Genomic DNA, 55,434 nt, shown 5'->3' on the forward strand with positions numbered 1-55,434 from the left:
ACATGTTTGAGCGCAGCGAGTTTGTGTCCCATCCGACTGGCGCGCGGCTCATTTGGGGACCCGCCGAAGGCGGGCAACGGCTGTGCGATCGCCTTCTTTTGGTTACTTTTCTTGGCGAAGCAAGAAAAGTGACTAGCTGCCGGGCTACCCCCGGCAAGCACCCACGGAGTAGTGACAGTATTGAGTAACGATGAGCGCCAGTTGTAGATGCACCACCGCACTCACTCCGTAGTCCGTTAAACGGGGTCAGAGTAATTTTCGCAAAAACCCGCGAAAAAAAACTCTGACCCCGTTTAACTCCGATACCGAAAATTACGACATGAAAAATATTGGATTCCTGGATGCCTGCCGCAACGCCATCGGCACCGCCCACGTCCTCACCGACGACACCGACAAAGCCGCCTACCTGACCGACCAGCGCCAACGCTACACCGGCCAAGCGTTAGCTGTTGTCAAACCTGCCGACACTGAAGAAGTCGCCGCCATCGTCAAACTCTGCAACGCATTCCGCATCCCCATCGTCCCCCAAGGCGGCAACACCGGCCTGGTGCTCGGCAGCGTGCCCGACCAAAGCGGCCAGGCCATCGTACTGTCGCTTAAACGCCTGAACCGGATTCGCGCCGTCGACGCACTCAACCACACCGTCACCGTCGAAGCCGGCTGCATCCTGCAACACGTCCAGGAAGCCGCCGCTGCCGAACAACGCCTGCTGCCGTTATCGCTGGCCGCCGAAGGCAGTTGCACCATCGGCGGCAACCTGTCGACCAATGCCGGCGGCACTGCAGTGCTACGCTATGGCAATACCCGCGAACTCTGCCTGGGGCTGGAAGTAGTCACCGCGCAAGGCGAAATCCTGCATGGCCTGCGCGGACTGCGCAAGGACAACACCGGCTACGATCTGCGCGACCTGTACATCGGCGCCGAAGGAACGCTCGGCATCATCACCGCCGCCGTCCTGAAAATATTCCCGCAACCGCAAGTCCAGTTGACTGCATTGGCCGCAATAGAAACCCCGGCCGACGCGCTGCGCCTGCTCAACCTGGCGCAGCAACGCTGCGGCGCTACGCTGACCGGCTTCGAACTGATGTCCGACCTGTGCCTGCAACTGGTCGCCAAGCACTTCCCGCAACTGCCCTTCCCTTTCACAGAACGCCACCCGCAATACGTTTTAATCGAACTGTCTGATAGCGAACCCGCACCCCATGCCAGTACGCTGATGGAAGCCGTGATCGGCGAGGCACTGGAGCAGGACATCTGCCAGGATGCCGTACTTGCCTCCTCCACGGCGCAATCGCGCGCGCTGTGGCAGCTGCGCGAAAGCATCTCCTCGGCGCAAGCCAAGGAAGGCAAGAATATCAAGCACGACGTCTCGCTGCCGATTTCCCGTATTGCCGAATTCATCGCTGTCACCGACGCCTTGCTGCAACAGCATTTCCCGGATTGCCGCAACGTCACCTTCGGCCACCTGGGCGATGGCAACCTGCATTACAACGTGTCGCCTCCGCTCGGCGTCGGCGAAGAGCAATTCATCGCCCGCCAGGCAGAGATCAACCGCGTGGTGCACGACAGCGTCGACAGCATGGGCGGCTCGATCTCGGCCGAACATGGGCTAGGCGCCCTCAAGCGCGAAGAAATCCTGCGTTACAAATCACCGGTTGAGATGGCGCTGATGAGAACCATCAAGCAGGCGCTAGATCCCTTGAATCTGATGAATCCTGGCAAGGTCATCTAGGGCTTTGCAAGTTGTCAATGTTGCCGTCTTACAATCTGTTACACCAACCTTGTATGCGCACCTCGCAGACAAGGCGTTAATCTCGGGTGTAAGCAAAAAATTGCATAAGGCGGAACATGATGTCGACCATGAAAAACCGTTGTTTTCTTTCGATCGCGCTGCTTCTGTCATGCGGCGCGGCGCTTGATGCCAACGCACAGAGCGCGCCAGCGCCACTGAATGATTCGGAAAAAGCGCTGCATGTGCTGAACCGGCTGGCCTATGGACCGCGTCCGGGTGATGTCGAGGCAGTCCGGCAGCTCGGCGTCAAACGCTATATTGAGCAGCAATTGAATCCGGACAAGCTGCCGTTCCCCAACGATCTCAGCGACAAATTATCAGCCCTGCCGACCTACCAGCTCAGCGCCACCCAGCTATACCAGCAATACGGCCCGCCCTCCTTCCCACCGAACGGCGCCACTCCCGAAGAAAAGAATGCAGCGCGCCAACGCGCCAACAAGGACATCACGCCGCAAGTGCATTTTTCCCGCCTGTGGCAGGCGACCGAAAGCCCGCGCCAGCTGCAGGAAGTCATGACCGAATTCTGGTTCAATCACTTCAATGTATTCGAAGGCAAGGAATGGGTGCGTTACTGGGACGGCGAATATGAAAAGGATGTGCTGCGCTCCAACGCGCTTGGCAATTTCCGCCAACTGCTGGGCGCCGTCGCCCATCATCCTGCCATGCTGTACTACCTCGACAACTGGCTCAGCAGTGGCGTCAACACGCCGGAAGCCAAAGGCCGCTTCAAGGGACTCAACGAAAACTATGGCCGCGAGTTGCTGGAGCTGCACACGATGGGCGTCGACAGCGGCTACACCCAGGCCGATGTGATCTCCCTGGCGCGTATCCTGAGCGGCTGGACCATCAATGAAAAAGGCATGAAGGATGGCCAACCGGCCTACATCTTCAACCCGCGCCGTCATGATTTCGGCGACAAGGTATTCCTCGGTCAAACCATCAAGGGCAGCGGCGAGCAGGAAGGCGAACAAGCGCTCGACATCCTGGCGCGACACCCTGCCACCGCGCATTTCATCGCCACCAAGCTGGTGCAGTATTTCGTTTCCGACAAACCGCAACCGGCGCTGACCGAGAAACTCGCACGCCGTTTCCTGAGCAGCAACGGCGACATCAAGGCGGTGCTGCATACCCTGTTCGAGAGCCCGGAATTCTGGTCGCGTAGCAATTACCAGACGCAATTCAAGACACCGTATCAATACGTGGTGTCGTCGCTGCGCGCGACAGCGACGCCGGTGCTCAACGTCAAGCCGATCGACGGCGTACTGAACCAACTGGGGCAACCGCTGTATGGCTGGCTGACGCCGGAAGGTTATAAATTTTCCGAAGAAGCGTGGCTCAATCCGGATGCGCTGCTGCGCCGGATCAATTTCGTCAATGGCCTGAGCAATGGCAAATCGCCGATCGCCCGTGCCGAAACACCGCCGCCAGCGCCCGGAATGGCGCCAGCCGCTCCGCTGCCCAACACCGCAGCAGCAGTCGATCCGCAGCAACTGATACAAACCCTGGCCCCGGCACTGGAACCACACAGCCTGAGCGCCATTGCCGCCGCACCGCCGAACCTGCAAGTCGGGCTCATACTTGGTGGTCCGGATTTCATGAAGAGATAGTGATGGTCATATCGTTAGGAGTGATGCAATGAAACGTCGCGATTTCATCCGCCACCTGGGCCTCGGCGCCAGCGGCGCGATCCTGATTCCGGTCGGCCTGTCCGGCTGCGTGGTGGCGCCAACCGTCAAACCGCAGGCGAAAGCCAAAGCGCCGACGGCGCCCACCATGGTGGGCGCCGACAGCCCGCTGTCGTATGGCAGTCCATTGCAGCGCCCGCATGCAAGCGGCGACGGCACCCCGCGCATGATCGTGGTGTTCCTGCGTGGCGCGGTCGACGGCTTGAACGTCGTCGTACCGCATGGCGATCATAATTACTACAAGGCGCGCCCGACCATTGCCGTGGCCAAGCCAGGCATGCAGAACGGCGCCATCGACCTGACCGGTTATTTCGGCCTGCATCCGGCGCTGCAACCCTTGCAACCGTTTTGGGATGACGGCCGGCTGGCGTTCGTGCATGCGTCCGGCTCACCCGACATGTCGCGCTCGCATTTCGAGGCGCAAGACTATATGGAAACCGGCACGCCGGGAGAGCACAACACCCGCGACGGCTGGATGAACCGCATGCTGGGCGTGATGCCGGTATCGCAATCGCCGATGGAAGCACTGACGCTGGGCGAAGCGGTGCCACGCATCTTGACCGGCAGGGCCGTAGTCGCCAACATGCCGACCGGACGCGACGCAACCAGGCCGACACTGATCGACAAACCGGAAATCAGCCAGGCTTACGCCGCGCTCTATGCGCAGGATGCTGCGCTAGGAAAAAGCTATAGCGACGGCATTGCAGCACGCAAGGAATTGCTGGCCGACGCCAACAGTTCGGAACAAAAAATGGCCAACAACGGCGCGCCGCTGCCAAATGGCTTATCCATCGATACCGCACGCCTGGGTCGGCTGATGCGCAGCAATCCGGATATCCGGCTCGGCTTCATCGCCGTCGGCGGCTGGGATACCCATGCCAACCAAGGCAATGGTACCGGCCAACTGGCAGGCCGCTTGCGGCCCCTGGCCGATGGCCTGGCTACGCTGGCGCGCGAACTGGGGCCGGCTTTCAACGATACCGTGATCGTTGTGATGTCGGAGTTCGGCCGCACCTTCCGTGAAAACGGCAATGGCGGCACCGATCACGGCCACGGCAACGCCATGTGGCTGCTCGGCGGGAATGTCCGTGGCCGCAGCATCTACGGCCAGTGGCCCGGTATCGACGATAAATCGCTGAATGAAAATCGCGACCTGGCGGTCACCACCGATTTCCGTTCGGTGCTGGCGACACTGGCGGAGAAGCACATGCGGATCGGCGATCCGGCGATGCAAAAACTGTTTCCGCAGTATGGCGCCGGCAACCAGCATGGCTTGAATTTCCTGGTGTAGGAAATTGATGTGTTGGGCTGTTTTTCCTAACGCACCAGCGCCTTGATCTCGGCCAGCTGGCGCCGCGAAATCGGCAGCCGGTGGTCGGTATCGCGCAAGATCACCTGCCATATTTCCTGCGGCTTGTCGCTGTCGCCTTCGCTGTCCTGAATCTGCGCGACGCGCTCGACGCCGGTGATCGCATTGCGTGCTACCAGCGCATTGCGGTGTACGCGGACGAAATGCTTTGCCAGTTCTTCCTCGATCGAAACCAGCGAATCCTCAATCAAATACTCTTTGTGCTTGGTGCGCAGCGTGACGTACTTCAACTCTGCCTTCAGATACAACACTTCCCCCATCGGCACCAGTGACATGCGGCCGCGTTCCTGTACCGCGAAATGCTGGCGCGGTAAGGCGCCGGGGGAATTCGCCGTGCTTGGCTCGATTACCGGAGCAGATTGACGCAGGCGACTGGCGCGTGTGATGGCTTGCGCCAGCCGGCTGGCGCGTACCGGTTTGACCAGGTAATCGAAAGCCTGGACGTCGAATGCACTCAACGCATAGTCGTCATAGGCCGTCACAAAAATGATCAATGGCGGCTCACCGGCATCCGCGGCACGCTGATTGACCAGCTGGTCGGCCAGCTGCAAACCGCTCATGCCGGGCATCTGCACATCCAGCAGCACCAGGTCGGGCGCAGTAGCGGCAATTCCTTCCAGCGCGTCCTGTGCATGCGCAGCCTCACCGACCAGATAATGCGGGCAATCGGCCACGATATCGGATAGCAGCGTAATCAGCCTGGCGCGCGCCGGCGCTTCATCGTCGACGATAAATATGCGGGGAATCATGGGCATGGAAATGTCATTGCTTTGTTTGATTTCTTATTTAACTCTGCTGTTTGGCCAGTGTGGTCTTCACGTAGGGAAAACTGGCGCGCACTTCAAACTGGCCGTGCGTGTTGGTGGTAGTCAGCTGCCCCTCCACATCGTAAAGCAAGGAAAGCCGCTCGCGGATATTCTCCAGCGCCATCTGGTTGCCCTCAGGGAGCGCAGCCACGCCTTTCCCGGCATACGGATTGTAAGGATTGGTGATGGTGATTTCAATCCGCTCCAGCGAATGCGCCAGCTGGATCCGGATCAGCGCCGGTTCAGTGCTCGGCTCGACGCCATAGTGGACTGCGTTTTCCAGTAAGGGCTGCAGCAGCAAGGTCGGAATCTGCGCCCGGTAGATGACCTCATCGCTGATGCCTTCGCGCTCCCACTGCACTCTCAGCCTGTCGCCCAGGCGTATTTTTTCTATCGACAAATATTGCCGACACAGGCGGATTTCCTTTTCCAGCGTAGTCATGGCACGGCCGTCGCGCATCAGGACCCGGATCAGATCCGCCAGATCTTCCAGCGCCGCCTCGGCCCGCCGCGGTTCGGTGCGGATCAGCGACAGCACCGCATTCAGGCTATTGAACAAAAAATGCGGCCGGATGCGAGCTTGCAGCGCTTGCAGCCGCGCCTCCACCAGCACAGGCGAAAAGGCCTTGGCGCGCAGTTCGAAATAATGTTGCAGCACAATCCCGAACAATGCGGCCAGCATCGCCGCCAGCGGCGTGCCGCCTGGAGCGCTGAGGTGGATAAAGCCGTTGAGAAACCAATCGAAGCCGAACAGCAGCCGGATCACCGCCACCGTCACCAACGCCGGCACCAATGCGCACAGCGAACGTTGCACGACCGGCGACATGCGATGGCCGATGCGATGCAGCCCGCACAGGATCGACAAAGACAGGAAACAGGCCGGTTCGATCAACATCGACGATTCGACAAAACTGCCAGCCGCCGCCATCAGGCTGTCGGTGCGCAATAAAATCGCCACCATCACTGCCAGATTCACCGCAATCAGGGTCCGGAACACCACGCCGAGATTGCAGCAATCCGGAATCACCAGCGTAATCGGCTGCTGCGCTGCTGCGCTATCGATGGTCTGGTCGGCTGGCGTGGGTACGGGCATTAGTTGACAGGACGGCAATTAGTAGTTGGATTAACGCTTTTATCCGGCTCGAAGACGCCGTGGCGCATCGAGATGCAAGCATAAAGTGGGTTTTCGGGGGCGGTGATTTATAATCGCATAATTCATTGCACTCCCCAACACTCAATTATGACAGCACAACTCTCCAAAAAAGGCGAAGCTTGGTCGGCTCGTTTTTCCGAACCGGTCTCCGATCTGGTCAAACGCTATACGGCATCGGTGTTTTTCGATAAACGTCTGGCAGCAGTGGATATCCAAGGCTCGCTGGCGCACGCCGAGATGCTGGCATATCAAAAAATCATCAGCGGCGACGACTATGCGGCCATCCAGAAGGGCATGACCCAGATCCAGGGCGAAATCGACGGCGGCAAGTTCGAATGGCTGCTGGACCTGGAAGACGTCCATCTGAACATCGAAAAACGCCTGACCGAACTGGTCGGCGATGCCGGCAAGCGCCTGCACACCGGGCGTTCGCGCAACGACCAGGTCGCCACCGACATCCGCCTCTACCTGCGCGGCGCCATCGACGATATCAGCGGCCTGCTGCGCGATCTGCGCCTGGCGCTGCTGGACCTGGCTGAGCAACACGCCGATACCATCCTGCCCGGCTTCACCCACATGCAGGTAGCGCAGCCGATTACTTTCGGTCATCACGTGCTGGCCTATGTCGAAATGTTCGGCCGCGATGCCGAGCGCATGCTGGATTGCCGCAAGCGCGTCAACCGCCTGCCGCTGGGCGCCGCCGCACTGGCCGGCACCACCTTCCCGATTGACCGCGAACGCGTGGCCAAGACACTCGGCTTCGACGACGTCTGCCGCAATTCGCTGGATGCAGTTTCGGATCGCGACTTCGCCATTGAATTCTGCGCCGCCGCAGCGCTGGTGATGACGCACATCTCGCGCATGTCGGAAGAACTGGTGATCTGGATGAGCCCGCGCATTGGCTTCATCGATATCGCCGACCGCTTCTGCACCGGTTCCTCGATCATGCCGCAAAAGAAAAATCCCGACGTGCCGGAACTGGCGCGCGGCAAGACCGGCCGCGTCAACGGCCACCTGATCGCCCTGCTGACCCTGATGAAAGGCCAGCCATTGGCCTACAACAAGGACAACCAGGAAGACAAGGAACCGTTGTTCGACACCGTCGACACGCTGACCGACACCCTGCGCATCTTCGCCGACATGGCGCGCGGCATTACCGTCAAGCCGGAAGCAATGCGCGCCGCCGCCCTGCAAGGCTATGCCACCGCCACCGACCTGGCCGATTACCTGGTCAAGAAAGGCCTGCCTTTCCGCGATGCCCACGAAGCCGTGGCACATGCGGTGCGCAGCTGCGTCGATCAAGGTTGCGACCTGAGCGACTTGTCGCTAGATCAGTTGCGCGCGTTCTCGCCGCTGATCGACGACGACATCTTCGCCGTGCTGACACTGGAAGGTTCGGTGGCGGCACGCGATCATATCGGCGGCACCGCCCCACGCCAGGTGCGCCTGGCGATCCAGCATCTGCGCCAGCAATTGGCCTGATGGCAGACCTGATGTGAACCCGGCATGGTGGACGACGCAATCCGTCCCACCATGCCGATTTGGCATAACCGTTACCAGCAAGATTCCGAAACGCCGGGTATAATTCTCCAAAACCGCGCAATCTCTCTCCAAAACCGACCAAAAGTCGTATTCCCTCCGAGTAAAACATCCGCTTTACCTGGCCCGTGAGTAGTTAGTGCGCCAGGAATTTTCAGACCGAAAATCCCTTATACTTTGTTCACCTTTGGTGCGCCCACCCAGCGTGCACCAAAATAAAAACGCTTGCCGATTTCTTACTTCATAATGCCTTTGGCTGCGGTTGCGCCTTGCCTGCTTGCGCGCAGCCTCGTGTTGTAAGGAACGCTAAAAAAAACGGTCTCTTGGAGGATATATAAATGCAACTCAAAACTATCTTAAAAACACTTCCATTGCTGATGCTGGCCGCCGGCCTGGGCAGCGCAGCGCATGCCGCCGATGTCAAACTCGGCCTGGCAGCAGCACTCACCGGCCCCGCCGCCAAATACGGCGTCGCCATCAAGAACGGCTTTTCGCTGGCTGCCGATGAAGTCAATGCCGCCGGCGGCGTCAACGGCAACAAGTTGCAACTGATCATCGAAGACGAACAAGGCAAGAAAGAAGAAGCCATCAACGTCTTCAAGAAACTGATTTTCAAGGACAAGGCGCTGCTGGTATTCGGCCCGACTTTGTCCAACTCGGCATTCGCCGCCGACCCGATCGCCAACGCCGCCAAGGTGGTCGCCTTCGGCACCAGCAACACCGCCGACGGCATCACGGCAATGGGCCCGTTCACCTTCCGCAACTCGGTCATGGAAGCCGACGTGCTGCCAGTCACCACGCGCGCTGCGGTCAAGCATTTCGGCATCAAGAAAGTCGCCATCATCTACGGTAACGACGACGCCTTCACCAAGAGCGGTTACGACGTTTTCAAGGCGACCCTGGCCAACCAGAAGATCCCTGTCACCACCACTGAAGCGTATGCCAAGGGCGACGTCGACTTCAAGGCGCAGCTGACCAAGATCAAGGCATCGAATCCGGACGCCATCGTCTGCTCCTGCCTGACCGAAGAAGCCGCCAACATCATCCTGCAAACCCGTGCGCTGGGCATGAAGCAGCCGTTCATCGGCGGCAACGGCCTCAACTCGCCGAAGCTGTTCGACATCGCCAAAGGCGCCGGCGACGACACCATCATGGGCAGCCCTTGGTCGTCGGAAAACTTGACGCCGGCCAACAAGGCGTTCATCGCCGCGTACAAGGCCAAATTCGGCAGCGATCCAGACCAGTTCGCCGCACAAGCCTACGATGCCCTGCATGTCGTGGCAGCCGCATTGAAGAACGTCAAACTGACCGGCGCAATCGACAAGGACCGGATCGCATTGCAACAGGCTTTGCCGTCGGTGACGATTGAAGGTGCAACCGGCAAGTTCGCATTCCGCAAGGCGCCAGCAGTGGCCGGCAAGGAAGTCGGCTACGATGCGCAGCAGGAAGCGATCGTGAATATTGCCAAGGGTGGCAAGTTCGTATTGCTGAAGTAACGTAGTCATCGAGTCAATAGGGGACAGAGTTTGTAAGTCGCCGCAGCGCGACGAGCTACTCTGTCCCCTATTGACGGTGTCCGGAGAAAGAATGCAGTTATCGCACAAGAAAACTGCGCGAATTGCAAAGAGATGTACTCCGTAGCCCGTCAATTGGGGTCAGAGTAATTTACGACGATAAAACTGTCGTAAAAAAACTCTGACCCCAATTGACTGCAATTACACTGATTTTTAGAAAATCCTCATGTTTGAACAACAACTCATCAACGCCCTTTCCCTGGGCAGCGTGTATGCGCTGTTTGCATTGGGCTTCACGCTGGTTTTCGGCGTGCTGGGCGTGATCAATCTTTCGCACGGCGCCATCTTCATGCTCGGCAGTTACGCGGCGTTATTGCTGGTCGAACATCTGGCGCTGCCGCTGTGGCTGGCGATGCTGGCGGCGATGCTGGTTTCCGGCTTGCTCGGTCTGGCAGTCGACTATCTGGTATTGAAGCCGCTGCGCGCGCGCAACGCACCGCATCTGGCGCCGATGATTGCGACGATCGGTGTCGCCACCATCCTCACCAGCCTGGCGCAAGGCTTGTTCGGCGCTGAAAACAAGCGCTTCCCGGTTGGCACCATTCCGGAAGAAAGCTACAACTGGGGCAACCTGCATGTCACTGCGGTGCAGATCGGCATCGTCGTGATTTCCTTCGTCCTGATGCTGGTGCTGTTGGCGGTAATGCGACGCACCCAGTTGGGCCGCGCGCTGCGTGCGATTGCGGAATCGCCGAAAGCCGCTTACCTGCTCGGCATCAATGTCGAAGGTTTGTTTTACCTGACCTCTTTCGCTGCCGCCGCACTGGGCGGTGCTGCGGGTGTGCTGGTCGGTCTGTCATTCAACGCGATTACGCCATTCATGGGGCAGCCGATGCTGCACAAGGGCATCGCCGTGATCATCCTGGGCGGCATGGGCGATATCCGCGGCGCGATGATTGCCGGCTTGTTCCTCGGCTTCGCAGAAGTGCTGACCGTGGCCTATATTTCGAGCGACTTCCGCGATGCCGTCGGTTTCGGTTTGCTGTTCCTGATCTTGCTGGTCAAGCCTTCCGGGATGTTTGGCAAAGTGCTGGAAAGGAAGGCTTGAGATGACCGAACTGCTTACAACGCTCGGCGCAACCGGCTTCCTCGATTGGTGGGACGGTTTCTGGTCAACTTACAACACCGTGATTTTCGGCCTCGGCGTCAACGCCATGCTGGCGCTGTCGATCTACGTGACACTCTCGTGCGGCTTGCTGTCGCTGGCGAATGCCGCCTTCATGGGCATCGGCGCCTATGCCGCATCGCTGATCAGCATGCAGACCGGCTTGCCGTTCCCGGTAGCGCTGGCCATTGGCGGCATCTTGCCGGCGTTGGTGGCGCTGGTGATCGGCATCCCTACCCTGCGCCTGTCCGGCGTCTACCTGGCGATGGCCACGCTCGGCTTCGGCGAAGTGGTGCGGGTGATCGTGCTGAACATGGATATCACCGGCGGCCCGCTCGGCTTGAACGGCATTCCGCTGAAAACCGAATGGTGGCACATCGTGCTGTTGCTGGCCGCCACCCTATACATCCTGGCGCGCATCCGCCGCTCGAAAATCGGCCGCGCCTTCGAAGCTATCAAGGAAGATGAGGTCGCTGCACGTTTGATGGGCGTCAATGTCGCCGGCTACAAGCTGCTGGCGTTTGTCATCGGCGCCGCCATTGCGGGCGTCGCCGGCGGCCTCAATGCGCACTACACGTTCACCATCGGCCCTGGCAATTACGCTTTCGAAAACGCGGTCGAGATATTGACCATGGCGGTGTTCGGCGGCACCAGCACGTTGATCGGCCCGACCCTCGGCGGCATGATCCTGACCCTGTTGCCGGAAGCATTGCGCGATTTCGCCAGCTATCGCTCGGTCGTCAACGGCCTGATCCTGGTGCTGGTGATCCTGTATCTGCCCAAGGGTATCTGGGACCCACGCCGGATCCGCGCCTTTTTCCGACGCAAGTCTGTCGCCGGAGGAATCAACTAATGCTGCAACTCAAGAACATAAGCAAGAATTTCGGTGGCCTGCAGGTTTTGCAGGACGTGAATTTCAACGTGCCGCAAGGCGGCATTTTCGGCTTGATCGGTCCTAACGGCGCTGGCAAAACCACTGTCTTCAACCTGATCACAGGCTTGCTGCGTGCTTCGGGCGGGGCGATCGAATTCGACGGCCAGGATATCGGCAAGGTCGCGCCACACAAGATCACCGAGCGCGGCATCGCCCGCACTTTCCAGAACATCCGCGTGTTCAAGGAAATGACGCTGCTGGAAAACGTCGTGGTCGGCATGCACGATCACATGGATTACGGTTTCGGTAGCCTGCTGTTCAATCTCGGCGGTTACCGCAAGGTGGAAGCGCAGGCACGCGAACGGGCGCTGGAGCTGTTGTCCTGGGTGCGCCTGGATCACAAGGCGCACACGCTGGCCGATAGTCTCTCCTACGGTGAACAACGCAAGCTGGAATTCGCCCGGGCGCTGGCGACCAAGCCCAAGCTGTTGCTGCTCGACGAACCCGTGGCCGGCATGAATCCGGCTGAAAAAACCGAACTGATGGCGGAAATCCTGAACATCAAGCAGCGCGGCTTCAGCATCTTCATGATCGAGCATGACATGCGCTTCGTGATGGGCTTGTGCGACCGCATCGCGGTGCTCAACTTCGGCCGCATCATCGCCGAAGGCAGCCCGGATCAGATCAAGAACAACCAGGAAGTGATCGAAGCTTACCTGGGCAAGGAAGAGGCGGAATGATGGCCGAGACGAACAAGCATGCAGCACCGATTTTGCAGGTGCAGGACCTGGCGGTTTCCTACGGCCATATCGAAGCAGTCAAAGGCATCGATCTGGTCCTCAACGAAGGCGAGATCACGGCGCTGGTCGGCGCCAACGGCGCTGGCAAGAGCACCGCACTGCTGGCAATTTCCGGCCTGCTCAAGCCGCAACGCGGACAAGTGCTGTTCAATGGACAGGACCTGACCAAGCTGTCGCCGCACAAGATCGTCCAGGGCGGCGTGGTGCAGGTGGCGGAAGGCCGCGCCACACTCACCACCTTGAGCATCGCTGAAAACCTGGCGCTGGGCGCCTATACCCGCAAGGACAAGGAAAACATCGGCAAGGACCTGGACTGGGTGTACTCGCTATTCCCGGTGCTGGAACGGCGCAAGGATGGGCTGGCTGGCAACCTGTCGGGCGGCGAACAGCAGATGCTGGCCATCGGCCGCGCGTTGATGGCGAAGCCGCGTGTATTGCTGCTGGATGAGCCGTCGATGGGGCTGGCGCCGTTGCTGGTGCAAGAGATTTTCCGCATCGTCCAGGAAATCAACCGCACCGGACTGACGATCCTGCTGGTCGAGCAAAACGTCCGCCAGGCATTGCGCATCGCGCAGCACGGCTATGTGCTGGAAAACGGCAAGATCGTGCTGGCCGACAGCGGCCGCAACCTGCTCAATAATCCGAAGGTGCTGGAAGCTTACCTGGGCGGCTGAAACACCAGGCGGCACCGCGTGCCGCCCATTTCATCGGTGGAATCAATCTCCTATCGGCGCCGGCCGGCAGATCGCGCCACTTCCGCTCCCCGCCCCGCCATTGCCGAACAAGGCCACCCGCCCGCATTGGGAACCAAACATCCCGGTCTGGTTGTGACCGACGCCGATCACTTCGTACTCGGAGCGCGCCAGCGGCAATGCGCTGCCTGCCAGATGCCGTTCGTAGCGCTGGTATGCCAGGCCTCGCTCAAGCCGGCTCGGTCCTTGCGCTTCGGCGCCGCAGCGCTTGTCTAGCTTGGGGTGGTTGGGATCATTGTCATCGCCGCCGAGCAGATAGGTGATCTGCCTCCGCGCATAACGGTCGAACAATTCCATACCGCTGCGCCCCCGCCCATACGGCACCATCTCCTGCATGCCGTAACGATACTGGTTGTAATCGGTGCATTGCGTCGTATCGTAAGGCGCGAACGCCGCGCCATTTGGCCGGTCAGGCGTGAAATACAGATAAGACGAAGGATTGGCGATCACGTAACGCACATCGATGCCACGACCGCGTATCGCTTCATCGACATTATTCAATGCGGCATAACGCTGCATCATCTGCGCGCCTGCAGAATGGCCCGCCAGCGTGATGCGGGTCAATTTCGGTAGACGCCGCTTATCCGCCAATTGCTGCAGCAGATCGTCGAGCACCTGCAGCGAGCTGATGTGGTACGGCGGATTCACCGACTCGTCACCGCCGGCCCAGTTGTGGTCGCCGCCGGCATGCCACAACGGCATGCGGTCAAAGCCTTTGGCGAGATCGGCTTTGGCCGGGAAATTCGGCGCCAGCAGCAGCACCTTGTCCGGGTCGGCGCCGCTGTCTTTCAGGAAGGACGCGCCCGCCGCATAGTAGGCGTCGCCGTTACGCAGGATGCCGTGCTGGATCAGGACGATCTGTTCAATCTTGCTCAAGTCGCCATCGAGCGGATGATTGGCATACACAGGAAAATCATAGGCTACGCCATCATGCGCCAGATGCACGCGCTGCCATGGCGGCGCCGGTTGCACGCCGGCGGCAGCAGCGGCCAGCATCACGCTCCCATATAGAATTGCCATCACTGCCATTCTTTTCACGCCTTGTTTCATTTCGTGCTCCCGAGTCTCTTTGTTCAAATTATTTGTCTGGTTAGCGCTAACTAAAAGAATAGCGTAAGTCTCGATCTTAGGTGCGATCTTCCGCCACTCGCCCCTCCGCCTTCTTATGACGGTAATTTTGATTGACTTTCAAATCTACCATATTAGATAATTATTCCAACATAATGGATTTGAAGGAAACAGTCGATATGGACATCAATGCCCGCATAGCCGCCCGCGTCAGTTTCCTGCGCAAGGAGCGCGACTTATCCCTCGATGCGCTGGCGTATAAGTCCGATGTTAGCCGCTCTATGATTTCGCTGATCGAACGCGGCCAGAGCAGCGCCACCGCGGTGGTCCTGGAGAAATTGGCAGCCGGCCTTGGCGTGACGCTGGCCAGCCTGTTCGAGGAATCTGCAGCCAGCGGCGGCCCGCTGGTTCGCCGCAGTGAGCAACTGGAGTGGCGCGATCCACAATCCGGATATGTACGCCGCAATGTGTCGCCGCCGAATGCACAGTCGCCGATGCAAATCGTCGACGTCTCATTTCCAGCGGGGGCAGCAGTGGCATATGAAACCACCGAACGGGATCGTAGCGTGCACCAGCAGATTTGGATATTGGAAGGAAAGATCGATATCACGGTTGGCGCCGACACCTATTCGCTCGAACCGGGAGACTGCCTGGCCTTCCGCCTCGACCGCCCCACCGCATTCCATAACCCGCATCGCAAACCCGCACGATACATGGTGGCAATCACCACCGACACATTGCGTTCGTAAATCACGTTCACAAATCGCGCCCATAAGGAGCCATCATGTCAGACCAGATACAGATTCGCCAATTGCATTCAATCGATGATCCGGCGATCATTGCCGCACTCGCTGAAGTCCTTGTCGATTGCGTCGATGGTGGCGCCTCAGTCAGCTTCATGTCGCCATTCTCTGCGGAACGGGCGCAAGCGTTCTGGCGCAACCTGAGCGCCGACATCGCCGCCGGTGAACGCATACTGCTGGTGGCGCAAGATGCTGACTCTACGATTCTCGGCACTGTTCAGGTAGTACTCAGTCAACCGGAAAACCAGCCACATCGGGCCGATGTCGCCAAGCTGCTGGTGCATCGCAAAGCACGTCGCTCCGGCACTGGGGAAGCATTGATGGCAGCGGCTGAGCGGGCAGCAGCGCAGGCAGGTAAAACCTTGCTGGTTCTCGATACCGCTACAGGCGGCGATGCCGAACGTTTATACCGGCGTCGCGACTGGCAAGTCAGCGGCACCATCCCCGACTATGCCATGTGGCCGGACGGCAGGAAGTGCGCGACGACGATCTTCTACAAATATATCTGAGGCAGAAAATAAGACAGCGCCCTTGCCGGGCTGGCAAGGGCGCTGCTGTTGTACCTGACAGGTTGTGCAGCCTTGGCCGCACAATGCCGTTAGAACATTAGAACTTGTGACGCAGACCAACGCGCAATACGTTCTGGCTGCTGTCGTCCGCCGGCGAGTTGGAGTAAGCACCGTTGATCACGCCTGGATTGATGACATCGCTGGCGCGCTGGTTGCTGTACAACGCATATACGTCGGTACGCTTCGACAGGAAGTAGTCGACGCCCAGGTTGAGCTGGGTGGTCGAGCCCTTGGTCGAACCAGTTGTCTTGCGGCTGATATCGGCGCGATCATAAATCACGCTGCCCAGCAGATGCAGGTTGGCGGCAACCGCGTAATCGACGCCCACGTCAAAAATGTTTGCCTTGGTTGCTGTAGTGATGTTGACCAGGCCAGTCGACGCAACTGCTGTCGCCAGTGGACGCTTGGCTTGCGACCATGCACCGTAGATCTTGGCAGGGCCGGCTTGATAGCTGGCGCCCAAGGTGAAGGTTTTCAGGTCGGTATCGCCAGCCTTGGTAGGCAGCGCGTCAGCAGCCAGTTTGGTCTGGAAGTACGCCAGGCCGATACCAAATGGGCCGTTGGCGTAGTTGCCGCCCAGGCCGAAGGATTGACCTGCCGAAGTTTGGCCGGCCACTTCGCCGAAGCCGTAGAACAGGCTACCGGTAAAGCCGCTCAGGTTGCTGCTGTCGTAACGGACCGAGTTGTTGGCGCGGGTGCCCGAGATGCGATCGAGGTTGTTGAAGTGACCGCCCTTGACGCCGTTGCCGCCGAATGTCTGCACCGATGTGTACTTGTTACCGATGTCTTCCAGGAAGTCGGTTTGACGACCCAGTGTTACTGTACCGAACGAGCCCGACAGGCCGACTACCGATTTGCGGTCAAACAATGTGCTGGCGGTTGCCAGGGAGCCGTCGTCCGCATTGAAGCCGTTTTCCAATTGGAAAATCGCTTTCAAGCCGTTGCCCAAATCTTCCGTACCCTTGAAACCGATGCGGGAAGTCGACAAATCGCCAGAATCAACACTGAAGCGGCTATTGTTTTTTGGGCCGACTTTGCTGGTGTAGGTCAGGCTGGTATCGATCACGCCATAAATGGTGACGTTGGTTTGCGCTTGGGCGCTGGCGCCGATCAGGCCGAGTGCTGCCAGTGCGAATGCAGTTTTCTTCATTTCTTCCCTCTATTTATATAAAAATTGTCCGATCTGGATATCCAGCTTGGCGTGCAACGCTCGAACTGCCCCCCTGGGTCATTTCATGAGCGGCTCAATTATTACTAACCATTACCAATAGTTACTAATTGTTACAAACTGGACGGAGTGGATATTACCAATTAACAAAAAAATTGCATTAGTTTTTCAATTTTTTCTTAAATTTTTTTACGGATTAGCTGACGAAGAATATTTATGTTGTTTTTTGACAGCTGTTTATGACATTTATGACGTAGGTTATGCGTTTTGTGTCGTCAACACACGATCAGCTTGCGGCATTTGAGCCTGTTGATACAACACCCCATATCGATGCCTTAAAGGCAATATATTAGTAAATAAACATGTCTATACGCAAAATAAAACTGCGCTTTGAACTGCAAAAAAAATGTGGATTATGCCGATTAATAATAATTAGCACTATATCTGTAAAGATATAGCGTTAATGGCCGTTACTCAATTCCGGTAACTGAGCACAAAGGTACAACACCAGGGAAGTTGCAAATTGAATATCGACACGATCTTTCTTGATCCAGCGTAGCCGGCAGGAATCAAGATGCATGCACTGCTCACGGAGCACTCAATGAAACCCTTGCGCTCGTGACATTGAGTTTATGTAGGCTAAAATGCTGCGTCGATTCATCCGCCTTGTTCAGATGAAATCAAGAAGTGCGCAGTGAGCATATCCGTTGCCCTGCGCATCGCACACCATTTTGACCACACATTTTTAAGGATTGGCATGTTCACTTCAGCGCCTGCCGACATCGACGTCGACTACTCTCTCCTGGCACGCCAGATCACAAGCATTCTTGAAGGCGAACGCAACCAGACCGCCAACGCCGCACAATTTTCGGCATTCATTTACCAATCCCTTGCAGACCTGAACTGGGCCGGATTTTATTGGACTGTGCCGGCCAAAAAGGGCGATGCAGAGGAACTGCTGGTTGGCCCATTCCAAGGCAAGGTCGCTTGCGCGCGTATCTCTTTTGGCAAAGGTGTCTGCGGCACGGCGGCGGCAGAGCGTCGCACTATCGTCGTACCGGATGTGCACGCTTTCGCAGGACATATCGCCTGCGATTCGGCATCGAACGCCGAAATCGTCATCCCGGTCATCAAGGATGGCCGCGTATTGGGTGTATTCGACATCGACAGTCCGAGCCTCAACCGCTTCCGTCCCGAAGACCAATTAGGACTGGAATCGTTGGTTGCCATCTTTGTCGCCGCAACCGATTTCACTTAATTCGGTTGCGGCAAAGACGGAACATCACACCGTCTTGATGAACAAGGAAACCAGCTTGCGCGTCCAGCCGCTGTAAGGCGGATAGAACATGCTAGCGAGCATGATGCGGGTACGCACCACTGCCCGTTCATGCGAAAAAGCCAGGAAACCGTGATGGCCGTGGCCGCTGCCGATACCGGAATTATTGACGCCGCCGAACGGCAGGTTCCCGTGCAGGAATTGCACCACGCAGTGATTGATACAGGCGCCGCCGGAAGTAGTCTGCTGCATCACCCTGGCGATGTGTTCCTGCTTGCGACTCCAGATATACAGGGCCAATGGCTTCGGATCTGCATTGATGCGAGCGATTACCGAATCAAGTTGTTCATAAGCGATGATCGGCAACAGCGGCCCGAAAATTTCCTCGCTCATGATCTTGGCGTCGGCCGGAATGCCGTCGATCAGCGTTGGCGCAATATAGCGTTGGGCTTCATCAACCAATCCGCCGGTAACTATCCTGGCGCCGCGACTGGTGGCATCGTCCAGTAAATTTTTGACGCGCGCCGTATGGCGCAGGTTGACGATACGTGCCAGGTCGGGACTGTCGGCCTGCTGCGCCGTCTTGCCATAAGCGCTCTCCAGGGCTGCACGGCAGTGTTCCAGGAACTCATCCTTGACGCTGGCATGGACATAAATATGGTCGGGTGCAATGCAGGTCTGGCCATTGTTGGTGTACTTGGCCCAGAGGATGTTTTGCGCCGCCGCTTTCAGGTCCGCCGTCTCGTCGACAATCGTCGGTGATTTTCCGCCAAGCTCCAACGTAACGCTGGTCAGATGCTTGGCCGCTGCCGCCATCACGATCTTGCCGACCGCCGGCGAGCCGGTGAAGAAAATATGGTCGAACGGCAGATCAAGCAGCGCTTGCGCGACAGGCGCATCGCCCTCGAACATCGCCACTTCATCTTCGCTGAATACCTCACGAATGATCTGGCCGATCACCGCCGATGCATGCGGCGTCATTTCCGAAGGCTTGATGATTGCCGTGTTGCCGGCGGCTAGCGCCGATACCAGCGGTCCCAGGCTCAGATTGACCGGATAATTCCACGGCGCCACGATCAGCACTCGCCCCTTCGGCTCGTACTGCGTATAGCCAGAGGTGCCGATCATCATGCGCGAAGGCCAGACTTTCTTCGGCTTCATCCAGCGGCCCAGCTTGCGGATGGCGTCGTTGGCCTCGGCAATCACCGGCAGGATTTCGGTCAGTTCAACCTCGGCAGCCGGCTTGCCGAAGTCTGCCTGTCCAGCGGCGATCACGGCATCCCGGTGCTTCAGCAACGCTGCCTTCAGCTTACGGATTTTCTGCAACCGCTCGGCCTTGGTCGATTGCCGCAAGCGCAGGGCCGTGATGCGCTGTGCGCCAAACACGCGCAGGATCTCCTTGCGCGTGAAATCGAGCTCGGTGTCAGCCGGTGTCGTAACTGTGTTCATCGCTTGCCTTTAGAAATTGAAGATGCCTAGCGTTCATATTCAACAACCGAACTACCCAAGCCGCCAACCGACTTAACCCTTTTTCATCTTGTCCAGATGATAGGTCAGCGCAGCGGCAATGCAGAACTCCAGCGCGTCGACAGGCAGTACATCATCTTCTTCGAAGACGATGCTGCGATTGCCGACGAACCGAAAGTCGCCGGGAAAAAGCATTCGGAACGTTTCAACTAGATTGGTCTGGCAATTGAAATACATCGAATACTGCGAAGGATTGCCCTTTTTCCAACCGACCCTGATCGTACTCCCGCTTTTGCTGTTAGTGGTGAGATAGGCAGGCTCGCCCCACTTGAGGATTTCCTCTATTTCGCCGACGCCGGCAGTAGCGGCGGCCGTCTCGAGGATCAACTTGCGCAAGGCCAGCAGCTTGCGCCGCATGGGTGGCGGGTAACCATCGAAGACCTTGGCTACGGCGGCATTCTCGATCAATGGCTGCGAAGAGTGCGTTTTCATTGGGAACTACCTGCTTCAGGCTCAAACCACCTGACGCCGCCGGGTCAGATGATCGCGGATATGGCGCGCCAGTTCCAGTGTCGCCGGACTTGCCGCATGTCGCGACAGATGCAGATTGATCGCAAAATTAGGCAGCTCCGGCAGACCACAATCGCCACTCAAGATATCGAGGTCGGCCGGCACGGTGGAAGCCAGCCAGGCTGTGATGGCGAGGTCGGTACGCACAGTCGCGGTGGTCGCTTCGATATTACCGTTTTCGAATACGGTGCGCCACATCAGGTCATTCTGCTGCAGGGCCGCCACCACCACCGGACGGAAGGCACAGGTATCAACCACCATCGACACCGGCAACGGCCGCTTCAGATGGGCGGCGCCGGCTTTGGCGCCGACCCAGACCAAGCGCTCCACGCTCAGGCATTCACCGGCAGTCGGGCCGACCGGCTCTTCAATCACGGCCAGGTCGATCGAGCCAAGCGCCAACGCCTCGGCCAACTGCGGTGATGAACCGCAGAGCAACGATATCTCCACTTGCGGGAACGCTTCCGCATAAGCCTTCATCACGGGCGGCAGGCAGGTCGCCACCAAATCATGCGGCACGCCGAGCCGCACTTGCCCTTCGATCGCGGTGGCAGTCATATCGACCCAGATTTCGTCGTTCAGGCTCAACAGCCGCTTGGCCTTGCCAAACAAGCGCTCGCCGGCTGCCGTCAGGCGCAGGCCGCGCGGATCGCGTTCGAACAGGCTACCGGCCAGCACTTCTTCCAGGCGCTTGACCTGCTGGCTGACCGCGCCCTGGCTCAGGTGCAGCGCATTGGCGGCGACCGTCATGCTGGCATGTTCGGCGACGGTCACGAAAGTACGCAGCAGGTTGGTGTCGAGATTACGGGGCATGGATGACCACATTCAAGTATTACGATTGCTAATGTCAGGCATAACGAACATTTGCTTCACTGATGCCGTGGCGCTAGGTTAGCATGATCCGTAACGTTTATACCAACCCGGAGAATCGCATGATCAATCCCACCACAATGCCAGCCGTCGACTTGCTGGTTGCCTGTGAAAGCGTCACCGAGCATTGGTCGCCCAAAGTGGTGGCGCAGGTCAACGACCAGTATGTCAAGGTGGCCAAGCTGCTTGGCAATTTCACCTGGCACAGCCATGCCGCCGAAGACGAATTGTTCTACGTATTGCGCGGCCGGTTGCGCATCGAATATCAGGACCGGCCGGCGGTTGAACTGACGGCAGGCTCCATCCATGTGGTGCCGCGCGGCGTACTGCACAACCCGGTGGCCGAGGACGAATGCTGGATTGTGCTGATCGAACCGGTGACCACCAAGCACACCGGCGAGCTCGATACTCCTTTCACAAAAAGCATCGAACAACAACTAGCTTAGGACAAACAGATGACCGACAACGTAATCAAACTCGCCGCATTTTCCGACGGCGAACAGGGCGGCAATCCAGCCGGCGTCTGGATCGGTTCTACCCTGCCGGAGGCGGCAGCAATGCAGCAGTTGGCCGCGGAAGTCGGCTTTTCCGAAACCGTGTTCGCCGCCGCCATCCCGGGTGGATGGTACGTGCGCTATTTTTCGCCAGAATCCGAAATCGGCTTTTGCGGCCACGCGACGATTGCGTTGGGCGCGGCACTCGCCCAACAATACGGCGACGGCGTGTTTGCCATCACGCTGCATATGAGCGGCGCCCACATCACGGTGGAAGGCCAGCAACAAGGCAAACTGACCAACGCCGCGCTGCAATCGCCGCCAACCCGTAGCAAAGCCGCCGATCCCGCACTGGTGGCCGAGGCGCTGGCGCTGTTCGGCTATAGCGCCGACGACCTCGATCCGCGCATCCCACCGGCCATCGCGCATGGCGGCGTCGACCACCTGGCGCTGGCCTTGCGCAGCCGGGAAGCATTGCGCGCCATGCACTACGAACTGGACCAAGGGCGCAACTTCATGCAGCGCGCCGGCTTGACCACCATCGTGCTGGCGTATGCCGAGACAGCGCAACTATTCCATACCCGCAATCCGTTTGCCTCCGGCGGCGTCTACGAAGATCCCGCCACCGGTGCTTCCACTGCCGCGCTGGCCGGTTACCTGCGCGACATCGAATGGCCGCACGGCGGCGCCATCGATATCGTCCAGGGTGAGGACATGGGCATCCGCTGCCTCCTGCATGCACAAATTCCTCCAGAGCGCGGCGCCTCCATCCGCCTCTCGGGTAGCGTCAGGCCGATTACCGAATAGCCGTCCGGCAAACTTTGCGCACAACCGGTATAGTTTGTCTGGCCCGTCGTTTGTCTGGCCCCTCAATTCCTGGAAAACCGATGTTGAAAATACTTGGCAAGGCATCATCGATCAATGTCCGCAAAGTCCTTTGGACCTGTGCCGAAGTGGAGCTTCCTTTCGAACGCGAAGACTGGGGCTCCGGCTTCCGGGCTACCGACACGCCGGAGTACCTCGCCCTCAATCCGAACGGCATGGTGCCGGTCATCCAGGACGGCGACTTCGTGCTGTGGGAATCCAATTCGATCATCCGTTACCTTGTGGCGCGCTACGGCGGCGAGTGGTTATATCCAGCCGAACCGCAACGGCGCGCCCGTATCGATCAATGGATCGATTGGCAAGCCACCGACTTGAACCGCTCCTGGAGCTATGTATTCCCTGCCCTGGTCAGGAAGTCGCCGGCACACCAGGACCCGGCGCAAATTGCGGCCGGCAGCGCAAGCTGGAGCAAGAACATGCAAATCCTCGACCGCCAACTCGCATCGACCGGCGCATACGTTGCCGGTGCGGAGTTCACACTGGCCGACATACCAATCGGACTGTCGGTAAATCGCTGGTTCGGCACACCGCTGCAACGCCCTGAGTTACCGGCGGTGAGCGCCTACTTTGAACGCTTGAGCCAGCGCAAAGGTTATCTCCTGCACGGCAATAACGGCAGTCCGTAACGACGCAAGATGCATGTGCAGCTCATGGCGGCAATGAGCTGCAATGAGCTGCAGGTCAACCTTTCACTTTTTGGATTTTCACAAGCAGATGAACACGCAGACACTCCTCACCTTCACCGCCTTCGCGGCACTCGCCATCATGAGCCCTGGACCGTCGATCCTGCTGACCTTGCGCAATGGCGCCAGTTTCGGCGTGCGTTCGGTCATGTGGTCGGCCCTCGGCAATATTTGCGGCGTGTTTTGCTTGTCGGTGGCGGCGATACTTGGCCTGGGCGTACTGCTGAAATCGTCGGCCCTGCTGTTTGGCGCGGTCAAGATCGTCGGCGCCCTTTACCTGTTCTATATCGGCCTGCGGCAGCTATTCGGCGCTTCAACAGTATTGGTAAGCGAAGCCGACGATAAAGAAAGCAGCATTGCGCCGCAGCCAAAAAAACTCTACCGGGAAGCGTTCCTCACAGCCGCAACCAATCCCAAGGCCATCCTGTTTTTCACGGCGCTGTTTCCGCAGTTCGTCAACGCCCACTCGTCGCTGCTGCCGCAATTCCTGATCCTGACGGGAATCTTCATGGCGGTGTCCTATACCACTCACATGAGCTACGCCCTGATCGCCTCGCGCGCCAGGAATCTTCTGCAGAAACCATCATTTTCCAAATGGGTCAGCCGCGTGGTTGGGACGGCCTTCATCGGCTTTGGCACCTTGCTGCTGACCTTGCGGCGGCAGTCGGTTTAATTATTGGAGCGGTGATCAGATAAATCCTTGCGGCGATCATGCAAACCTTAGCTCTACGCCTCACTCCCGGACAAGACTTGCGCGCCTCTCTTGAGTCCGTGCTGGTCGAACATGGCGTAAGCGCAGCCTTCATGCTGCAGGGCATAGGCAGTCTCTCAGTAGCACAATTGCGGTTTGCCGGCGCCGCACAATCCACCGAGCTGCGCGGCGACATTGAAATCCTGACACTTGCCGGTTCGCTCTCCCCGGATGGCGCACATCTTCATATCTCCGTGGCCGATGCCCAAGGCCGCGTATCTGGTGGGCATGTGGCGCGCGGATGCATCGTCCGCACTACGGCTGAGTTACTGCTGGCGCTACTGCCGGAACATCATTTTTCGCGTGAGCCGGATGCGGTTTCCGGCTTCAGCGAATTGGTGGTGCGAGCGCGATCTTAATAGCCGATCTCACGTGCTCTGGCGCTTGCCCATCTCAAAAGCGCGCACCTCATAACCCAGCTCCTTATACAAAGCGATTGCCACATCATTGAATGCCCACACGGTCAAGCGAACGTCATTGGCGCCGCGCCCGGCTGCCCACGACTCGGCAAGTCGCATCAGAGCCGGCCCTATTCCCCGCCCGCGTTGTTCCTGAACGACGCAAATGGAACCGATGCGGCAGACACACTGCGGTTGGAGCAGAGGGCTCGTGGGATGCGATAGGTGCATGGTGACGAAACCAACAGCGGTGGCCCCCTCTTCAGCGATATAAGCCGCCTGGTTGTCCGACTCAAGGCTAGGAAGCCAATGCGCTGCATCGCGCTTAAAGTCTGAGGTTGCAGCGACGTAGATATCTGGACGCATTTGATGATGCAGGCTGTTCAACTCCTGGCCCAATTCACAGAGCGTCAGAATGTCCGCCGGCGTAGCAAGGCGATAGCGCACTAGGTTCATCATCTTGATGTTCTATGTGAATACATATTTCGGCGGCCCGCTGATGAACCACTGATTTTTGCCAGTGGCAGGCGCCACTGCGCCTGCCACTGCGTCCTATGCAGTTCGCGCACCTGCAATGTATCGATCAATCACAGTCGGCAACACCGTCAACGGTACACCGCCACTTTTCACCAGCGCGTCGTTGAAGCCTGCCAGGTCGAATTTGCCTCCAAGCGCCAATTTTGCCCGTTCGCGCTGACGCAGCATTTCGTTGTGCCCGATCTTGTAGCCACAGGCTTGTCCCGGCGATACGCAGTAACGGTCGACTTCGCTGGTCATGGCGGCAACGCCGCGACCAGTGTTTTCGATCATGAACTGGATCGCCTGCTGGCGTGTCCATTTCATCGCATGCAAGCCGGTGTCAACCACCAGGCGGCAGGCACGGAATTGCTGTGCCTGCAGATAACCGATCCGGCTGAACGGATCATCGGCATACAAGCCGAACTCATCAACCAGTTGTTCCGCGTAGAGTGCCCAGCCTTCGATAAACGCGTTGAAACCCATCATTGAGGTAATCAACGGTATCTCCGCATGATGTTCCGCCAGATACGCACCCTGCCAGGTGTGACCCGGAATGCCTTCGTGCGCGGTCAGCGTCGCAATCTCGGCCTTCGGCCACAAGGTGGTTGATTTCAGGTTGATGTAATAAATCGCCGGCCGCGAACCGTCCAGCGCGGGGAAGTTCATGTAACCGAGCGGCGCGCCGGCTTCGATATCGGGCGGCACGCGCTTGATCACCAGCGGCGCCTTCAAGTCGAGGTGCGAAATCCTCGGCATCAACGCCCTGACCGCGGCGACGCGTTCATTGCAATAGGCGATCAGTTGCTCGCGCCCCTGATCGTTATCGGCATAGTAGCGTTTGGGATCTTTTGACAGCGCCAGCAGGCGCTCGCCCACTGTGCCTTGCGTGAGCCCTTGCGCCTTCAGGATGACATCGATGCGTGCCTGCAGCATCTTGTTCTGCTCCAGGCCGATCGCGTGGATTTCACTGGCGCTGCGGGTGGTCGTCGTTCCCAGCTGCAATGCCCATTCGTAATACGCGGCGCCATCCGGCAAGCGATGCACGCCGGCGACGTCAGTGGCCTTGGCGGTAGCTTTGGCAAAGGTCGAGATCTGGCGGTCGAGCGCTGGATAGATCATCGTTTCCACCAGATCCGTCGCGCGCCCTTGCCAATTGCCCGGAATGCCCAGTTCCTTGGTGCGCACACTGATCGAAGTAACCAGCTTCTGCGCCGCTGCCGATGTCTTGCGGTAGTCGCGCAACTGGCCGAGTGCCGTGTGTGCAATGAAATCGGGTGGCATGATGCCTTTCCCGGCCTGCTCGGCAATGCGTGCGCTTTGCTGGTCCATCAGGCGCGCCATGGCCTTCACGCGCTCAAGGTAAGCTTCCGCATCGGCGGCGTTGGCGATCTTGTGCTGAGAATCCAGAAACTCAGGAACAAAGGTCAGTGCACCGTCCTGTTGCGTCACCGGGAATGGGCTGGTGCCACCATTGAAACCACTGGCTGCACCGCCGTAGGAAAAGCGCAGGCCATTCACGCCCTCTGTCGCCGCGTAACGCACGCTGTCGTAACGGATTTGCGCATCCGGGCTGAGTTGTTTACGGTCCACGGTTCCCATCCGAACCAGCATCGATTTGACCTGGTTGGCCCATTCGGCGTCACCGGCAGGTGAATCATCCTGCAGGCGCGACTTGAGTGCAGAACGCGCCCCGGAATCGAGCCCCAGCGAGGTTGCGGTTATCGGCGACAGGCGCAAGATTTCTTCTGAAAAATCGGCCAGCATGGTTGAAAACCGTGCCTCTGCATCTGCTGACGGCTTTTCCATAAGCTGCGCGCTGGCGATGCCTGGCAGCAGGGAGACAGCCGCGCCAGATAACGCGGTCAGCAGAATGTCACGACGGGAAAAGCTTTGCGGCATATCGTTCATGGAATTGATTATTTGAAGATTGGACGGAAGAAGCTGCGTTCATAACTGACGATGCATCGGGTTTCCTCGGCATACTTGAATGCGGCCTGGCACTCAGGGTCAAGCAGCGATTTTTCCCGGTACGCTTCATACGAAGCGAGCGATGGAAATGTAAACATCGCCAGCGCCACGTTGTTGATTCCTTCCGACGGCAGAAAGTATCCATGATGGATACCGCCGAATTTCTCGACCAGCGGAATCCAGATTTTTCCGTAGTGTTCAAATTCTTTGAGCTTGTACGGATCGATGATATAGCGCAGGTAGCAAGTAACCATGGACATCCTTGTCGGCAAAATTCAACTAGTACGATAGAAAAATAATCGCCACATGATGCCATACAAAAAACAAACTTACTTGCCGCTCTCGCGACTATGAGGCAATGCCGATTGGTTCGCAAAAAAAGCATTTCGGATCGGTCAGGCGGGCGTCGTTTACTCCCGCCCTTTCAGCCATAAACCAAACTCCTGTAGCACCATGACGATCTTTCGCAAGCGCTGGCCATCTTCGGTCAGGCAATACTCAACCCTGACCGGCACTTCCGGATACACCGTGCGCAGCACCAGTCCGGCCTCTTCCAGCGCGCGCAGTTCCAGCGTCAGCATTCGCTGGGAAATATTGGGCACGTCGCGCCGCAGGTGATTGAAACGTTTAGGGCCATCCAGCAGGAAAGAAACCAGCAGCATGCGCCAGCGGCCGCCGAGCAGGCGCATGGCTTCCTCTACAGAACAACCGGACACGTTTTTCTTCATCGGATCACTTAGGTATATTTTATGTACCTATATAACATAAGTTTTCCTTCTATACAAAAGTAACCAGCGTCGAGATAATGCGTCCTCCAGATAACCAGGAGGTATGCATGAAGTTATATTTCGCTCCGGAGACCTGCTCTCTGTCGCCCCACATTGTGTTGCGCGAACTGGCGCTGCCGTTTGAATTGATTCGCGTCGATAACAAAACCAAGAAGACCGCCGGCGGCGACGATTTTTTGGCGATCAATCCCAAAGGCTATGTGGCGGCGCTGCAAATCGATAACGGCGAAGTGCTGACCGAAGGTCCAGCGATTGTGCAGTATCTGGCAGACCTGAAACCCGAGGCCGGACTGGCCCCGGCGAACGGTAGTTGGGAGCGCGTGCGCTTGCAGGAATGGCTCAACTTCATCACCAGTGAAATCCACGCGGGTCTCAGCCCGCTATTCAACTCGGCAATTCCAGATCAAGTGAAGGCGATATTCAAAGACAAGCTGTACAAACGCTTCGATCAGATCGCGACGACGCTGGAGGCAAACGATTTTCTGCTTGGCGAGCAATTCGGCGTGGCTGATGCCTACCTGTTCACCGTCATGCGTTGGAACAAATTCTTTGGAATCGATCTTGAGCGATGGCCGGCCATCGTCCGCTACATGGAGCGCATAGGATCACGCGCCGCAGTGCAGTCGGCGATTGCGGCGGAAATTGCACATGCCTAAGGTCGTGTACTCAGAAGCTTCTGCTCCAGGCTTTTGCGAACATCCGGCCACTCGTCGTCGATAATACTGAAGCGCACGGAATTTCTTTTACGGCCGTCCGGCATGATTCTTTCATGACGGACAATCCCCTCCTGCTTTGCGCCAAGCCGGAGTATGGCGCGCCGGGATTTTTCGTTGATTTCATCCGTGGTGAACTGCACCCGCACGCAGTTGAGCACCTCAAATGCGTAGCACAGCATCAGGAATTTGGCTTCGGTATTGACATAGGTTCCTTGCCATGTAGCGGCGATCCAGGTGCTACCAATTTCGAGCTTGCGATGCTGCCGATCGATCTTCCAGAAGCGAGTAGAACCTATCACCTGGCCGGTTTCCAGAATCTCGGTCACAAATGGCATGACGGTTCCGGCAGCTTGGCCGTCCAACGCCGTGCGGATGTAGCTTTGCACCGTTTCTGACGACGGCACCACCGTAAAAGGCAAGTTCCAGAGCTCACCATCGGAGGCGGCAGCAACCAAGGCCGGTGCATCCGTGGCCAGCAGCGGACGCAGCCTTATTCTTTGACCAACTAGTGTTTCCATATACGTATCAGGGCTTCAACAAAAAACCGGCGAGCGGACGACTACCAACGTTACGGGTTTTCTGCGATTTTTTTCAAGGCGCCAAGCACATCCGGAAAATCCGCCGTAACCATCGGGCCCAATTCGGCAGCAGCGGGGCCGGTAATTTCCGTGCTGTAGATGACTTTTGTGCGCCCCGAAGCCAATGGCACAATCTTGTGATGCACCAGCACGCGCGTTCCGTCTATGTCGGTTTCATCAGTAAAGCCCTCGTTGCTCCTGACGTCGATCAATGTGCTGGTGAATGAGATATCTCCGGGAATCTGCATGGTGAATGTCGTGCCATTCGCGAAGTCGCCATGGATCTGAATGTCCTCGATACCGCGATTCCATTTTTTCCAGCCTGGAACGTTGGAAAACAACGCCCAGATTTGTGCCGGGGTAGCCGTCGTCTCGATGCTGTCCTCATGAGTCCACATGATTCCCTCTTTTAAGCTGACGCGACATATGCCGCAGAACGTGAATTTAACATGGGAAATTACGTTCTGCCGCAGATGCGCTAAGATCATGCCAATTCAGGCAAATCGGCCAGCATCTGGACCACCTGCAATCGCATCACGAGCCGTATCCTGCCATCGCGCAGCAGATGCGTCATTCGCTTTCACCATGATCGATCAGTTCATGCCAAATATCATAACGGTAGCAAATCTTTCCAAGAACTACGCCTCCGGCTACCAGGCGCTTACAAACGTTGACCTGGACATCCGCCGCGGCGAAATCCTGGCGTTGCTGGGGCCGAATGGCGCCGGCAAAACGACGCTCATCAGCTGCATCTGCGGCATTCTCAACCTGTCCGAGGGCACAGTCCTCGTCGACGGCCACGACATTGTCAAGGATTTCCGCGCGGCGCGCTCCCTGATTGGACTGGTGCCGCAGGAACTGACCACTGATGCATTCGAAACGGTGTGGGCGACGGTATCCTTCAGTCGCGGGCTGTTCGGCAAACCGGCCAATCCGGCCCATATCGAAAAAGTGCTCAAGGACCTGTCACTATGGGACAAGAAGGACAACAAGCTCATCACCCTGTCCGGCGGCATGAAGCGCCGCGTGCTGATTGCCAAGGCCTTGTCGCACGAGCCACAGATCCTGTTTCTAGATGAACCCACCGCCGGCGTCGATGTGAATCTGCGGCACGACATGTGGCAACTGGTGCGCTCGCTGCGCGAGAGCGGCGTGACCATCATCCTGACCACTCACTACATCGATGAAGCCGAAGAAATGGCCGACCGCATCGGCGTGATCAACAAGGGCGAGATCATCCTGATTGAGGACAAGAGCGAACTGATGCGCAAACTCGGCAAGAAGCTGCTGACGCTGCAACTGGAACGGCCGCTCGACAGCATTCCACCCGAACTTGCAGCCTACAACCTGAGCTTGTCGAGCGACGGCAGCCAGCTGATCTACACCTACGAAAACGACGGCGAACGCGTCACCATCATTTCGCTGCTCAACGCACTGAGCGAAGGGGGTATCGCATTCAAGGATATCCAGACCACGCAGAGCTCCCTTGAAAATATTTTCGTCAACCTGATAAAGGACGAACAATGAATTTCCACGCAATCCGCGCCATGTACCGCTTTGAAATGGCGCGCGCCGGACGCACCGTCTTGCAAAGCATCGTCGCCCCGGTGATTTCTACTTCGCTGTATTTCGTCGTGTTCGGCGCGGCAATCGGTTCGCGCATCTCGCAAATCGACGGCATCAGCTACGGCGCCTTTATCGTGCCTGGGCTGGTGATGCTGTCGCTGTTGACGCAAAGCGTCTCGAATGCCTCTTTCGGCATCTATTTCCCGAAATTCACCGGCACCATTTATGAACTGCTGTCGGCGCCGGTTTCGTATCGCGAAATTGTGGTCAGCTATGTCGGCGCCGCCGCCACCAAATCGATCATCCTTGGCCTGATCATCCTGGCCACGGCAGGCTTGTTTGTGCCATTGCAGGTGCAGCATCCACTGTGGATGATCCTGTTCCTGGTGCTGACCGCGGTGACCTTCAGCCTGTTCGGCTTCATCATCGGCATCTGGGCCGACAGCTTCGAAAAGCTGCAACTGGTGCCGCTGCTGATCATCACGCCGCTGACCTTCCTGGGCGGCAGTTTTTATTCGATCAAGATGCTGCCGCCGGTCTGGCACACGATCAGCCTGTTCAACCCGGTGGTCTACCTGATCAGCGGATTCCGCTGGAGCTTCTACGGCAATGCCGATGTCAGCATCACCATCAGCCTGACGATGACGCTGGTTTTCCTGGTTGCCTTCCTGGCCATCGTGGCCTGGATTTTCAAGACCGGGTACAAGCTGAAATATTAATTTTTTCGCGCCGGCACGATCATCGGCGCGTGGCCTGATTTATTTCGCGCCGCGCGCCTCAGCTAGTGCAATGGTCAGATGCTGCACCTTCTTTTTCAACTGATCACGCTCGTCGGTAAGTTCGGCGAGTAATTGCATCAAACGATGAATCTCCACCTGCTCAGGCGTAGCGTCGCTCGGCGGCGGCTCCAGTTCAGGCTTGGGCGGCAAACGCGCCTCACGCACCTGTCTTGCGGCCTGGCGCAGTTCCTTCTTGCCGCCGGCGACAGCTGCAACCTGCTCCTCGCTCGGCAAGGTAGCGACCGCCGCGGCGGCATTGATGGAAATGACGCCCGACTTAACTGCACTCACCAGTTCGGGCGCCGCAGTCTTCTGGATTTTTTCGATTTGCCCCAAGGTTGCGCTACTCACGCGCGCAGCGCGCGCAACCGCTTCCCGCGTCCACGGTGGCTCGCTCTCTGATGGTGCTGAAACAGCGCTCTCCGCCGATTCAGCGGACGACTGCTGGGCTTGCACCTGCGATGCCCGCGCCGATACGATCTCCTTCTTGCGCAACGCTAGCACGCCACGCTGGAAATCCGAAACGCTGCGTCGTCCGAGGTGGTTATCTATCATCCACAAATGCACGTCATCCATGGACTGGAAGGTTTTGTTCTGTGTGGTATTGAACGGGATGCCGTGTTTCTGGCAGATGCCGTAGCGGTTGTGTCCGTCCACCAGCAAATCGCCCCACAGCACCAGCGCATCGCGACAACCTTCAGACAGCAGGCTGCGTTCCAATGCAGCGAATTCATCTTCAGTTAGCGGATCAATATAGGCACGGAGATCTGGGTTGACAGTGATGGTCATGGTTCAGGAGAAATAAGGGAATCGCAGCTAGTGTACGCAGGGTGATCGCTTTACGCCACACGGCAAGCCGAATTTTACTGGAAGCTGGCGATTGCCCGCTCGCATTTCTCCATCAATTCCAAATAGGCATTGCGCTCACGAGTCAGATGTTTCTTCTGAAACTCGTGCCTTTTAATGCCTTTACCGACGGCCAGAATTTTATGACCGGCAGTTGCGCAATCCTCCAGTTCAGCAAACAAAGGTTGATCCTTGTTGTGCGCACCCGGCCAATCCCGCAACAAATTTTCCAGCGGGTTGTTGAATTCGCGATAGTACCGGGTCTTGTTGTGCATGATCTGCAAATCGTGCGAGAGCCGTTCGGCCCTTCTCATTTCCTTCAACAAGCCGGCCGCTTGCGACTTTGCACTTTTACGCTGCGCGTCCGAATAGACAACCCTCACCTCACCGGACGCTACCGGCGTAGGCAAAACCACGGTCGAACGAAATCTCTTTTCATCGCTCGTCGGCGCAGTCTCAGCCGCCTTCTCCCCGCAGCCGCAGACAAACAACGCCGCCGCACAAGCCAGTAGATGCGTTCTTCCCGCGATATATCTTTGAAATATCATAAACAATAACTCTGTCGTCACATCAAACGGTTGCCATCATGCCATAAGTGTTGCAAAGGCCTGGCGGTATTCGGCAGGCGTCAAGGAAGTAAGTTCCTTGAACATACGGCGAATGCCTGAGTCGCTACGCTCCGTCGCTCAGGGCATTAGGCCTATGTGGTGATCAATTTCAAGACAAATATACATATTGGCCTTATACGATTCCGGCGAACCCGCGCGCGCAGGAATCGCGTACCTTGCCGCAAGTTCGAAAAATCCGACAAGAATCATGACGGTCTTGCAGAAGGAATTACATCATGTTGGGCATAGCTTTACTTTTCATCGGCGCGGTGCTGGTTGTCAATGGCGTTGGATTGACCGGCCGGATAGAGGCGCGCGAAAACGCCGTCTTCAATTTTTTGATCGGCATGCTGGCGCTGTTCATCAGCCTGCTGGGCATCATCCGCAGCGTTGATAACGCCGGCTATCTCAGTGTTGCCGCCGGTTTGCTGTTTGCCTTCACCTACCTGTATCTGGCGGTGGTGCAATGGAAAGGCATGAGCGGAAAAGGCCTGGGCTGGTATTGCCTGTTTGTCGCCATCAATACGCTGCCGATGGCCTGGATGGCCATGGCGCAAGACATGCGCTCGACCGTGATGTGGCTGGCATGGGGACTACTCTGGTTCCTGTTTTTCCTGGCCTTGGCTCTTCAGAAAAACATTCGGTCGCTAGGCATCATCACCGTCATCATCGGCGTTGCATCCTGCTGGATTCCCGGCTTTTTAATGTTGGCCGATCGTTGGTAATAGAGATTGCAGCCTGTTGCAAGACGCGCTGCAAAGTCAATTACTGGAGACTGCCCCATCGTTCCACCGCCGGTTCCGCAGCGGCCCACTTCCAGACATCATCGCTCCGGCAAGCGCTAGTGACGTACCAAGCACGCTTCAACTGCGCGCCCTCGCCGGTATCGACCGACATGATTGCTTCCTTGCATAAAGCCAGCGGCGTATCGATCGTGCGCGTCACGCGCACTTCGCCGTGTTCGTTGCCATACGCAATCTGATGCACGATAGCCCAGCGCCGCGACTGCCCTACTTCGAGATTGCCGATGATGGCGGCGATTTCGTCCTGCTCGGCTTTCTGCCAATTGCGGAAAATGTATTTGGTGGTGGCGTCGGTGGCAGCTTGTACACCGATGCCGATAGCGTAGCCGACTGCCGGATTGGAAGTGACCGCGCCACTGGCAACACCCGCCGCCGCGCCGGCGAAGCCGCCGATACTGTTGCAACCGCTCAAAGCCAGCGCAGCGACAATCAATAAGCCGCCGGCAGCGGCACGGCGTATGAAACGACCACGCCGCATCACTGCAACGCTCCCCAGCGCTCGGTCGCCGGTTCGGCCGAAGCCCATTTCCAGTTCGCGCCGGATTGGCAAATGGTGGCGACGTAAAACTCACTGGTCGGCTTGCCGGCCTGACCGACCAAACCATCGACCGAGAACACGATTTCCTTGCAGCTCATACCTTGGCTGCTGATGATGCGACTGACCGTGACCCGGCCTCGCTCATTGTCCTCGAGCGGCAGCGAATGCCTGATTTCCCAGTTGGCGACCGCGCCAACAGTCAGGCCGCCGGCTGCGCTGGCAATTGCATCCTGCTCCTCGCCGTGTATCTTGCGCTGTTCATACTGCACGCCGGCACGCGCCGCAGCCTGCACGCCAAGGCCAATGCCGGTGGCCACTGCGGCGTTGTTGGTCACCTTGCCGGCGAGTGCCGTACCGGCCACGCCGGCCGCAGCGGAACTGCCTTCCGTGACGACCGAACTACAGCCGCTCAAACCAACTACGCCGCACAACACCAGCAAACCGCTAATCTGTTTTAACTGCATCTACCATTCCAAAATGAAAGCTTCGATCGCGTCGGCGGTGTACGGAGAGACACCGGCCGCAGCGGCTGCAAACATTCTAGATGAGAAAAATCAGTTTCAACTTCGGCAATAAATAATAAATTGCAAACTTTTGTTAAATCATTTCCACCGAGGAAAATGCTGGCCGGACAGTGGCGATCATTCACGCCTTGCCGACTTACATACCGTTGCTACCGCCGCCCATGCCACCAGAACCTCCACCCATGCCTCCTCCCATACCACGGCCGCCGCCGTGGCTCTTGCCGGCCGGCTTGACGGTGTCCGAATTGCGCTCGCAAGCGACATCGTTGGCGCGTTGCAGGCGGTCTGCCAGATACAGTCGTACCGCTTGCCGTTGCTGATCATCCAGCGCATCGTTCATGGTCAACCACAACTCGCGCAGCTGACGGCCATCCTGGGCCGACAAGCCTGACTCAGCATCGATCGCGGTCGACAACTGGCGCAGATCGATATTCGGATTGTTGAGGCCGCTGCGCATGTTGGCCTGCAGGTCTTGCTGGCGCCGTTCGCGCTCCTTGACGATTACCTTGGTCTTGGCCGCCAATTGCCCCCACAAGGTTTGCTGATTGGGATTCAGATGCAAATCGTCCTTCAAGCCGTCAGCGGCACCCAGCACGTCCTCGGCTCGAAAATCCATCACCGGCGTCGCCAGCGCACTGGCTGCCAACCCCAGGCTGAACAAGCCGGCCAGCGCCGACGATATCAAGGTCACAGCGAGCTTTGAACGTTGCATAGCATTCTCCATATCTAAAACGCCATATTTAACCGGAGTTGCCGCATGGCCGATGCAATCGAATCATTTGGTAACAGCTGGCGCCGCATTGATACACGCTGTTGCCGGGCGCAAGGTTCTCGCCAATTGCCGGCGGCCTGCTATATTATTGGCAACTTATTGCTATCGTGCCCTTGTGCGGGCCAACCGACTGCCCATATCCCATGATAAAAATCTCAGGACTTACCTTTGACTACCCCGGCCACCGCGCCTTGCATCAGGTCAGCCTACAGGTTGAGCAAGGCAGCGTCACGGCGCTGGTCGGCTCCAACGGCGCTGGCAAGACCACACTGATGCGTTGCATCGCCGGCCTCGAAACTCCGCTCGCCGGCGCCATCAGCGTGGCCGGCATGGATGTGCTGGAACGGCCGCGCGAAGCGCATCGGCTGATGGGCTACCTGTCCGATTTCTATGGTTTGTATCAGGCCCTGACCGTGGCCCAATGCCTGGAATATGCGGCGGCGGCGCAAGGCCTCCCGGCAGCGGCAATTCCACAGGCGATCCAGACCACGGCGCAGCAACTGGCGCTGACTGATCGATTGCAGCAAACCTGCGACAAACTGTCGCGCGGCTTGCGCCAGCGCGTTGCCATCGGCCAGGCCATCATCCATTCACCTAAAGTACTGCTGCTGGACGAACCGGCTTCCGGTCTCGATCCAGAAGCGCGCAGCAGCCTGGCCGGCCTGTTCCGGCAGTTGCAGGCCAGCGGCATGACGTTGCTGGTGTCGTCGCACATCCTGGCCGAGCTGGATGAATATTCGACCCACATGCTGGCGCTGCGCGACGGCAAGGTGCTGGAATATCGCTCGCTGAACCATGACGGCAATCAGTCGACGGCGCGCAAGTCACTGCGGATCGTGCTGGCGCAAGCCAACGCTGGATTGCATGCGCAACTGGCGGCCGAACCGACGGTGCAGATTGAGGGCGGCGACGAACGCGCTGCGGATTTCCTGTTCAGCGGCGATCAACATGCGCAGGCGGCGCTGCTGGCGCGCCTGATCAGCAACGGCCTGGCAGTTGCCAGCTTGTCCGACCAGAAAGAGAATTTGCAGCAATCCTATCTGCGCTCGGTCGCCACCTATGAAAACGGACAACAAAACATGCCGGCCAACGGCGGGAGTGCAACATGATCAATCCTGAATTCAAACGCAACCTGTGGCTGCAATTTTCCCTGCACCGGCTGATCGCCATGCCGGCGATCCTGGGGCTGATATTCCTGACTTTGAAGGTTGCCGATAACAGTTTCCCGGGCGGCATCTCGATCGACAGCATCGCCCTGATGCTGTTCGGCGGCATTGTCTGCCTGTGGGGCACGCGCAATGCCAGCAATGCGGTAATCGATGAAATCCGCGACAAGACCTGGGACCAGCAGCGCATGAGCGCGCTCGATCCATGGACCATGACCTGGGGCAAACTGTTCGGCGCCACCGCTTTTAACTGGTACGGCGGCATTATTTGCCTGGTCGCGTTTGCGGTTTTCGCGATGATCCGCGAGCGTGAACTGATGCTGAGCGCGGCCCTGACGCTGGTAGCGTTGGGCATCCTGATGCATGCGGCGACGATTGCGCTGAACCTGCACCTGATGCGCAGTGACATCCGTGCAGTACAGCGTGGCGGCATCGCCTGGGCGGTGGTCCTGATCGCCGTGATGTTCGCGCCGCCATTCCGCGCCAACGCCGATGCTTCCATATTGTGGTGGGGCAGTTCCTACGCCTACAGTTCCTTCCTGCTGGCCAGCACCGTATTCTTCGCCGTCATCGCCGTATTCGCCGCCTGGCGCACCATGGGCAGCGCATTGCAGATCACCGCCATTCCGTGGGCCTGGCCACTCGGCTGCTGCCTGCTGGCCGGCTACTTCGCCGGTTTCACCGGGGGCGGCGGCTTGCTGTGGATCGGCTTGCTATTCGCCACGGGCATGACTTATGCGGCGCTGTTCTCCGAAGAAAACAACATCGCGCTTTGGCAGCGGGTAGTGGCCCGTGCACGCGCTGGCAACTGGAACGGCCTGTTCCATAACCTGCCGATCTGGCCGACCACGTTGCTGCTGAGTTTCTGTTTTGCGCTGCTGCTGGCGTTCAGCGGCAGCGACGCGCTGCCATTCAAACTGCCGCGAGCAATCATCGACACGTCGTTCCTGGCCGTGACGATTGCACTGATGCTGTTGCGCGACGCCTGCGTTTATCTGTTTTTCGCCTTTTCCGGCAACAGCAAGCGGGTTGGCGCCACCACCATCCTGTACCTGGCGGTGATCAACGGTTTGCTTCCATTCCTATGCAAGACAATGGGAATGCGCGAACTCGCCGCATTGTTCATGCCGCTGTACGCCGACAGCGGCTGGATCATGATCGCAATTGCGGCGCTACACGCCGTGCTGGCGCTGGCGCTACTTGGGTGGATCTGGCGTCGGCAGGCGTTGCGCGCTGAGTAAACACGCCTCGCCAGCAAGCTATGCGGCGGCGATCAAACCTTCGATGATCTTGTCGAGCTTGATCGCATCGGCGGCAAAGCCACGGATTCCTTCCGCCAGCTTCTCAGTCGCCATCGCATCGTCGTTCAACGCGTAGCGGAAGCCTGCCTCGTCGTAACTGATTGCGGGCATGTCAACGCCAGGCGCGTCCTTACCCAGCATGCGCGGCAACGCGCCCTCCCCAGCCTGCAACTGCGCCAGCAATTCCGGACTGATGGTCAGCAGGTCGCACCCGGCCAGCGCCGCAATCTGGCCGACATTGCGGAAGCTGGCGCCCATCACTTCGGTCTCGATGCCATGTTGCTTGTAGTAGCTGTAAATCTGCGCCACCGATTTGACGCCAGGATCGTTCGACAGCGTGTTCGCTGATTCATCCCAGGCGCTGCCAGCGGATTTCTTGTACCAATCGTAAATGCGGCCGACGAACGGCGAGATCAGGCGCACTTTGGCGGCGCCGCAGGCGACCGCCTGGCAGAACGCAAACAGCAAGGTCAGATTGCAACGGATACCTTCGCGTTCGAGGATTGCCGCGGCCTGGATGCCTTCCCAGGTTGATGCGATCTTGATCAACACCCGCTCGCGACCGATGCCGGCCGCTTCATACAAAGCCATGATGCGGCGCGCGCGGGCCACCGTGGCGGCGGTGTCGAAACTGAGACGGGCGTCGACTTCGGTCGAGACGCGGCCCGGCACCACTTTCAGGATTTCCAGGCCAAAGCGCACCAGCACCTGATCGACAATCAGCTCCAGGCCATCGGCGGCATGGGCGGCAACGGTTTCAGCCAACAGCGGCGCGTATTCCACCTGCTGCACCGCTTTCAGGATCAGGGACGGATTGGTGGTGGCATCACGCGGCTTGAATTGCGCCAGTTGCTTGAAGTTGCCGGTATCGGCTACTACGGTAGTGAATTGCTTGAGTTGCTCCAGCTGGTTCATTGTGTATTCCTGGTTTGGAAAAATCGAGTTTAAAAAATCCGAATCGGTTCAACCGTTCGAGTCAATCATGCAAGGCTTGCGCCGCCGCGAACAAGCCGCGGAATTGTTGATAACGCGCCTGCAATACCGGCTGTTGTGTGGGCACAGGTGTGAAGCGGGCTTTGATAGGCATGCCGGCGGCAAGCAAATCCTGGCCACCGCCGATTGCCAGGAATCCCAGCTTGGCGGCGCCAATGCAGGCGCTGAGTTCGCTACCTGACAGGGTATGGATTTCGCGGTCCAGTATGTTGGCCAACAACTGCGCCCAATAATCGCTGCGCGCGCCGCCGCCGACCAGTGCGCAACTGCTCACCGCAGCACCGGCCGACTGCACCGCATGCATCGCATCCAGCAGGCCGAAACCAACCCCTTCCAGCACTGCATAGCCAAGCATCGCCGGCACCGTATCGTGCCCTAGTTGCATGAAGCCGCCGCGCACCAGCGGATCGTTATGCGGAGTGCGCTCACCGGCCAGGTATGGCAGGAACAATGGCGTTGTTGCCGGCAAGACTTGCGCGATCGGCAGCGTTTCTTGCACCAGTTGCAGCAATGCCTGTTCATTGGGCTTGCCCAACAGATTGGTCACCCAGCGCAGGCAACTGGCGCCGGACAGCATCGCGCCCATCGTGTACCAGCGCTGCGGCAGCGCGTGGCAGAAAGTATGCACCGCGCTGGGCGGATTGCCTGCCGCGTGATCGGTAATCGCGACCAGTGCCGCACTGGTGCCGAGCGTGACGAAGGCCTGGCCGGCATCGATCGCGCCGATGCCGACCGCCGACACCGGGTTGTCGCCGCCACCGCCAGCCACCACCAGCCCGGCGCTCAAACCCAACTGGGTTGCCGCCACAGCAGTCAAACCTGCCGATGCGGCAGAACCTTCCACCAGCGGCGGCAACTGCCGCAAGGCCAATCCGGTGGCGTTGACCATCGGCTCGAACCACGCGCGTCGGCGTACATCCAGCCAGAGCGTACCGGCGGCATCCGAGACATCGGTGATACGCTCGCCGCTCAGGCGCAGCCGCAGATAATCTTTGGGCGACAGTACACAGGAAATTCGGTTGAACGTTTGTGGCTCATGACGCTGCAGCCAAAGCAGCTTGGGTGCGGTCAGGCCAGCCATCGGCAAGCTGCCGGTGGCTTCGGCGAAATCGGGATGATCGCGGCCCAATTGCTCCGCCTCCACCATCGCGCGCGAGTCGTCCCACAGAATCGCCGAACGCAACACGCGGTCGCTCTCGTCCAGCAAAACTGCACCATGCATCTGACCGGATAAACCGATGCAGCGAACCCTGGCATAGGCATCCGGATTGGCTGCTCTGAGTTGCTGCAATCCAGCGGCGCAAGCCTGCCACCAGTCTTCCGGGTCCTGTTCGGACCAGCCGGGCTGCGGCCGCGAAATCGTCAGCCGGACCCCGGTATGCGCCAGCACCACACCGCTCTGATCCAGTAACACCGCCTTCAGCTCCGAAGTGCCGAGATCGATCCCGAGTGCAATCGGACTATGCATATATCTCCATCATCAGGATTGGCGTCACAGACAGCCGCATGAATTGCGGACGCGCAAAGTCGGCGCCAGCCGTACCGTCTGCTTCTTGCCGTCCGGCGCTTCTATTCGTTTCATCAGTAACTTGACCGCGCGCATGCCCAACTCCTTGACCGGCTGCGCCATCACGGTCAGGCGCGGCACAAAGAAATCGGCCCAGTCGAAATCATCAAAACCGACCAGCGCAATCTGTTCCGGCACATCGACCTTGGCGTCGCGCAACGCGTGCATGGCGCCAATCGTCATCAGGTTGTTGGCGGCCATGATCGCCGTCGGCGGCGCGGCTAGCGTCAGCAGCTTGCGGGTCGCCAGGCGCGCCGGCTCGCTGCTGGATTCGCCGCAAACCAGCAGCTCTTCATCAAACGGTAAGCCGGCCGCATCCAGCGCCGCCCGATAGCCGGCAATCCGCTCGTCGGTGGTAGTCAGGCCGGCGCGGCCGGAAATAAAGGCGATGCGTTTGTGGCCATGCTGGATCAGATGCCGCACCAACTCCTGCGACGATTGCTTGTTTTCCACGCCGACCTGATCGAAGCCCTGCGGCATCAAGCGGTCGACCAGCACTGCCGGAATCTGGTTGGCGCGCAAATACTCCAGCGCCAGATGCTGCGGATCGGGGGACGGCGCCAGCAAAATGCCGTCGACCCGGCGGTGATGCAAGGCTTTGACCGCACGTAGTTCCTGTTCGGGATCGTCGCGCGTGTCGACATACAACATCATGATGCCGTGCCTGGCGCATTCGGTTTCGATGGCGTGCACGGTTTCACTGAAATAGTGATTGGACAAGGCCGAGATCGCAACGCCGATAGTGTTCGACGTCGAACGCGCCAGCGAGCGCGCCAGTGTGTTCGGAATGTAGCCGGTCGCCTGGATCGCCGCCTCCACCGCACGTACGGTCGCCGGCCGCACCTTGCGCGTTCCGTTCAAGACATGCGATACCGTCGAGGTGGAAACCTGCGCAATTCTTGCGACATCGTCCATTGTGGCCAATTGTGTTCTCTCCTCTGTTTTTTTTGCATAGGGCGATTGCCGTTAAACAACCGCCCAAGGTTTCGGAGACCCGTTAGCGCTGAGTCGACCAACCTTTATAGGTAGCGACATTATCGTGAGTAATCAGCACCGGCGCCAGCAGAACCACAGATTTTGCCGGACGCTTGCCGTTCAGGATGTCATAGCCGATGGCAACCGCATCCTGCGCCTGCGCCCATGGATCCTGGCTAGCGGACGCCTGGATCGACGTGCCCGACTTCAGCGCCGCCTCGATATCCGGTGCGCCGTCGACCGACGTGATGATGATGCCGCTGCGCTTGAGTTGCTTGGCCGCGAGATCGCTGCCGATTGCCTGCGGATCGTTGATGGTGAACAAGCCGTCGATTTTCGGGAAGCGCGTCAGGTAACCCTGCATCGCATTCAAGCCGCCTTCGCGCGAGCCTTTGCCGTCCTGATCGTCGGACAGCAGCTTGATGCCTGGCGCAGCGGCAAACACAGTCTTGCAACCCTTGACGCGATCGATCACCGCGGTCACTTGCGGACCGTTCTGGATAATCACATTGCCCTTGCCGCCAAGTTTATCGACCAGGAATTTGCAAGCCAGGCGACCGGCCTGTTCGTTATCCGTCTGCACCGTAGCGTCCACGCCTTTGGCGCCGACGTCAACCGCCACCACCACGATACCTGCCTTCTGCGCCTTCTTGATAGCCGGCTCAATGGCGACCGGATCGGTGGCGTTCAGCAGGATCAAATCAACCCCCGCCGAAATGAAATTGTCGATCTGCGTGAATTGCTTGCTCAGGTCGTAATCGGCCGACACTGCCGTCACCTTGACGTTTGGATTGATTTGCAATGCTTTGGCCTTGGCGCCGTTGGCCAGGGTCACAAAGTAGGGATTGCCGAGTGAGCCGACAGTGATGCCGACCGATTTCAATTCCCGCGCCTGCACGGTTCCCGACATGCTCATGGCCAGCGTCAACGGCAGTACTGCAGCTAAAACGAATTTTTTCATCATGCTTGATCTCCTGTTGCCGGTCATATCAAAATCCGGGCGCCACGACCAGCTTGCCGCGCCCGGTGTCCATCCGTTAGGTCAGGTACGTGCGCCCGATTGCCGATAGCGATCCAGCGCCACCGCGCCAATGATGACGATGCCCTTGATGATGTATTGCCAGATATCGGACACGCCCAGCAACACCAGGCCGTTAGTCAGCACGGCGATAATCAGCGCCCCGATCAGGGTGCCGACAATCGAACCGACACCGCCGGTAAAACTGGTGCCACCAAGGATCACCGCAGCAATCGCATCGAGTTCGTAGGATTGGCCCAGTTGCAAACCGTTGGCCGCCGACAAGCGCGACGCCGTCATCACCGCGCCAAGACCGGCCAGCAGTCCCGACACCGCATACACGAACAGCAGCACTTTCCAGACCTTGATGCCGGACAGACGCGCCGCTTCAGCGTTGCCGCCCACTGCATAAATCTGCACGCCGATCACCGTGCGGCGCAGGATGAACCAGGCCAGCGCCACCACCAGCAGGGCGATGATGACCAGCCACGGCACACCCAATATCGAATCGTTGCCGATGAAAGCAAACGGCAATTCAGGATTGAAGACAGTCTTATCGTCCGCCAGCAGCCGCGCCAGGCCGCGCATTGCGGTCAACGCGCCGAGCGTGACGATGAACGGCGGCAGCCGCATGAAGGCAATCAGCACGCCATTCACCAGCCCCAGCAGCAAGCCGAAGCCGAGCCCGGCGGCAATGCCCAGCATGCCGTACTGCGGCGACATTGAAGCAAGCATCGCCACCACGGCCGACGCCGCCAGGATCGCGCCGACCGACAGGTCAATGCCGGCAGTCAGGATGACGAAGGTCATGCCGGCCGCCAGCACGATATTCACCGACGCTTGCTGGGTCACGATCGACAGGTTCTGCAACGTAAAGAAATTCTGGCTCAGCAAACTGAAGCCGAGTATCAGCAACAGCAATACCGGCAGCATGCCGACTGTGCGCATCAGGTTGCGCAATTTTTCCGGATTGCCGACCGCCGTTGCGGCACTGCCGCCTTGTACGGAAAGGTTCATGATGATTGTCTCCTGGCTGTTCTGGTTCATGATGTCGATTCTGCTCACGCGGCTTGCGGCTGCACCTGCTGTGCGCCGGTGGCCAGTTCGATGATGTTTTCCTGGGTGATCTCGCGTCCCGAATGGCCGCCTAGTTCGGCCACCAGCTCGCCCTCGCGCATCACCAGCACGCGGTCCGAGGTGCCGACGATTTCCGGCAGTTCGCTCGAAATCACCACCACGCCGATGCCGGCATTGGCCAGCTCGTTGATGATTCGGTAGATCTCGGACTTGGCGCCGATATCGACACCGCGCGTCGGTTCATCAAGAATCAGCACATGCGGCTTGATTTCCAGCAGGCGCGCCAGCAGCACTTTCTGTTGATTACCGCCGGAGAGCGCACCGACATTGACGCCAGGCGAAGCAACCCGGATCGATAGCGACTTGATGGCCTCGGCGGCACGCTGCGCGCCGCGCCGCCGGTCCAGCACGCCGCCATGGCCGGCATCCGGCACGCAGGCGCAAACGTTGATGTTGTCGCGTACGCTCATGTCGAGGAACAGGCCTTGCGCCTTGCGGTCCTCGGTCAGGTACACCACGCCGGCGCGAATGGCGTCAGCCGGGCCGCGCAGATTGCTGACGGCTTGCCCCGCCACTTCGAGCGTGCCGGCAATACGCGGATCGGCGCCAAAGATCAGGCGCGCCAGTTCGGTACGGCCGGCGCCGACCAGGCCGGCAATGCCCAGCACTTCGCCCGCATGCAAATCGAAACTGCAGCCGCGCACGCGCCGCCCATCGGCCATGTCGCGCACCCGCATCACAACATTGCCTGGATCGTAAGGCGCATGCTCTTTCTTGTAGAAGCCGGACAAATCACGCCCGACCATCATTTTCACCAGCGCCTCGGCCGACAGGTCATCCCGCTCCAGCATGCCGACATGCTTGCCGTCACGCAGCACCGAAACCCGGTCCGACAATTCGTAGATTTCCGCCATCCGATGGCTGATGTAGACGATCGCCAGGCCTTCCTGGCGCAACTGGCGGATCAATGCGAACAAACGATCAGTCTCACGGGAAGACAATGGTGTCGTGGGTTCGTCCATTACCAGTATGCGGGCGTGAGCATGGATCGCCCGCGCAATCTCAACCAGTTGGCGCTCGGCGATCGACAGGCTGCTGACCTTGGTGAGCGGCGTGAAATCCGCGCCCAGGCGTTTCAACACATCGACACAGCCGGCCTCCATCGCCTTGCGGTCAACGCTCCAGCCTTGCCGTAATTCACGCCCCAGATAGATGTTTTCCGCCACACTCAGGTTCGGGCACAGGCTCAACTCTTGGTAAATGACCGCAACCCCGTGCTCTTTGGCAGCGCGCGGACCGTAATTGACTACCCGCCGGCCATCGATGCGGATTTCGCCACCGGTATCAGCCTGGTGGGCGCCGGACAGCACCTTCATCAGCGTCGACTTGCCCGCGCCATTCTCGCCCATCAGGGCGTGGACTTCACCAGCGTAGACGGTCAGGTCAACTTCCTTCAACACCCGCAAACCGCTGAACGTCTTGGAGATGCCGCGCATCTCGAGAATTGGCGTTGCGCCTGATTCAGATTTCATCAACAAGCCCTCGTTTTGATGGAGCGATCAATCATTTTCAAAAATGACCAAATCGCCGAAACAGCTACACGACCGAACGAAAATATTGGAAATCGACCAATGGTCGATCAGAAGACAGCAGCGATATGCAAGCGTCTGCGCGTGAGCGATCGCTCAATACCAGATTTTTACGTGACACGAGAGCGGGCGGCGACGCCCTCCCCGGATACGGGATATGCATGGATTTGTCTCCTGGCTTCTTTGTTTTTTAGCTAAGTCGCAACACCACTGGAAAGACTCCAGATCAGTATTGACGACCTGATTTGCGATCAATATTAGAGGAAAGCAAGCGCTTGCGCAAGCGCTTGCTTTTATTGATATTTGGACAATTAAAAACGCTCAGGCAAAAAAACACCTCCGCGAAGGAGGTGTTTTCGGATGCAGTCGGCACCGCTCGAAGCGGCTCTTCAGCAGGAATATTTCAATCAGTTTCCGGCCACAGTCATGCTTTCAATCAGCACCGAACCAGTCTGCTTGGTGCCACGAATCAGCGTATCGGCGCCGATGGCGACGATCTGCGCCAGCATGTCTTTCATGTTGCCGGCGATCGTGATTTCCTCGACCGGGTACTGGATGATGCCCTTCTCCACCCAATAACCGGAAGCGCCGCGCGAGTAATCGCCGGTCACGTAGTTGGTGCCCTGCCCCATCAACTCCGTCACCAGCAAGCCGGTATCGAGTTTTTTCAGCATCGCCTTGAAGTCATCAGTAGATTTAGTCAGCGACGACGTCATGCTGAGATTGTGCGAGCCGCCAGCATTGCCAGTGGTCTTCATACCCAGCTTGCGCGCCGAATAGGTTGACAGGAAGTAGCCCTGCACCACGCCATCCTTGACCACCTGGCGACGCTGGGTCTTGACGCCCTCCTCATCGAACGGCGCCGAACCCACCGCGCCAACCACGTGCGGATCCTCCAGGATCTGGATATGCGGTGCAAACACCGACTTGCCCAGCGTATCCAGCAAGAATGTCGATTTGCGGTACAGCGCACCGCCGGACACCGCCTGCACGAATGCCCCCAGCAAGCCGGCCGCCAGCGGCGCCTCGAACAGCACCGGGCACTTGCGCGTGTCCAGCTGACGCGCGTTAAGCCGCGCCAATGCACGCTCTGCAGCGTAGCGACCGATCGCTTCCGGCTTGGCCAGCTGCTGCGGATCGCGCATCGACGAGTACCAGTCGTCACGCTGCATGTGGGCGCCCTTGCCGGCGATCGGCGCTACCGAAATGGTGTGCCGCGAAAATGGATAACCACCCATGAAGCCGCGCGAATTGGCGCTGACAAAGTGCGATTGCTGGGCGTAGACGCCGGCGCCTTCGCTGTTGGTGATGCGCTTGTCGACGGCAAATGCTGCCGCTTCGCAACGTTTTGCCAATTCGACAGCTTCTTCTGCAGTGATCAGCCACGGCGAGCACAGCTTCAAATCCAGCGGATTCATTTCCAAAGTATCAACATCCGGCAAGCCGGCGCAATCGTCTTCGGCGGTGAAACGGGCGATGTTGTATGCCGCTTCAACCGTGTCCTGCAGCGCTTTGGCCGAGAAATCGGAGGTGCTGGCATTGCCGCGCCGGGTATGGCCTTCCTCGCCCAGGTACACGGTGACGCCCATGCCCTTGTCCTTGTTTTGCTCGATGGTCTCGACGCTACCCTTGCGCACCCCTACCGACAGCCCGCTGCCTTCGCTGATCTCGACAGAGGCGCCAGAGGCCCCTTTTTCCCGCGCATAACGCAAAACGTCCTGCGCAAGTTGTTGCAACTGCTCTTGGCTATGAATGAATACGGAGTCGCTCATGGGTCGGTTTTCTTTGAATAAGGTATAAAACGGTTATCATAGCAGTCGTTTACAGTATGGAAGTACCCTTAACATCATGCCAAATCCCAATCGGGGCTCCTGCGGCTTTCAGTCCAGTGAGTTCGAACAAGAATACGACCGTCCCTCCAAGTCCCAGCTCAAGCGCGAGATGACTGCATTGCAGAAGCTCGGCGAAGAGCTGATTGCCGAATCGCGCGACCGCGTCAAGCGGGTGCCGATGCCGGAAGATGTGCGCGACGCCATCCTCGAATGCCAGCAAATCAAGGACCACGAAGGACGCCGCCGCCAGACTCAGTACGTCGGCAAGAAAATGCGTACTTTGGAGCCGCACGAAATCGCAGAAATCCAGAAAACCCTGGATAGCTGGCGTGGCCTGTCGAAAGCCGACACCGCCGCCATGCACGCACTGGAACGCCACCGCGATCGCCTGTTGAAAGACGACGGCGCGCTGACCGAACTGCTGGCAAAGCACCCGGAACTCGATGTGCAGCAAGTGCGCACGATGATCCGCAATGCGCGCAAGGAACAGGCCGAGAACAAGCCGCCGAAAGCGTATCGCGAAATTTTCCAGCTGCTGAAGGAATTGCAGAAATCATCCGCGCAGGAAGGTGACGACGGCGTCGATCAAGATGACGAAGACCAGCACGATGAGCACAACTAGCCTGAAAATCGGCCTGGTATCGATCTCCGATCGCGCCAGCGCCGGCGTCTATCAGGATCAAGGCATTCCGGCCCTGCAGGAATGGTTCGGCGCCGCACTCAGCAGCCCATGGCAAGTCGAAACCCGACTGATTGCAGACGAGCGCGCAGTGATCGAACAAACCCTGGTCGAACTGGTGGACCAGGAGCATTGTCACTTGGTGCTGACCACCGGCGGCACCGGCCCGGCGCGGCGCGACGTGACACCGGAAGCCACGCTGGCGGTAGCCACCAAGGAAATGCCCGGCTTCGGCGAACAGATGCGGCAAATCAGCCTGCAATTCGTGCCGACCGCAATCCTCTCGCGGCAAGTTGCCGTGATCCGCGAAAGCGCCGATCACGCAGCGCTGATCCTGAATTTGCCAGGCCAGCCGAAATCGATCAAGGAAACCCTGGAAGGTTTGAAGGATGCCGACGGCAAGCAGAAAGTGTCGGGCATCTTCGCCGCCGTGCCTTATTGCATCGACCTGATCGGTGGTCCGTACATCGAAACCAACGAAGCCGTCTGCAAGGCGTTCCGGCCGAAATCAGCGATCAAGCCAAGCAACGCATAAGTTTTCTTTTGGCCCAACCACTTTAGCGAACCGCACCCATGTTGCCAACGGCCCGTTCCCAGTCTCGCCTGACACTCGCCCTGCTCCTGCCTGCATTGCCCCTGGCGCTGAACGCGCCACTGCCCGTCGCAGCACAGCAGGCACTGCAAACCCGGCAAACCCTGCGCCTGATCAACGAATACCCGGCCACCTCGGTCACCGCGGCTGCCGACCTGCAGTTCGCCGCGACCGTCAAGCAACTGGCGGGAGATACGCTGGCGATCGAGACCGAACAGGAAGCCAACAATCCGTTCAAGGGCAATGCCCAGGTCAGCGCCGTCAGCGAGCGCAAGGTCGAGATGGCGACGCTGTTTGCCGGCATCGTCGGCGCCAGCGATCCTTTCTTCCTGCTGTCCTCGCTGCCATTCACGGTCAACAGTTTCGACGACGCCAAGGGGCTCACCAATTGCGCCCAGCCTGCCGTCGAACAGCATCTCGACCAGCTCAATCTGCACCTGCTGTATGTCACGCCGTGGCCGCCATCCGGCATCTGGTCGGCGAAGCCGCTGACCGACCTGGCATCCTTGCAGGCGTTGCAGATCCGTACCTACGACGACAATAGCCGCGGCGTCTTCGAACTGGCCGGCGCGCACAGCGTCAACCTGCCGTTTTCGGCGGTCCCGCCCAAACTGGCTGCGGGCGAATTGAATGCGGTGCTGTCGTCGGGCGACGGCGGCGCCGGTAACCACCTGTGGGATCATCTCGGTAATTTCAGCGCCATCAATTACTCGATTCCGCTCAGCTACACCGTGATCAACCGCGACGTCTGGCAGCAGCTCTCGCCGCAGCAGAAGGCAACCCTGACCGAAGCCGCCAAGCGCACCGCCGATGCTTCCTGGAGCAACGTCAAGGATCGCATCGAAGCCAATTACGCGCGCATGCGCGAGCACAAGATGACGCTCAACCTGGCGCCGGCAGCGGCAATCCAGGACAGCCTGCACAACGCCGCGCGCAGCCAGCTCGCCGCCTGGCAGCAAAAGGCCAATGCCGCCGATATCGTCGGCGTTTGCCTCAAGGGCAAACTGAGCGCCAGCGCCGCCCAATAAAACCGCGCCAACGATCAACCACTTATCTCCTATTCGGAATACCTCATGTCTAGCACGCTCAAAACCCTGGAAATCTCCACCTCAGAAAATCCGACCGCTGCCGTCATCTGGATGCACGGCCTCGGCGCCGACGGCTCCGATTTCGTACCGATCGTCAAGGAACTGGATTTGAGCGGCTGCCCCGGCATCCGCTTCGTCTTCCCGAGCGCACCAACCATGCCGGTGACCATCAACAACGGTTACGTCATGCCGGCCTGGTACGACATCCTGACCACCGACCTGATCCGCCGTGAAGACGAAGCCGGCCTGCGCAAGTCGCAGCTGGAAATCGAAGCCCTGATCGCGCAACAGATCGCGCTGGGCATCGCCGCCGATAAAATCGTGATCGCCGGTTTCTCGCAAGGCTGCGCGATGACGCTGCAAACCGGCTTGCGCTATCCACAAAAACTGGCCGGCCTGATGTGCCTGTCCGGCTACCTGCCGCTCAGCGACAAGATCGCCGCCGAGCGCCACGCGGCCAACCAGCACACCCCGATTTTCCAGGCTCACGGCCGCGTCGATCCCGTAGTAGTAATCGACCGCGCAGAAAAATCGCGCGACCTGCTGCGTGAACTCGGCTATCAGGTCGAATGGCATGAATACATGATGCCGCACTCGGTGTGTGCGGAAGAAGTGGCGGATATCGGGAATTGGCTGCGCCGCGTGCTGGCTTGAATGCCGACATGAATCCGGTATAAATTCGATATAAAAAAAGCCCGCTCTTGCAAGCGGGCTTTTTTACGAGATATTGCAGATCATCGCGCCAGCGGCGTGTAACCTGCGTCACGGATGGCTTCAGCCAATTCGTCGGCCGACGCCTCGCTCTCGATCGAGACAGTCCGTCCTTCGATCTTGATATCGACCTTGGCGCTTTCATCGACGCCATTGATGGCTTTGGTGATACGGCCGGCGCAATGGCCGCATGTCATGTCCTGCACATTGAATTCGATCATTTTATTACTCCGTTCTCGCTTGGTTGGTCACTTGGATCAACTATAAACCTTCCCATCGTAGCAAGGTCAAGCAGCAACTGAAAAAACGCAAAATCCAACGATCGAAATCACTGCCGGTCGCGCTGAACTGTTTAGTTCAGGCCGTTCTTTCCTTCAATTTCATTGGCTTTCAAGCCGCCCAGGCGTGCATGCAGGCGGCCACGGGTAGCCACTGCAAACGCCACCACGACTTCGTCGGCATTCGGTGCGTCGAAGAACTGGGTGGTGACGGTGTCGTAGTGCGACGGCACGTACAGCGCATGTTTGTGCGCCAGTGGAATATCCAGTTCAGTGCCTGGCACGCCGCGTTTGCCGGATGACGGGATCCAGGCTTTGCCGCCGCCGATAGCTTCACGGATCGGCATGACCATGGCTGGTGTCAGGAAGGCGTTGCCGTGCTCGTATTCGCCGCCGATGCCGACGATACAAGCCTTGCCGTAGCTTTCCACCTGGTCATTACCCAGCGCGGCGACGATGCGACGGCCGAATTCGTGACCCAGTGCCGGCGAATTGGCCAGGATCAGGTCGAGATTTTCACTGAAGCGGCCGGCGTAGGGATTGTGGATGGCGGCGGCAATCACGATCTTGCGCAGCGGATTGCCGTCAGCCAGCACGCCGGACTCATTGGCCAGCGTGTCGTCGATCTGGGTGTACCACTTGCGAATATGATAATTTTCGAAATTTGCCGGCTTGGACATCATGTATTCCTGAGAAGTTGATTGAATTGAAAAATTCGATGGACAGGAATCGTAACGTGCCGCCGCCTCTACTCATATAGCGCTACGCGTATAGCCGGTAGAGCTTTTCGCCGCAAAACTGACTGTCAACCACGCACAAAACCGCCGGCTGTTAAAATTGTGCTTGACCTTCCCATCATGGGAAGGTGGATCATGCAAGCATATCCACTCACCAGGCGGCCCATCATGAGCAGCACCAGCGCAACTCCATTGACCGAATTCCGTTTGCCGATCGACGGCATGAGCTGCGCTTCCTGCGTATCCCGTGTCGAAAAAGCCCTGCATAAGGTTGCCGGAGTGCAGGATGTCAGCGTCAACCTGGCGACTGAACTGGCGACCGTACAAGCCGATGCCGGCACCACCATTGGCCCTCTGGTGGTTGCTGTGGAACAGGCCGGTTACCAGGTAAAGCAACAGGAAATTACGCTGGATATTGCGGACATGAGCTGCGCTTCGTGCGTCAGCCGGGTCGAGAAGGCTTTGTATAAAGTCGCCGGCGTGCAAAGCGTGGCGGTCAACCTGGCCACGGAAAAAGCCACGCTGACGACTGCCGGCGCAGTGCCGCTTGAAAGTCTGATCGCAGCGGTCAAAGCCGCCGGCTATGAGGCCACGGTTCCCGCCGCAACATCAACTTCAGAATCGCCGGTTAGCAAGACTGCGCTGCCAGGCTGGTGGCCGGTTGCGCTGGCGGCGTTGTTTACGCTGCCATTGGTGTTGCCGATGCTGCTGATGCCGTTCGGTAGCGACTGGGCTTTGCCGGGCTGGTGGCAACTGGCGCTGGCGACGCCGGTGCAGTTCTGGCTCGGCGCCCGCTTCTACCGCGCCGGCTGGCGCGCGTTGAAGGCAGGCAGCGGCAATATGGATTTGCTGGTGGCGCTCGGCACCAGCGCCGCATATGGCTTGTCGCTGTATCAGTTGTTGTCGATGTCATCGCAGCATGGAGCAATGGTGCACCTGTATTTCGAAGCGTCGGCGGCGGTGATCACGCTGGTGTTGCTTGGCAAGTGGTTGGAAGCCCGCGCCAAGCGCCAGACTGCCGATGCGATCCGGGCCTTGAACGCGCTGCGGCCTGAACGCGCCACGGTGCGCCGCGATGGCGTTGATCGCGAGATCGCCATCACCGCGCTGCAGATCGGCGACCTGGTGGTGGTGCGCGCCGGCGAACGCATTGCGGTAGACGGTGTGGTGCAAGAAGGACAAAGCCATGTCGACGAATCGCTGCTGACCGGCGAGAGTTTGCCGATTGCGAAACAAGCGCAAGACCACGTCACGGCGGGCGCCATCAATGGCGAGGGTTTGCTGCTGGTGAACACCACGGCCATCGGCGCCGAAACCACGCTGGCGCGCATCATCCGTATGGTCGAACATGCGCAAGCTGCGAAGGCGCCGATCCAGCGTCTGGTGGATCAGGTCAGCGCAGTTTTCGTACCGGTAGTGCTGTTGATCGCCGCCCTTACCTTGCTCGGATGGGGCTTGAGCACCGGCGACTGGCAGCAAGCACTGTTGAACGCGGTGGCCGTGCTGGTGATCGCCTGCCCATGTGCATTGGGACTGGCCACGCCGACCGCGATCATGGCCGGCACCGGCGTCGCAGCGCGTTACGGCATCCTGATCAAGGATGCCGAGGCATTGGAAATCGCGCATAAGATCGATGTTGTCGCCTTCGATAAAACCGGCACGCTGACCATCGGCCAGCCGACGCTGCTGGCTGCATTGCCCAGCACTCCAGGCCAAGAAAGCGCCCTGCTGGCGCTGGCCGCGGCCGTGCAACGCAACAGCGAACATCCGTTGGCGCGGGCTGTGCTGGCGGCCGCCAAACTGCAAGAGATTGTGCCGACAGTCGATGCCAGCCAGGTCAAGGCGGTTGCCGGACGCGGAGTGCAAGCCAGCGTCGGCGCGCAGCAATGTTATCTGGGCAGTTCGCGCTGGATGCAGGAACTGGGCGTCGAACTCGGCGCCCTCGCAAGCGATGCCAAAACACTGGAAGCCGAAGGCCGCACTATTTCCTGGCTAGCCGCAACGCAAGACGGCAAGCCGGTCGTCATTGGCCTGTTGGCCTTCGGCGATCAGGTCAAACCGAGCGCCGCCTATGCCATCAAGCGCTTGCAACAGCTGTCGATCCGGGTCGCCATGCTGAGCGGTGACAATCGCGGCAGCGCCAACGCAGTCGGCAAACAGTTGGGCATCAGTGAGATCCATGCCGAAATCCTGCCGGCCGACAAGGCCAGAACGATCACCGAGTTGAAATCTGGCGGCAGCGTGGTCGCCATGGTCGGCGACGGCATCAACGATGCGCCGGCGCTGGCTGCGGCCGATGTCGGCATCGCCATGTCGACCGGCACCGACGTCGCCATGCAAGCCGCCGGCATCACCTTGATGCGCGGCGATCCGGGCCTGGTGGCCGATGCCATCGATATCTCGCGCCGCACGTATCACAAGATCCGCCAGAACCTGTTCTGGGCTTTCATTTACAACCTGATTGGCATTCCGCTGGCTGCGCTCGGCTATCTGAACCCGATACTGGCCGGCGCAGCGATGGCGTTCAGCAGCGTCAGCGTGGTCAGCAATGCCCTGCTGCTGAAGCGTTGGCGGCCGGCAGCGCCGCAATCGACATCGTCGGCTTCGTCAACAACTTCAACGTCAAAGGAAATCGAAAATGTCCGCTAATGCCATGAATATCGGCGATGCCGCCTTGGCATCAGGCGTCTCGGCCAAGATGATCCGGCACTACGAAGAAATCGACCTGATCCCGAAAGCCAGCCGCAGCGACGCCGGCTACCGCACTTACAACGAGCGCGACATCCATCTGCTGCGCTTCATCCGCCAAAGCCGGCTGCTGGGATTTTCGATGAAACAGATTGCCGAACTGATCGGGCTCTGGCTCGACCAGTCGCGCCCCAGCAGCAAGGTCAAGCAATTGGCGCTGACGCATATCGGCGAGCTGGATGACAAGATTCGCGAGCTGCAGGCGATGAAAGCCACCCTGGAACAACTGGCCTGCAACTGCCATGGCGATGCCCGGCCCGATTGTCCGATTCTGGAAGGCCTGGCGCAGCAAACGCTGTAATCGATGCTAGAATCCCCCATCATGTTTTCCATCACTCGCCTGAAAACCCTGCTGATCCTGCTGCTGGCGCTGGCCATCCCCTTACAGGGATATGCCGCGGCGGCGATGGTTTTTTGCGGCTCGGAAAATGTGACGGCGGCACGCACCGCCGCTGCAACGATGCACGCAAGTCCGCATCATCATGCCGATCTGCAAAGTGCCGGCTTGACGTCGACATCGATGCAAGGCGATCACCACAACGGCGCGCATGACAAGGCATCCCACTCCTGCAGTTCCTGCGCCGCTTGCTGTATCGGCGTGATTCCGATGCCATCGACGCTGGCGGCAACACAAGCACTGGCGATCACACACGCGATTCCTTTCCCGCTTTCGGGTTTTGTCGGCTACATGCCGGAAAACCCCGAACGACCTCCCTCACTCCTCGCTTAATTTTCAATTCAAGTATCTTGCCGCCCATACGGGAACGGCAAGCCTGATTGATTGGCAATGCATCGCCCTGGGGCCATGCGCTGCCTCGTTAACGAGGATTTCATGTTCACTTTCATGCGCAGGCGCCTGCTGCCTGCCGCGTTGCTGGCCGCCCTGACCGGTTGCGCCAGCCTGAGCGCCGACCAAGGCTTTGGCGAAGTCAGCGAAATCGCCAGACAACGCCTGGGACAAACGCCAGAGCGACCGCGCTCGGAGGCGGAGTTAGGTGAAACCCGCCAGATCATCGAGAAATTGCTGCAAAAGCCGCTATCGGTAGATGACGCGGTACAGATCGCCTTGCTAGGCAACCGTAGCCTGCTAGCCGATTACGAAGAACTCGGAATCGCCGAGGCCAACCTGGTGCAAGCCAGCCGCTTGCCGAATCCCGGTTTCAGTTTCGGCCGCACCCGCAGCGGCGACGACATAAAGATAGACCGCAGTTTTTCGATGGCTGTGATGGGCTTGCTGACACTGCCGGCAACATCAAAAATCGAGCGCAGGCAGTTCCAGATCGTCAAACTGAACACCGCCAACCGCATCCTGCAAGTGGCCGCCGAGACCCGCAACGCCTACTACCAAAACGTGGCGGCGATACAGAGCGTGCGCTATCAAGAGCAGGTGGAAAGCGCCGCTGCTGCCGGTAGTGAGCTGGCGCTCAAGATGACGCAGGCCGGCAATTTCAACCAGTTGGAACTGAGCCGCGAACAGGCTTTCCATGCTGACGCCGTGGTGCAACTGGCGCGCACGCGGCAGCAGGCGGTGATGGCCCGAGAACAACTGATCCGCCTGCTCGGCTTGAGTCGCGCGCAAAGTGGATTCCAGTTGCCGCAGCAGTTGCCGGAACTACCGCGCTCGCGG

Annotated in this window: 57 protein-coding genes and 1 pseudogene (1 of these 58 only partly in view); 31 read left to right on the forward strand and 27 right to left on the reverse strand. The window is 58.7% G+C overall.

Annotated features, from left to right (window positions below; translation table 11 throughout):
- The first annotated feature begins 319 nt into the window (after positions 1–319).
- The 3 genes from ACIPF8_RS05825 (at position 320) to ACIPF8_RS05835 (ending at position 4,768) form a co-directional block, all read left to right on the forward strand.
- Positions 320–1,732: an FAD-binding oxidoreductase gene (locus ACIPF8_RS05825; RefSeq protein ID WP_400418227.1), complete on the forward strand. Its 1,413-nt coding sequence runs from the start codon at positions 320–322 to the stop codon at positions 1,730–1,732.
- Positions 1,733–1,860: 128 nt separating this feature from the next.
- Positions 1,861–3,399, forward strand: a complete 1,539-nt coding sequence (locus tag ACIPF8_RS05830; RefSeq protein WP_400418230.1) for a DUF1800 domain-containing protein — start codon at positions 1,861–1,863, stop codon at positions 3,397–3,399.
- A gap of 28 nt (positions 3,400–3,427) precedes the next feature.
- Complete coding sequence (locus ACIPF8_RS05835; protein WP_400418232.1) at positions 3,428–4,768, forward strand: DUF1501 domain-containing protein; 1,341 nt, start codon at positions 3,428–3,430, stop codon at positions 4,766–4,768.
- 26 nt (positions 4,769–4,794) lie between these two features.
- Here the strand turns inward: ACIPF8_RS05835 and ACIPF8_RS05840 are convergent, their stop codons facing one another.
- Both ACIPF8_RS05840 and ACIPF8_RS05845 read right to left on the reverse strand, forming a co-directional pair.
- The gene (locus ACIPF8_RS05840) at positions 4,795–5,595 is read right to left on the reverse strand and encodes a LytR/AlgR family response regulator transcription factor (RefSeq protein WP_400419441.1); all 801 of its coding nucleotides are present in this window, start codon (positions 5,593–5,595) and stop codon (positions 4,795–4,797) included.
- Between the two features lie 37 nt (positions 5,596–5,632).
- Positions 5,633–6,745, reverse strand: a complete 1,113-nt coding sequence (locus ACIPF8_RS05845; RefSeq protein WP_400418235.1) for a histidine kinase — start codon at positions 6,743–6,745, stop codon at positions 5,633–5,635.
- A gap of 147 nt (positions 6,746–6,892) precedes the next feature.
- Here ACIPF8_RS05845 and argH point away from each other — a divergent pair, with 147 nt between their 5' ends.
- The 6 genes from argH to ACIPF8_RS05875 all read left to right on the forward strand — a co-directional run bounded on the left by argH (position 6,893) and on the right by ACIPF8_RS05875 (position 13,371).
- Positions 6,893–8,287: an argininosuccinate lyase gene (gene argH / locus ACIPF8_RS05850; protein WP_400418237.1), complete on the forward strand. Its 1,395-nt coding sequence runs from the start codon at positions 6,893–6,895 to the stop codon at positions 8,285–8,287.
- A 395-nt stretch (positions 8,288–8,682) separates the two neighbouring features.
- The gene (locus tag ACIPF8_RS05855; RefSeq protein ID WP_400418240.1) at positions 8,683–9,840 is read left to right on the forward strand and encodes an ABC transporter substrate-binding protein; all 1,158 of its coding nucleotides are present in this window, start codon (positions 8,683–8,685) and stop codon (positions 9,838–9,840) included.
- Between the two features lie 244 nt (positions 9,841–10,084).
- Positions 10,085–10,966, forward strand: a complete 882-nt coding sequence (locus ACIPF8_RS05860) for a branched-chain amino acid ABC transporter permease (RefSeq protein ID WP_400418243.1) — start codon at positions 10,085–10,087, stop codon at positions 10,964–10,966.
- A gap of 1 nt (position 10,967) precedes the next feature.
- Positions 10,968–11,876, forward strand: coding sequence for a branched-chain amino acid ABC transporter permease (locus ACIPF8_RS05865; protein WP_400418245.1), 909 nt, complete (start codon positions 10,968–10,970; stop codon positions 11,874–11,876).
- Entirely contained in the window at positions 11,876–12,637 is a 762-nt protein-coding gene (locus ACIPF8_RS05870) for an ABC transporter ATP-binding protein (RefSeq protein WP_197467202.1), read from the forward strand. The genes ACIPF8_RS05865 and ACIPF8_RS05870 overlap by 1 nt, the downstream gene beginning before the upstream one ends.
- Positions 12,634–13,371, forward strand: coding sequence for an ABC transporter ATP-binding protein (locus ACIPF8_RS05875; RefSeq protein WP_400418249.1), 738 nt, complete (start codon positions 12,634–12,636; stop codon positions 13,369–13,371). The genes ACIPF8_RS05870 and ACIPF8_RS05875 overlap by 4 nt, the downstream gene beginning before the upstream one ends.
- 42 nt (positions 13,372–13,413) lie before the next feature.
- Here ACIPF8_RS05875 and ACIPF8_RS05880 read toward each other — a convergent pair whose 3' ends face one another.
- The gene (locus ACIPF8_RS05880; protein WP_400418252.1) at positions 13,414–14,499 is read right to left on the reverse strand and encodes a hypothetical protein; all 1,086 of its coding nucleotides are present in this window, start codon (positions 14,497–14,499) and stop codon (positions 13,414–13,416) included.
- 197 nt (positions 14,500–14,696) lie between these two features.
- Between ACIPF8_RS05880 and ACIPF8_RS05885 the strand changes: the two genes are divergently transcribed.
- Both ACIPF8_RS05885 and ACIPF8_RS05890 read left to right on the forward strand, forming a co-directional pair.
- On the forward strand, positions 14,697–15,266 hold the full coding sequence (locus ACIPF8_RS05885; RefSeq protein WP_400418255.1) for a helix-turn-helix domain-containing protein: 570 nt from the start codon (positions 14,697–14,699) through the stop codon (positions 15,264–15,266).
- Between the two features lie 35 nt (positions 15,267–15,301).
- Positions 15,302–15,829: a GNAT family N-acetyltransferase gene (locus ACIPF8_RS05890; protein ID WP_400418257.1), complete on the forward strand. Its 528-nt coding sequence runs from the start codon at positions 15,302–15,304 to the stop codon at positions 15,827–15,829.
- 97 nt (positions 15,830–15,926) lie between these two features.
- On the opposite strand, the gene ACIPF8_RS05895 is transcribed toward ACIPF8_RS05890, so the two are convergent.
- Positions 15,927–17,039, reverse strand: coding sequence for a porin (locus ACIPF8_RS05895; protein WP_400418260.1), 1,113 nt, complete (start codon positions 17,037–17,039; stop codon positions 15,927–15,929).
- A 775-nt stretch (positions 17,040–17,814) separates the two neighbouring features.
- Here ACIPF8_RS05895 and ACIPF8_RS05900 point away from each other — a divergent pair.
- The gene (locus ACIPF8_RS05900) at positions 17,815–18,315 is read left to right on the forward strand and encodes a GAF domain-containing protein (RefSeq protein ID WP_400418263.1); all 501 of its coding nucleotides are present in this window, start codon (positions 17,815–17,817) and stop codon (positions 18,313–18,315) included.
- A gap of 24 nt (positions 18,316–18,339) precedes the next feature.
- On the opposite strand, the gene ACIPF8_RS05905 is transcribed toward ACIPF8_RS05900, so the two are convergent.
- The 3 genes from ACIPF8_RS05905 to ACIPF8_RS05915 all read right to left on the reverse strand — a co-directional run bounded on the left by ACIPF8_RS05905 (position 18,340) and on the right by ACIPF8_RS05915 (position 21,183).
- Entirely contained in the window at positions 18,340–19,782 is a 1,443-nt protein-coding gene (locus ACIPF8_RS05905) for an aldehyde dehydrogenase family protein (protein WP_400418265.1), read from the reverse strand.
- A gap of 72 nt (positions 19,783–19,854) precedes the next feature.
- Entirely contained in the window at positions 19,855–20,268 is a 414-nt protein-coding gene (locus ACIPF8_RS05910; RefSeq protein ID WP_400418266.1) for a DUF1801 domain-containing protein, read from the reverse strand.
- A gap of 45 nt (positions 20,269–20,313) precedes the next feature.
- Entirely contained in the window at positions 20,314–21,183 is an 870-nt protein-coding gene (locus ACIPF8_RS05915; RefSeq protein ID WP_400418268.1) for a LysR family transcriptional regulator, read from the reverse strand.
- 119 nt (positions 21,184–21,302) lie between these two features.
- Between ACIPF8_RS05915 and ACIPF8_RS05920 the strand changes: the two genes are divergently transcribed.
- From ACIPF8_RS05920 to ACIPF8_RS05940, 5 genes are all read left to right on the forward strand, one after another.
- Positions 21,303–21,686 (forward strand): cupin domain-containing protein, encoded by a 384-nt coding sequence (locus tag ACIPF8_RS05920; protein WP_400418271.1) that lies wholly within the window; start codon positions 21,303–21,305, stop codon positions 21,684–21,686.
- A gap of 9 nt (positions 21,687–21,695) precedes the next feature.
- Positions 21,696–22,541 carry a PhzF family phenazine biosynthesis protein gene (locus tag ACIPF8_RS05925; protein ID WP_400418274.1) on the forward strand — a complete coding sequence of 282 codons (846 nt, stop codon included), beginning with the start codon at positions 21,696–21,698 and terminating at the stop codon, positions 22,539–22,541.
- Positions 22,542–22,621: 80 nt separating this feature from the next.
- Positions 22,622–23,245: a glutathione S-transferase family protein gene (locus ACIPF8_RS05930; RefSeq protein WP_400418275.1), complete on the forward strand. Its 624-nt coding sequence runs from the start codon at positions 22,622–22,624 to the stop codon at positions 23,243–23,245.
- 88 nt (positions 23,246–23,333) lie between these two features.
- Positions 23,334–23,975 (forward strand): LysE family translocator, encoded by a 642-nt coding sequence (locus ACIPF8_RS05935; protein ID WP_400418278.1) that lies wholly within the window; start codon positions 23,334–23,336, stop codon positions 23,973–23,975.
- Between the two features lie 38 nt (positions 23,976–24,013).
- On the forward strand, positions 24,014–24,412 hold the full coding sequence (locus ACIPF8_RS05940) for a PPC domain-containing DNA-binding protein (protein ID WP_400418281.1): 399 nt from the start codon (positions 24,014–24,016) through the stop codon (positions 24,410–24,412).
- A 9-nt stretch (positions 24,413–24,421) separates the two neighbouring features.
- On the opposite strand, the gene ACIPF8_RS05945 is transcribed toward ACIPF8_RS05940, so the two are convergent.
- The 4 genes from ACIPF8_RS05945 to ACIPF8_RS05960 form a co-directional block, all read right to left on the reverse strand.
- Complete coding sequence (locus ACIPF8_RS05945; protein WP_400418283.1) at positions 24,422–24,910, reverse strand: GNAT family N-acetyltransferase; 489 nt, start codon at positions 24,908–24,910, stop codon at positions 24,422–24,424.
- Positions 24,911–25,003: 93 nt separating this feature from the next.
- On the reverse strand, positions 25,004–26,878 hold the full coding sequence (locus ACIPF8_RS05950; RefSeq protein WP_400418286.1) for a DUF885 domain-containing protein: 1,875 nt from the start codon (positions 26,876–26,878) through the stop codon (positions 25,004–25,006).
- Positions 26,879–26,886: 8 nt separating this feature from the next.
- Positions 26,887–27,192 (reverse strand): NIPSNAP family protein, encoded by a 306-nt coding sequence (locus tag ACIPF8_RS05955; RefSeq protein ID WP_400418289.1) that lies wholly within the window; start codon positions 27,190–27,192, stop codon positions 26,887–26,889.
- Between the two features lie 156 nt (positions 27,193–27,348).
- Positions 27,349–27,666: a winged helix-turn-helix transcriptional regulator gene (locus ACIPF8_RS05960; RefSeq protein ID WP_400418291.1), complete on the reverse strand. Its 318-nt coding sequence runs from the start codon at positions 27,664–27,666 to the stop codon at positions 27,349–27,351.
- 107 nt (positions 27,667–27,773) lie between these two features.
- On the opposite strand from ACIPF8_RS05960, the gene gstA reads away from it, so the two are divergent.
- The gene (gene gstA / locus ACIPF8_RS05965; protein WP_400418294.1) at positions 27,774–28,382 is read left to right on the forward strand and encodes a glutathione transferase GstA; all 609 of its coding nucleotides are present in this window, start codon (positions 27,774–27,776) and stop codon (positions 28,380–28,382) included.
- Here gstA and ACIPF8_RS05970 read toward each other — a convergent pair.
- The gene (locus ACIPF8_RS05970) at positions 28,379–28,960 is read right to left on the reverse strand and encodes a GNAT family N-acetyltransferase (protein WP_400418297.1); all 582 of its coding nucleotides are present in this window, start codon (positions 28,958–28,960) and stop codon (positions 28,379–28,381) included. The genes gstA and ACIPF8_RS05970 overlap by 4 nt on opposite strands.
- Positions 28,961–29,010: 50 nt before the next feature.
- Entirely contained in the window at positions 29,011–29,508 is a 498-nt protein-coding gene (locus ACIPF8_RS05975; protein ID WP_400418299.1) for an SRPBCC family protein, read from the reverse strand.
- A gap of 112 nt (positions 29,509–29,620) precedes the next feature.
- On the opposite strand from ACIPF8_RS05975, the gene ACIPF8_RS05980 reads away from it, so the two are divergent.
- Positions 29,621–30,547 carry an ABC transporter ATP-binding protein gene (locus ACIPF8_RS05980; protein ID WP_400418301.1) on the forward strand — a complete coding sequence of 309 codons (927 nt, stop codon included), beginning with the start codon at positions 29,621–29,623 and terminating at the stop codon, positions 30,545–30,547.
- Positions 30,544–31,305 carry an ABC transporter permease gene (locus ACIPF8_RS05985; RefSeq protein ID WP_400418303.1) on the forward strand — a complete coding sequence of 254 codons (762 nt, stop codon included), beginning with the start codon at positions 30,544–30,546 and terminating at the stop codon, positions 31,303–31,305. Before ACIPF8_RS05980 ends, ACIPF8_RS05985 begins: the two co-directional genes overlap by 4 nt.
- A 39-nt stretch (positions 31,306–31,344) precedes the next feature.
- On the opposite strand, the gene ACIPF8_RS05990 is transcribed toward ACIPF8_RS05985, so the two are convergent.
- On the reverse strand, positions 31,345–32,154 hold the full coding sequence (locus ACIPF8_RS05990) for a hypothetical protein (RefSeq protein WP_400418305.1): 810 nt from the start codon (positions 32,152–32,154) through the stop codon (positions 31,345–31,347).
- Between the two features lie 74 nt (positions 32,155–32,228).
- A complete protein-coding gene (locus tag ACIPF8_RS05995) occupies positions 32,229–32,759 on the reverse strand; it encodes a hypothetical protein (RefSeq protein WP_400418307.1) in 531 nt (176 codons plus the stop codon).
- A 296-nt stretch (positions 32,760–33,055) separates the two neighbouring features.
- Between ACIPF8_RS05995 and ACIPF8_RS06000 the strand changes: the two genes are divergently transcribed.
- Complete coding sequence (locus tag ACIPF8_RS06000) at positions 33,056–33,544, forward strand: AmiS/UreI family transporter (RefSeq protein WP_061532814.1); 489 nt, start codon at positions 33,056–33,058, stop codon at positions 33,542–33,544.
- 40 nt (positions 33,545–33,584) lie between these two features.
- Here the strand turns inward: ACIPF8_RS06000 and ACIPF8_RS06005 are convergent, their stop codons facing one another.
- The 3 genes from ACIPF8_RS06005 to ACIPF8_RS06015 all read right to left on the reverse strand — a co-directional run bounded on the left by ACIPF8_RS06005 (position 33,585) and on the right by ACIPF8_RS06015 (position 35,396).
- Positions 33,585–34,100 carry a hypothetical protein gene (locus tag ACIPF8_RS06005; protein ID WP_400418311.1) on the reverse strand — a complete coding sequence of 172 codons (516 nt, stop codon included), beginning with the start codon at positions 34,098–34,100 and terminating at the stop codon, positions 33,585–33,587.
- Entirely contained in the window at positions 34,100–34,624 is a 525-nt protein-coding gene (locus tag ACIPF8_RS06010) for a hypothetical protein (protein ID WP_400418314.1), read from the reverse strand. The genes ACIPF8_RS06005 and ACIPF8_RS06010 overlap by 1 nt, the downstream gene beginning before the upstream one ends.
- Positions 34,625–34,820: 196 nt before the next feature.
- Positions 34,821–35,396, reverse strand: a complete 576-nt coding sequence (locus ACIPF8_RS06015; RefSeq protein WP_400418317.1) for a hypothetical protein — start codon at positions 35,394–35,396, stop codon at positions 34,821–34,823.
- A gap of 281 nt (positions 35,397–35,677) precedes the next feature.
- Here ACIPF8_RS06015 and ACIPF8_RS06020 point away from each other — a divergent pair.
- Together ACIPF8_RS06020 and ACIPF8_RS06025 are read left to right on the forward strand one after the other, a co-directional pair.
- Positions 35,678–36,565: pseudogene (locus ACIPF8_RS06020) on the forward strand (ABC transporter ATP-binding protein); the annotation flags it as partial.
- A complete protein-coding gene (locus ACIPF8_RS06025; protein WP_400418320.1) occupies positions 36,562–37,863 on the forward strand; it encodes a hypothetical protein in 1,302 nt (433 codons plus the stop codon). The pseudogene ACIPF8_RS06020 and the gene ACIPF8_RS06025, both read left to right, overlap by 4 nt.
- Before the next feature lie 18 nt (positions 37,864–37,881).
- Here the strand turns inward: ACIPF8_RS06025 and tal are convergent, their stop codons facing one another.
- The 7 genes from tal to pmbA form a co-directional block, all read right to left on the reverse strand.
- Complete coding sequence (gene tal, locus ACIPF8_RS06030) at positions 37,882–38,838, reverse strand: transaldolase (RefSeq protein WP_400418323.1); 957 nt, start codon at positions 38,836–38,838, stop codon at positions 37,882–37,884.
- Between the two features lie 61 nt (positions 38,839–38,899).
- Positions 38,900–40,372, reverse strand: a complete 1,473-nt coding sequence (xylB, locus tag ACIPF8_RS06035) for a xylulokinase (protein WP_400419442.1) — start codon at positions 40,370–40,372, stop codon at positions 38,900–38,902.
- A 36-nt stretch (positions 40,373–40,408) separates the two neighbouring features.
- Positions 40,409–41,398: a LacI family DNA-binding transcriptional regulator gene (locus ACIPF8_RS06040; protein WP_400419445.1), complete on the reverse strand. Its 990-nt coding sequence runs from the start codon at positions 41,396–41,398 to the stop codon at positions 40,409–40,411.
- Positions 41,399–41,480: 82 nt separating this feature from the next.
- Entirely contained in the window at positions 41,481–42,374 is an 894-nt protein-coding gene (locus ACIPF8_RS06045) for an ABC transporter substrate-binding protein (protein ID WP_400419448.1), read from the reverse strand.
- A gap of 126 nt (positions 42,375–42,500) precedes the next feature.
- A complete protein-coding gene (locus ACIPF8_RS06050) occupies positions 42,501–43,493 on the reverse strand; it encodes an ABC transporter permease subunit (protein WP_061535202.1) in 993 nt (330 codons plus the stop codon).
- Positions 43,494–43,537: 44 nt separating this feature from the next.
- Positions 43,538–45,085, reverse strand: a complete 1,548-nt coding sequence (locus ACIPF8_RS06055; RefSeq protein ID WP_400418326.1) for a sugar ABC transporter ATP-binding protein — start codon at positions 45,083–45,085, stop codon at positions 43,538–43,540.
- Positions 45,086–45,549: 464 nt separating this feature from the next.
- Positions 45,550–46,914, reverse strand: coding sequence for a metalloprotease PmbA (gene pmbA / locus ACIPF8_RS06060; RefSeq protein WP_400418329.1), 1,365 nt, complete (start codon positions 46,912–46,914; stop codon positions 45,550–45,552).
- A 76-nt stretch (positions 46,915–46,990) separates the two neighbouring features.
- Here pmbA and yjgA point away from each other — a divergent pair, with 76 nt between their 5' ends.
- From yjgA to ACIPF8_RS06080, 4 genes are read left to right on the forward strand one after another with little or no spacing between them, the layout of a single operon-like run.
- Positions 46,991–47,596 carry a ribosome biogenesis factor YjgA gene (gene yjgA, locus ACIPF8_RS06065; RefSeq protein ID WP_400418332.1) on the forward strand — a complete coding sequence of 202 codons (606 nt, stop codon included), beginning with the start codon at positions 46,991–46,993 and terminating at the stop codon, positions 47,594–47,596.
- A complete protein-coding gene (mog, locus tag ACIPF8_RS06070) occupies positions 47,583–48,188 on the forward strand; it encodes a molybdopterin adenylyltransferase (protein WP_400418335.1) in 606 nt (201 codons plus the stop codon). Before yjgA ends, mog begins: the two co-directional genes overlap by 14 nt.
- Positions 48,189–48,226: 38 nt before the next feature.
- Positions 48,227–49,273: a TRAP transporter substrate-binding protein gene (locus tag ACIPF8_RS06075; RefSeq protein ID WP_400418338.1), complete on the forward strand. Its 1,047-nt coding sequence runs from the start codon at positions 48,227–48,229 to the stop codon at positions 49,271–49,273.
- Between the two features lie 45 nt (positions 49,274–49,318).
- A complete protein-coding gene (locus tag ACIPF8_RS06080; protein WP_400418341.1) occupies positions 49,319–49,987 on the forward strand; it encodes an alpha/beta hydrolase in 669 nt (222 codons plus the stop codon).
- Between the two features lie 80 nt (positions 49,988–50,067).
- On the opposite strand, the gene ACIPF8_RS06085 is transcribed toward ACIPF8_RS06080, so the two are convergent.
- Together ACIPF8_RS06085 and ACIPF8_RS06090 are read right to left on the reverse strand one after the other, a co-directional pair.
- Positions 50,068–50,265, reverse strand: a complete 198-nt coding sequence (locus ACIPF8_RS06085; protein ID WP_400418344.1) for a heavy-metal-associated domain-containing protein — start codon at positions 50,263–50,265, stop codon at positions 50,068–50,070.
- Positions 50,266–50,396: 131 nt separating this feature from the next.
- Positions 50,397–51,002 carry an amino acid synthesis family protein gene (locus ACIPF8_RS06090; RefSeq protein WP_061535200.1) on the reverse strand — a complete coding sequence of 202 codons (606 nt, stop codon included), beginning with the start codon at positions 51,000–51,002 and terminating at the stop codon, positions 50,397–50,399.
- Between the two features lie 225 nt (positions 51,003–51,227).
- Here ACIPF8_RS06090 and ACIPF8_RS06095 point away from each other — a divergent pair, with 225 nt between their 5' ends.
- The 4 genes from ACIPF8_RS06095 to ACIPF8_RS06110 all read left to right on the forward strand — a co-directional run.
- A complete protein-coding gene (locus tag ACIPF8_RS06095; RefSeq protein WP_400418347.1) occupies positions 51,228–53,708 on the forward strand; it encodes a heavy metal translocating P-type ATPase in 2,481 nt (826 codons plus the stop codon).
- Between the two features lie 4 nt (positions 53,709–53,712).
- The gene (cueR, locus tag ACIPF8_RS06100) at positions 53,713–54,108 is read left to right on the forward strand and encodes a Cu(I)-responsive transcriptional regulator (protein ID WP_400419451.1); all 396 of its coding nucleotides are present in this window, start codon (positions 53,713–53,715) and stop codon (positions 54,106–54,108) included.
- A gap of 21 nt (positions 54,109–54,129) precedes the next feature.
- Positions 54,130–54,537: a hypothetical protein gene (locus ACIPF8_RS06105; protein WP_400418349.1), complete on the forward strand. Its 408-nt coding sequence runs from the start codon at positions 54,130–54,132 to the stop codon at positions 54,535–54,537.
- A gap of 102 nt (positions 54,538–54,639) precedes the next feature.
- Positions 54,640–55,434 carry the 5' portion of a TolC family protein gene (locus ACIPF8_RS06110; protein WP_400418352.1) on the forward strand. Its footprint extends 618 nt past the window's final position, so the window shows 795 of its 1,413 coding nt (coding positions 1–795); the start codon lies at positions 54,640–54,642; the stop codon falls past the right edge of the window.

This window comes from Collimonas sp. NPDC087041, from assembly GCF_044745265.1.
In the GTDB taxonomy this organism is placed as follows: Bacteria; Pseudomonadota; Gammaproteobacteria; order Burkholderiales; family Burkholderiaceae_D; genus Collimonas.

Excerpts from the sequence above, each read along its gene's own strand:
- tal (WP_400418323.1), bottom strand. The coding sequence starts at position 38,838 with ATGAACCAGCTGGAGCAACTCAAGCAATTCACTACCGTAGTAGCCGAT.
- ACIPF8_RS05875 (WP_400418249.1), top strand. The coding sequence starts at position 12,634 with ATGATGGCCGAGACGAACAAGCATGCAGCACCGATTTTGCAGGTGCAG.
- ACIPF8_RS05880 (WP_400418252.1), bottom strand. The coding sequence starts at position 14,499 with ATGAAACAAGGCGTGAAAAGAATGGCAGTGATGGCAATTCTATATGGG.
- ACIPF8_RS05885 (WP_400418255.1), top strand. The coding sequence starts at position 14,697 with ATGGACATCAATGCCCGCATAGCCGCCCGCGTCAGTTTCCTGCGCAAG.
- yjgA (WP_400418332.1), top strand. The coding sequence starts at position 46,991 with ATGCCAAATCCCAATCGGGGCTCCTGCGGCTTTCAGTCCAGTGAGTTC.
- ACIPF8_RS05925 (WP_400418274.1), top strand. The coding sequence starts at position 21,696 with ATGACCGACAACGTAATCAAACTCGCCGCATTTTCCGACGGCGAACAG.
- ACIPF8_RS05955 (WP_400418289.1), bottom strand. The coding sequence starts at position 27,192 with ATGGTTACTTGCTACCTGCGCTATATCATCGATCCGTACAAGCTCAAA.
- ACIPF8_RS05950 (WP_400418286.1), bottom strand. The coding sequence starts at position 26,878 with ATGAACGATATGCCGCAAAGCTTTTCCCGTCGTGACATTCTGCTGACC.
- ACIPF8_RS05840 (WP_400419441.1), bottom strand. The coding sequence starts at position 5,595 with ATGATTCCCCGCATATTTATCGTCGACGATGAAGCGCCGGCGCGCGCC.
- ACIPF8_RS06090 (WP_061535200.1), bottom strand. The coding sequence starts at position 51,002 with ATGTCCAAGCCGGCAAATTTCGAAAATTATCATATTCGCAAGTGGTAC.
- ACIPF8_RS05980 (WP_400418301.1), top strand. The coding sequence starts at position 29,621 with ATGCCAAATATCATAACGGTAGCAAATCTTTCCAAGAACTACGCCTCC.
- ACIPF8_RS05970 (WP_400418297.1), bottom strand. The coding sequence starts at position 28,960 with ATGGAAACACTAGTTGGTCAAAGAATAAGGCTGCGTCCGCTGCTGGCC.
- ACIPF8_RS06055 (WP_400418326.1), bottom strand. The coding sequence starts at position 45,085 with ATGAAATCTGAATCAGGCGCAACGCCAATTCTCGAGATGCGCGGCATC.
- ACIPF8_RS05920 (WP_400418271.1), top strand. The coding sequence starts at position 21,303 with ATGATCAATCCCACCACAATGCCAGCCGTCGACTTGCTGGTTGCCTGT.
- ACIPF8_RS05995 (WP_400418307.1), bottom strand. The coding sequence starts at position 32,759 with ATGATATTTCAAAGATATATCGCGGGAAGAACGCATCTACTGGCTTGT.
- ACIPF8_RS06050 (WP_061535202.1), bottom strand. The coding sequence starts at position 43,493 with ATGAACCTTTCCGTACAAGGCGGCAGTGCCGCAACGGCGGTCGGCAAT.
- ACIPF8_RS06010 (WP_400418314.1), bottom strand. The coding sequence starts at position 34,624 with ATGCAGTTAAAACAGATTAGCGGTTTGCTGGTGTTGTGCGGCGTAGTT.
- gstA (WP_400418294.1), top strand. The coding sequence starts at position 27,774 with ATGAAGTTATATTTCGCTCCGGAGACCTGCTCTCTGTCGCCCCACATT.
- ACIPF8_RS05960 (WP_400418291.1), bottom strand. The coding sequence starts at position 27,666 with ATGAAGAAAAACGTGTCCGGTTGTTCTGTAGAGGAAGCCATGCGCCTG.
- ACIPF8_RS05900 (WP_400418263.1), top strand. The coding sequence starts at position 17,815 with ATGTTCACTTCAGCGCCTGCCGACATCGACGTCGACTACTCTCTCCTG.
- ACIPF8_RS06105 (WP_400418349.1), top strand. The coding sequence starts at position 54,130 with ATGTTTTCCATCACTCGCCTGAAAACCCTGCTGATCCTGCTGCTGGCG.
- cueR (WP_400419451.1), top strand. The coding sequence starts at position 53,713 with ATGAATATCGGCGATGCCGCCTTGGCATCAGGCGTCTCGGCCAAGATG.
- ACIPF8_RS05940 (WP_400418281.1), top strand. The coding sequence starts at position 24,014 with ATGCAAACCTTAGCTCTACGCCTCACTCCCGGACAAGACTTGCGCGCC.
- ACIPF8_RS06045 (WP_400419448.1), bottom strand. The coding sequence starts at position 42,374 with ATGAGCATGTCGGGAACCGTGCAGGCGCGGGAATTGAAATCGGTCGGC.
- ACIPF8_RS05830 (WP_400418230.1), top strand. The coding sequence starts at position 1,861 with ATGAAAAACCGTTGTTTTCTTTCGATCGCGCTGCTTCTGTCATGCGGC.
- ACIPF8_RS05935 (WP_400418278.1), top strand. The coding sequence starts at position 23,334 with ATGAACACGCAGACACTCCTCACCTTCACCGCCTTCGCGGCACTCGCC.
- ACIPF8_RS05895 (WP_400418260.1), bottom strand. The coding sequence starts at position 17,039 with ATGAAGAAAACTGCATTCGCACTGGCAGCACTCGGCCTGATCGGCGCC.
- pmbA (WP_400418329.1), bottom strand. The coding sequence starts at position 46,914 with ATGAGCGACTCCGTATTCATTCATAGCCAAGAGCAGTTGCAACAACTT.
- ACIPF8_RS05890 (WP_400418257.1), top strand. The coding sequence starts at position 15,302 with ATGTCAGACCAGATACAGATTCGCCAATTGCATTCAATCGATGATCCG.
- ACIPF8_RS05905 (WP_400418265.1), bottom strand. The coding sequence starts at position 19,782 with ATGAACACAGTTACGACACCGGCTGACACCGAGCTCGATTTCACGCGC.
- ACIPF8_RS06075 (WP_400418338.1), top strand. The coding sequence starts at position 48,227 with ATGTTGCCAACGGCCCGTTCCCAGTCTCGCCTGACACTCGCCCTGCTC.
- ACIPF8_RS05855 (WP_400418240.1), top strand. The coding sequence starts at position 8,683 with ATGCAACTCAAAACTATCTTAAAAACACTTCCATTGCTGATGCTGGCC.
- argH (WP_400418237.1), top strand. The coding sequence starts at position 6,893 with ATGACAGCACAACTCTCCAAAAAAGGCGAAGCTTGGTCGGCTCGTTTT.
- ACIPF8_RS05930 (WP_400418275.1), top strand. The coding sequence starts at position 22,622 with ATGTTGAAAATACTTGGCAAGGCATCATCGATCAATGTCCGCAAAGTC.
- ACIPF8_RS06085 (WP_400418344.1), bottom strand. The coding sequence starts at position 50,265 with ATGATCGAATTCAATGTGCAGGACATGACATGCGGCCATTGCGCCGGC.
- ACIPF8_RS05835 (WP_400418232.1), top strand. The coding sequence starts at position 3,428 with ATGAAACGTCGCGATTTCATCCGCCACCTGGGCCTCGGCGCCAGCGGC.
- ACIPF8_RS05915 (WP_400418268.1), bottom strand. The coding sequence starts at position 21,183 with ATGCCCCGTAATCTCGACACCAACCTGCTGCGTACTTTCGTGACCGTC.
- ACIPF8_RS05985 (WP_400418303.1), top strand. The coding sequence starts at position 30,544 with ATGAATTTCCACGCAATCCGCGCCATGTACCGCTTTGAAATGGCGCGC.
- ACIPF8_RS06040 (WP_400419445.1), bottom strand. The coding sequence starts at position 41,398 with ATGGACGATGTCGCAAGAATTGCGCAGGTTTCCACCTCGACGGTATCG.
- ACIPF8_RS06025 (WP_400418320.1), top strand. The coding sequence starts at position 36,562 with ATGATCAATCCTGAATTCAAACGCAACCTGTGGCTGCAATTTTCCCTG.
- ACIPF8_RS05865 (WP_400418245.1), top strand. The coding sequence starts at position 10,968 with ATGACCGAACTGCTTACAACGCTCGGCGCAACCGGCTTCCTCGATTGG.
- ACIPF8_RS06095 (WP_400418347.1), top strand. The coding sequence starts at position 51,228 with ATGAGCAGCACCAGCGCAACTCCATTGACCGAATTCCGTTTGCCGATC.
- ACIPF8_RS06015 (WP_400418317.1), bottom strand. The coding sequence starts at position 35,396 with ATGCAACGTTCAAAGCTCGCTGTGACCTTGATATCGTCGGCGCTGGCC.
- ACIPF8_RS05990 (WP_400418305.1), bottom strand. The coding sequence starts at position 32,154 with ATGACCATCACTGTCAACCCAGATCTCCGTGCCTATATTGATCCGCTA.
- ACIPF8_RS06080 (WP_400418341.1), top strand. The coding sequence starts at position 49,319 with ATGTCTAGCACGCTCAAAACCCTGGAAATCTCCACCTCAGAAAATCCG.
- mog (WP_400418335.1), top strand. The coding sequence starts at position 47,583 with ATGAGCACAACTAGCCTGAAAATCGGCCTGGTATCGATCTCCGATCGC.
- ACIPF8_RS05825 (WP_400418227.1), top strand. The coding sequence starts at position 320 with ATGAAAAATATTGGATTCCTGGATGCCTGCCGCAACGCCATCGGCACC.
- ACIPF8_RS05860 (WP_400418243.1), top strand. The coding sequence starts at position 10,085 with ATGTTTGAACAACAACTCATCAACGCCCTTTCCCTGGGCAGCGTGTAT.
- ACIPF8_RS06000 (WP_061532814.1), top strand. The coding sequence starts at position 33,056 with ATGTTGGGCATAGCTTTACTTTTCATCGGCGCGGTGCTGGTTGTCAAT.
- ACIPF8_RS05945 (WP_400418283.1), bottom strand. The coding sequence starts at position 24,910 with ATGATGAACCTAGTGCGCTATCGCCTTGCTACGCCGGCGGACATTCTG.
- ACIPF8_RS05845 (WP_400418235.1), bottom strand. The coding sequence starts at position 6,745 with ATGCCCGTACCCACGCCAGCCGACCAGACCATCGATAGCGCAGCAGCG.
- ACIPF8_RS05975 (WP_400418299.1), bottom strand. The coding sequence starts at position 29,508 with ATGATCTTAGCGCATCTGCGGCAGAACGTAATTTCCCATGTTAAATTC.
- ACIPF8_RS06005 (WP_400418311.1), bottom strand. The coding sequence starts at position 34,100 with ATGCGGCGTGGTCGTTTCATACGCCGTGCCGCTGCCGGCGGCTTATTG.
- ACIPF8_RS05870 (WP_197467202.1), top strand. The coding sequence starts at position 11,876 with ATGCTGCAACTCAAGAACATAAGCAAGAATTTCGGTGGCCTGCAGGTT.